At 67.1% G+C, this 55705-nt stretch carries 52 protein-coding genes and 1 pseudogene (1 of these 53 cut by a window edge); 28 read left to right on the forward strand and 25 right to left on the reverse strand.

What is annotated here, in order from left to right:
- Positions 1 to 79: 79 nt before the first annotated feature.
- The 7 genes from KGA65_RS18735 to KGA65_RS18760 are packed head-to-tail and all read right to left on the reverse strand — an operon-like array spanning position 80 to position 3782.
- On the reverse strand, positions 80 to 439 hold the full coding sequence (locus KGA65_RS18735; protein WP_225864651.1) for a hypothetical protein: 360 nt from the start codon (positions 437 to 439) through the stop codon (positions 80 to 82).
- Positions 439 to 561, reverse strand: coding sequence for a hypothetical protein (locus KGA65_RS20980; protein ID WP_255650637.1), 123 nt, complete (start codon positions 559 to 561; stop codon positions 439 to 441). Before KGA65_RS20980 ends, KGA65_RS18735 begins: the two co-directional genes overlap by 1 nt.
- A 59-nt stretch (positions 562 to 620) precedes the next feature.
- Complete coding sequence (locus tag KGA65_RS18740; protein WP_225864652.1) at positions 621 to 1031, reverse strand: hypothetical protein; 411 nt, start codon at positions 1029 to 1031, stop codon at positions 621 to 623.
- Positions 1032 to 1050: 19 nt separating this feature from the next.
- A complete protein-coding gene (locus tag KGA65_RS18745) occupies positions 1051 to 1530 on the reverse strand; it encodes a TIR domain-containing protein (protein ID WP_225864653.1) in 480 nt (159 codons plus the stop codon).
- On the reverse strand, positions 1505 to 2134 hold the full coding sequence (thcA, locus tag KGA65_RS18750) for a Thoeris type III anti-phage system protein ThcA (protein WP_225864654.1): 630 nt from the start codon (positions 2132 to 2134) through the stop codon (positions 1505 to 1507). The genes KGA65_RS18745 and thcA overlap by 26 nt, the downstream gene beginning before the upstream one ends.
- A 2-nt stretch (positions 2135 to 2136) precedes the next feature.
- Entirely contained in the window at positions 2137 to 3273 is a 1137-nt protein-coding gene (gene thcB4 / locus KGA65_RS18755; protein ID WP_225864655.1) for a Thoeris type III anti-phage system protein ThcB4, read from the reverse strand.
- Between the two features lie 8 nt (positions 3274 to 3281).
- A complete protein-coding gene (locus tag KGA65_RS18760) occupies positions 3282 to 3782 on the reverse strand; it encodes a toll/interleukin-1 receptor domain-containing protein (protein WP_225864656.1) in 501 nt (166 codons plus the stop codon).
- A 134-nt stretch (positions 3783 to 3916) separates the two neighbouring features.
- Between KGA65_RS18760 and KGA65_RS18765 the strand changes: the two genes are divergently transcribed.
- Positions 3917 to 4162, forward strand: coding sequence for a hypothetical protein (locus tag KGA65_RS18765; protein WP_225864657.1), 246 nt, complete (start codon positions 3917 to 3919; stop codon positions 4160 to 4162).
- A gap of 254 nt (positions 4163 to 4416) precedes the next feature.
- Here KGA65_RS18765 and KGA65_RS18770 read toward each other — a convergent pair whose 3' ends face one another.
- The 5 genes from KGA65_RS18770 to KGA65_RS21200 all read right to left on the reverse strand — a co-directional run bounded on the left by KGA65_RS18770 (position 4417) and on the right by KGA65_RS21200 (position 9065).
- Positions 4417 to 5706, reverse strand: coding sequence for a hypothetical protein (locus tag KGA65_RS18770; RefSeq protein WP_225864658.1), 1290 nt, complete (start codon positions 5704 to 5706; stop codon positions 4417 to 4419).
- Between the two features lie 11 nt (positions 5707 to 5717).
- Complete coding sequence (locus tag KGA65_RS18775; RefSeq protein WP_225864659.1) at positions 5718 to 5987, reverse strand: hypothetical protein; 270 nt, start codon at positions 5985 to 5987, stop codon at positions 5718 to 5720.
- Positions 5988 to 6352: 365 nt separating this feature from the next.
- Entirely contained in the window at positions 6353 to 7129 is a 777-nt protein-coding gene (gene istB, locus KGA65_RS18780) for an IS21-like element helper ATPase IstB (protein WP_225864999.1), read from the reverse strand.
- Positions 7130 to 7156: 27 nt separating this feature from the next.
- Positions 7157 to 8701 carry an IS21 family transposase gene (istA, locus tag KGA65_RS18785; protein ID WP_225864660.1) on the reverse strand — a complete coding sequence of 515 codons (1545 nt, stop codon included), beginning with the start codon at positions 8699 to 8701 and terminating at the stop codon, positions 7157 to 7159.
- A gap of 205 nt (positions 8702 to 8906) precedes the next feature.
- Positions 8907 to 9065: a transposase gene (locus KGA65_RS21200; RefSeq protein WP_225864661.1), complete on the reverse strand. Its 159-nt coding sequence runs from the start codon at positions 9063 to 9065 to the stop codon at positions 8907 to 8909.
- Between the two features lie 74 nt (positions 9066 to 9139).
- Between KGA65_RS21200 and KGA65_RS18795 the strand changes: the two are divergent.
- Positions 9140 to 9328: pseudogene (locus KGA65_RS18795) on the forward strand (DDE-type integrase/transposase/recombinase); the annotation flags it as partial.
- 64 nt (positions 9329 to 9392) lie between these two features.
- Here the strand turns inward: KGA65_RS18795 and KGA65_RS18800 are convergent.
- From KGA65_RS18800 to KGA65_RS18815, 4 genes are read right to left on the reverse strand one after another with little or no spacing between them, the layout of a single operon-like run.
- On the reverse strand, positions 9393 to 11249 hold the full coding sequence (locus tag KGA65_RS18800; protein WP_225864662.1) for a TniQ family protein: 1857 nt from the start codon (positions 11247 to 11249) through the stop codon (positions 9393 to 9395).
- Positions 11246 to 12256, reverse strand: a complete 1011-nt coding sequence (locus KGA65_RS18805) for a TniB family NTP-binding protein (protein ID WP_225864663.1) — start codon at positions 12254 to 12256, stop codon at positions 11246 to 11248. The genes KGA65_RS18800 and KGA65_RS18805 overlap by 4 nt, the downstream gene beginning before the upstream one ends.
- The gene (locus KGA65_RS18810; protein WP_225864664.1) at positions 12253 to 14364 is read right to left on the reverse strand and encodes a TnsB C-terminal domain-containing protein; all 2112 of its coding nucleotides are present in this window, start codon (positions 14362 to 14364) and stop codon (positions 12253 to 12255) included. Before KGA65_RS18810 ends, KGA65_RS18805 begins: the two co-directional genes overlap by 4 nt.
- A complete protein-coding gene (locus KGA65_RS18815) occupies positions 14312 to 15115 on the reverse strand; it encodes a hypothetical protein (protein ID WP_225864665.1) in 804 nt (267 codons plus the stop codon). Before KGA65_RS18815 ends, KGA65_RS18810 begins: the two co-directional genes overlap by 53 nt.
- Before the next feature lie 1068 nt (positions 15116 to 16183).
- Here KGA65_RS18815 and KGA65_RS18820 point away from each other — a divergent pair.
- The 5 genes from KGA65_RS18820 (at position 16184) to ahpF (ending at position 21667) form a co-directional block, all read left to right on the forward strand.
- The gene (locus KGA65_RS18820) at positions 16184 to 16762 is read left to right on the forward strand and encodes an Lcl domain-containing protein (RefSeq protein WP_225864666.1); all 579 of its coding nucleotides are present in this window, start codon (positions 16184 to 16186) and stop codon (positions 16760 to 16762) included.
- A 54-nt stretch (positions 16763 to 16816) separates the two neighbouring features.
- Entirely contained in the window at positions 16817 to 17488 is a 672-nt protein-coding gene (locus tag KGA65_RS18825; protein WP_225864667.1) for a fused DSP-PTPase phosphatase/NAD kinase-like protein, read from the forward strand.
- Between the two features lie 10 nt (positions 17489 to 17498).
- Positions 17499 to 19238, forward strand: a complete 1740-nt coding sequence (msbA, locus tag KGA65_RS18830; RefSeq protein WP_225864668.1) for a lipid A export permease/ATP-binding protein MsbA — start codon at positions 17499 to 17501, stop codon at positions 19236 to 19238.
- Between the two features lie 109 nt (positions 19239 to 19347).
- On the forward strand, positions 19348 to 19911 hold the full coding sequence (gene ahpC / locus KGA65_RS18835) for an alkyl hydroperoxide reductase subunit C (protein ID WP_225864669.1): 564 nt from the start codon (positions 19348 to 19350) through the stop codon (positions 19909 to 19911).
- 184 nt (positions 19912 to 20095) lie between these two features.
- Positions 20096 to 21667 carry an alkyl hydroperoxide reductase subunit F gene (gene ahpF / locus KGA65_RS18840; RefSeq protein ID WP_225864670.1) on the forward strand — a complete coding sequence of 524 codons (1572 nt, stop codon included), beginning with the start codon at positions 20096 to 20098 and terminating at the stop codon, positions 21665 to 21667.
- Between the two features lie 31 nt (positions 21668 to 21698).
- Here the strand turns inward: ahpF and KGA65_RS18845 are convergent, their stop codons facing one another.
- The 4 genes from KGA65_RS18845 to KGA65_RS18860 form a co-directional block, all read right to left on the reverse strand.
- Positions 21699 to 21902 carry a cysteine-rich CWC family protein gene (locus tag KGA65_RS18845; protein WP_225864671.1) on the reverse strand — a complete coding sequence of 68 codons (204 nt, stop codon included), beginning with the start codon at positions 21900 to 21902 and terminating at the stop codon, positions 21699 to 21701.
- A gap of 55 nt (positions 21903 to 21957) precedes the next feature.
- Positions 21958 to 23763, reverse strand: a complete 1806-nt coding sequence (locus tag KGA65_RS18850) for a methyl-accepting chemotaxis protein (protein WP_225864672.1) — start codon at positions 23761 to 23763, stop codon at positions 21958 to 21960.
- 125 nt (positions 23764 to 23888) lie between these two features.
- A complete protein-coding gene (cphA, locus tag KGA65_RS18855; RefSeq protein ID WP_225864673.1) occupies positions 23889 to 26459 on the reverse strand; it encodes a cyanophycin synthetase in 2571 nt (856 codons plus the stop codon).
- A 30-nt stretch (positions 26460 to 26489) separates the two neighbouring features.
- Entirely contained in the window at positions 26490 to 28688 is a 2199-nt protein-coding gene (locus KGA65_RS18860) for a cyanophycin synthetase (RefSeq protein WP_225864674.1), read from the reverse strand.
- 217 nt (positions 28689 to 28905) lie between these two features.
- Between KGA65_RS18860 and KGA65_RS18865 the strand changes: the two genes are divergently transcribed.
- From KGA65_RS18865 to KGA65_RS18880, 4 genes are all read left to right on the forward strand, one after another.
- Entirely contained in the window at positions 28906 to 31212 is a 2307-nt protein-coding gene (locus KGA65_RS18865) for a cyanophycin metabolism-associated ABC transporter (RefSeq protein ID WP_375142655.1), read from the forward strand.
- 17 nt (positions 31213 to 31229) lie between these two features.
- Complete coding sequence (locus tag KGA65_RS18870; protein ID WP_225864675.1) at positions 31230 to 31697, forward strand: cyanophycin metabolism-associated DUF1854 family protein; 468 nt, start codon at positions 31230 to 31232, stop codon at positions 31695 to 31697.
- A gap of 257 nt (positions 31698 to 31954) precedes the next feature.
- Positions 31955 to 33700 carry a methyl-accepting chemotaxis protein gene (locus KGA65_RS18875; protein ID WP_225864676.1) on the forward strand — a complete coding sequence of 582 codons (1746 nt, stop codon included), beginning with the start codon at positions 31955 to 31957 and terminating at the stop codon, positions 33698 to 33700.
- Positions 33701 to 33761: 61 nt separating this feature from the next.
- Complete coding sequence (locus KGA65_RS18880) at positions 33762 to 34664, forward strand: ion transporter (RefSeq protein ID WP_225864677.1); 903 nt, start codon at positions 33762 to 33764, stop codon at positions 34662 to 34664.
- Here the strand turns inward: KGA65_RS18880 and KGA65_RS18885 are convergent.
- Entirely contained in the window at positions 34582 to 35325 is a 744-nt protein-coding gene (locus KGA65_RS18885; RefSeq protein ID WP_225864678.1) for a ProQ/FINO family protein, read from the reverse strand. The two genes, KGA65_RS18880 and KGA65_RS18885, sit on opposite strands and share 83 nt — an antisense overlap.
- A gap of 79 nt (positions 35326 to 35404) precedes the next feature.
- The gene (locus KGA65_RS18890; RefSeq protein ID WP_225864679.1) at positions 35405 to 36220 is read right to left on the reverse strand and encodes a TOBE domain-containing protein; all 816 of its coding nucleotides are present in this window, start codon (positions 36218 to 36220) and stop codon (positions 35405 to 35407) included.
- Positions 36221 to 36356: 136 nt separating this feature from the next.
- On the opposite strand from KGA65_RS18890, the gene KGA65_RS18895 reads away from it, so the two are divergent.
- A complete protein-coding gene (locus KGA65_RS18895; protein ID WP_225864680.1) occupies positions 36357 to 36710 on the forward strand; it encodes a hypothetical protein in 354 nt (117 codons plus the stop codon).
- Positions 36711 to 36765: 55 nt separating this feature from the next.
- On the opposite strand, the gene KGA65_RS18900 is transcribed toward KGA65_RS18895, so the two are convergent.
- Positions 36766 to 37257 carry a hypothetical protein gene (locus KGA65_RS18900; RefSeq protein ID WP_225864681.1) on the reverse strand — a complete coding sequence of 164 codons (492 nt, stop codon included), beginning with the start codon at positions 37255 to 37257 and terminating at the stop codon, positions 36766 to 36768.
- A gap of 287 nt (positions 37258 to 37544) precedes the next feature.
- Between KGA65_RS18900 and KGA65_RS18905 the strand changes: the two genes are divergently transcribed.
- The 15 genes from KGA65_RS18905 to nifA all read left to right on the forward strand — a co-directional run bounded on the left by KGA65_RS18905 (position 37545) and on the right by nifA (position 51029).
- Positions 37545 to 38759 (forward strand): IscS subfamily cysteine desulfurase, encoded by a 1215-nt coding sequence (locus KGA65_RS18905; protein ID WP_225864682.1) that lies wholly within the window; start codon positions 37545 to 37547, stop codon positions 38757 to 38759.
- 32 nt (positions 38760 to 38791) lie between these two features.
- A complete protein-coding gene (gene iscU, locus KGA65_RS18910) occupies positions 38792 to 39217 on the forward strand; it encodes a Fe-S cluster assembly scaffold IscU (protein ID WP_225864683.1) in 426 nt (141 codons plus the stop codon).
- 56 nt (positions 39218 to 39273) lie between these two features.
- Positions 39274 to 39693, forward strand: coding sequence for an iron-sulfur cluster insertion protein ErpA (gene erpA / locus KGA65_RS18915; protein WP_225864684.1), 420 nt, complete (start codon positions 39274 to 39276; stop codon positions 39691 to 39693).
- An 11-nt stretch (positions 39694 to 39704) separates the two neighbouring features.
- Positions 39705 to 40028, forward strand: coding sequence for a HesB/IscA family protein (locus tag KGA65_RS18920; RefSeq protein ID WP_225864685.1), 324 nt, complete (start codon positions 39705 to 39707; stop codon positions 40026 to 40028).
- 117 nt (positions 40029 to 40145) lie between these two features.
- Entirely contained in the window at positions 40146 to 42101 is a 1956-nt protein-coding gene (gene hscA / locus KGA65_RS18925; RefSeq protein ID WP_225864686.1) for a Fe-S protein assembly chaperone HscA, read from the forward strand.
- Positions 42102 to 42131: 30 nt separating this feature from the next.
- A complete protein-coding gene (fdx, locus tag KGA65_RS18930) occupies positions 42132 to 42518 on the forward strand; it encodes an ISC system 2Fe-2S type ferredoxin (RefSeq protein WP_225864687.1) in 387 nt (128 codons plus the stop codon).
- 450 nt (positions 42519 to 42968) lie between these two features.
- Complete coding sequence (nifV, locus tag KGA65_RS18935) at positions 42969 to 44129, forward strand: homocitrate synthase (protein WP_225864688.1); 1161 nt, start codon at positions 42969 to 42971, stop codon at positions 44127 to 44129.
- A 16-nt stretch (positions 44130 to 44145) separates the two neighbouring features.
- Positions 44146 to 44523, forward strand: a complete 378-nt coding sequence (nifW, locus tag KGA65_RS18940; RefSeq protein ID WP_225864689.1) for a nitrogenase stabilizing/protective protein NifW — start codon at positions 44146 to 44148, stop codon at positions 44521 to 44523.
- 27 nt (positions 44524 to 44550) lie between these two features.
- On the forward strand, positions 44551 to 45399 hold the full coding sequence (locus tag KGA65_RS18945; RefSeq protein ID WP_225864690.1) for an electron transfer flavoprotein subunit beta/FixA family protein: 849 nt from the start codon (positions 44551 to 44553) through the stop codon (positions 45397 to 45399).
- Positions 45400 to 45424: 25 nt separating this feature from the next.
- On the forward strand, positions 45425 to 46522 hold the full coding sequence (locus tag KGA65_RS18950; protein WP_225864691.1) for an electron transfer flavoprotein subunit alpha/FixB family protein: 1098 nt from the start codon (positions 45425 to 45427) through the stop codon (positions 46520 to 46522).
- 24 nt (positions 46523 to 46546) lie between these two features.
- Complete coding sequence (locus tag KGA65_RS18955) at positions 46547 to 47860, forward strand: FAD-dependent oxidoreductase (protein WP_225864692.1); 1314 nt, start codon at positions 46547 to 46549, stop codon at positions 47858 to 47860.
- A 37-nt stretch (positions 47861 to 47897) separates the two neighbouring features.
- The gene (locus tag KGA65_RS18960; protein WP_022981353.1) at positions 47898 to 48197 is read left to right on the forward strand and encodes a ferredoxin family protein; all 300 of its coding nucleotides are present in this window, start codon (positions 47898 to 47900) and stop codon (positions 48195 to 48197) included.
- Position 48198: 1 nt separating this feature from the next.
- Positions 48199 to 48654, forward strand: a complete 456-nt coding sequence (locus tag KGA65_RS18965; RefSeq protein ID WP_225864693.1) for a ferritin-like domain-containing protein — start codon at positions 48199 to 48201, stop codon at positions 48652 to 48654.
- Positions 48655 to 48723: 69 nt separating this feature from the next.
- Positions 48724 to 49047 carry a (2Fe-2S) ferredoxin domain-containing protein gene (locus tag KGA65_RS18970; protein ID WP_225864694.1) on the forward strand — a complete coding sequence of 108 codons (324 nt, stop codon included), beginning with the start codon at positions 48724 to 48726 and terminating at the stop codon, positions 49045 to 49047.
- A gap of 215 nt (positions 49048 to 49262) precedes the next feature.
- Positions 49263 to 51029, forward strand: coding sequence for a nif-specific transcriptional activator NifA (nifA, locus tag KGA65_RS18975; RefSeq protein ID WP_225864695.1), 1767 nt, complete (start codon positions 49263 to 49265; stop codon positions 51027 to 51029).
- Here nifA and KGA65_RS18980 read toward each other — a convergent pair.
- Together KGA65_RS18980 and KGA65_RS18985 are read right to left on the reverse strand one after the other, a co-directional pair.
- Positions 50968 to 52167: a PepSY-associated TM helix domain-containing protein gene (locus KGA65_RS18980; RefSeq protein WP_225864696.1), complete on the reverse strand. Its 1200-nt coding sequence runs from the start codon at positions 52165 to 52167 to the stop codon at positions 50968 to 50970. The two genes, nifA and KGA65_RS18980, sit on opposite strands and share 62 nt — an antisense overlap.
- The gene (locus tag KGA65_RS18985) at positions 52167 to 54308 is read right to left on the reverse strand and encodes a TonB-dependent receptor (protein WP_225864697.1); all 2142 of its coding nucleotides are present in this window, start codon (positions 54306 to 54308) and stop codon (positions 52167 to 52169) included. The genes KGA65_RS18980 and KGA65_RS18985 overlap by 1 nt, the downstream gene beginning before the upstream one ends.
- Before the next feature lie 348 nt (positions 54309 to 54656).
- Here KGA65_RS18985 and nifB point away from each other — a divergent pair, with 348 nt between their 5' ends.
- Positions 54657 to 55705 carry the 5' portion of a nitrogenase cofactor biosynthesis protein NifB gene (gene nifB / locus KGA65_RS18990; protein ID WP_225864698.1) on the forward strand. It continues 532 nt past the right edge of the window, so the window shows 1049 of its 1581 coding nt (coding positions 1-1049); it begins with the start codon at positions 54657 to 54659; its stop codon lies beyond the right edge, outside the window.

Genomic DNA, 55705 nt, shown 5'->3' on the forward strand with positions numbered 1-55705 from the left:
GAACTGGCGCAGCCCCATTCAGGTCTTCGCAGAACTCATGCGCGGCTTGGCCCAAGCCCATCAGGCTACAGTCCACTGATCAAGCAACCCGGGTGGGGTGTTGCACTTCAGATTTGAGAACGCCCAGGGACTTCGATTGCCGCATCCGCTGACGGAGCAGAGCCGCTGTCTCTGCGTTGACCTTGGACCGATCAAGCTGTCGGTCGTGGCTCCAGTCCACGTAGACCGTGGCCCCCTGCTGCTCCAACAGTTGCTTCACACCGAGAACCAACTCAGCGTCAGCAATCGCGTGCGACAGAAAGATGTCAAACGCCTCCGAGTCGCGCGCACTGGCGCGCACGGATTCCAGAATTTGTCCCGCGGACCGCGCAGCGAACTGTCGCGTTGCGCCCTGGGCAGCCGCCCGTGCTTCCGCCTTTGTGAAATGACGCGTTGCCATCACATCCCCTGAAGTTCGTCGAGTGCCTGGATCACGGTGGGCTGCTGATTGGCCAGCGGCCGGCTGGCGTCATTCATCGCGTGATCGTAGTACTCAAAGATAAAGAAATCTTTGCGAACCATATTCCTTTCCTCAAGACTGGTTTTCGGTAAGTTCAGCGGGCCATCACGGTCCGCGTCGCTCAGTGCAAGAAGAACGACAGCAGAATCATCAGGAGGGCCAAAGTGACGTAGTACGGGAACAAGGTCCGGGAAAACAATGCCGAGATCCATTTATTTCTTGGGTCGGTCTTGTACGGCTCGGTGTTCATCGAGAAGTCGATTTCTTCCTCCTTGAGCTGCCGCACGTGCTCATACAACGAACGGAACCGCCTCTCCATCGAGAGGAAGTAGCCGTCCAAAAACCAGAAGATGAACAGCGGGAAGTAGGCCACGACGATGTAGGCCTGGTTTGTGTCCTTGGCCGCCAAGGCGAAGAGAGCAGCGATAAGCGTAATGCTCCAACCCTTGAGCAAGAACAGGTTTCCCGACATCCGGCTGATCGACGCCTGGATGAACTCAAGGTGCTTGTGCTTGTTGGAGATGTCGGACATGGCGCAGTGCTTGGCGGGTCTACCGGCGACGCGCGATGGCGTCATCGACCCATGCCGCCAGGTGGTCCTTGATGTGGTTGTAGGTGCCGTAGGCGGGCGGGTCATAGACCGGTGGCCGAACGATGTTGTTGCCGTCTCGGAAAGTGAACTGGTCGAACGGGTTGGTGCCCTTGGAACAGGTACCCTGACGGGGGCAGTTCAGGTTATGGATATGAATACCTAGCAGGCCGCGATTGTCCGTCCAGGCCTTGCGGATTTCATGCTGAATCCAGGGCCGCGCATGAGTCTCGGTGCCGATCAGCACGACCACACAGCGTTTGTATTTCATGTTGTCGTCGATCCAGTGCTCGACGGCCGCCGAGCCGCTGCGCTTGACCGTCTCCCAGTCGTTAGGGGACACGGGCTCGTCGCCGTCGATCATGCCCATCTGCCGGATCTGTTGCACCCGCATGACGTCGTTGTCGAAGTGAAAGCTATAGAACACCGGAACTCGTGCCATCGTCTCTTCCTTGGTCTGCGCGGGCTTCCCGCCTCTCGCTCGGCCGGATGCCAAGCCCACCGTACAAAAGCGCCACAAAATCCAGCGGCGCTAGGTCGTCTGGCGGTTCGTAGCTCAGGTCTGCGGCGAGCTGCACGGTCGCGCCACCGGTCTGGGCAATTGGGATGCAGGTGGCGTTAGGCCAGTACTGCGTGAACAGCTTGTGTTCGTCCAGGATGCCGTGCATGCCGCCGATGAACACCGCGGCCTCGAACTCGGTGGACGTGAACATGGCCTTGCGCATCTGCAGCAGGCTCGCTTCCTGATCGTCGCCGACGGCGTCGATCAGCCTGACGTTGGCGAAGTACTTGTTCTCTGCCGGCAGCACCTTCGTGAACAGCCTGGACTGGAATAGCTCGACGGCGATCGTGTACTCCACGCCCACCGCCTGGGCGGCCGACCACAGCAGCGGCGTGATGGCGGGGTGGCCGCCCCAGACAAGCCTTCTGCGGCCGAGCACTACCTGGGCGAGCGCATTGATGGCAGCCTGGATCTCCTGCGGCCGGCAGTCCAGGCTGTAGGGCTCGCGCGTCGGCACGCTCGCGGACAGGAAGATCGCACCCACGCCTACGTCTCGATCTCGGCCAACTGCCAGTCGACCTCCCGGCTTCGGAGCCACTTGACGGCGCCGACCCGGTTGGCGAGCCAGTCTAGATGGCGGCACCATTCCTTGCTGATGCCCAGGTGGTCATAGATCACGGCAGCCGCACGCGAGTCGCTCAGGTCGATGCAGTCGTGGACGTCGATCGAAGTGGGCACACCGACGACCGGGTAGGCGACGAGCGGTTTGCCGGAGGGCAACTTCAGGATGACTGAGCGCTTCGGGCCGACGCCCTCGACGCTGCCGCCCAGGTCCTTGATGGCAGTGCGCAGCGTGCCGACCATGTTCGAGTGCCGCAGCGCCACGCCGACGCCGCGCACGCGCTCCAGCTCCAGTGCAACCTCCGCGAGCATCTCGGGCTTCAGGCGCGTCCCGTTGAAGTCGGCATCGGCCAGCTTCTTGGAAGTGGCCAGGTGGGACTCGCGCTCGGGAGAGTGCCCGGGCCATACTAGCTGCAGCATGGAGATGTGCTTGGAGATGGCACGTCCCCACTCGACCGTCGTCCAACGGCTCTTGAAGTAGCCCGGCGTATCGAGCATGACCAGCACGTCGGAATCGCACAGCCGGTGCCAGAGGGCCGCCTGGAAGTCGGCGGCAACGGCGACCGAATGCGTGTCCAGGAAGACATCGAAGTGACGCGCCGACAGCGCCTCGAAGAGCTGCAGGGCGACGTCGGCGGATTCCTCGCGGCGGTAGCTGACGAACACGCGCCGCTGGGCCGGCAGCAAGCCCAGACACTGCAGCGCCGCCGTAACGACGCGGCGCAGGTGTGTGTCGGCCGCGTCGTGGAACATAGCATTGATGCTACGCAGCTCGGCAGGCAGCTCGGCACTGACGCGCGCGGCCGCGCTTACCATGGGCACCACCGGCACGCCGAGCTTGGTCAACCTGGCGGCCTCCGGGTACACGGCGCCCTCGGCACCGAAAAAGACGGCGACGGTGGCCGTGGTGTCGCTGAAGTCGTCCGTGATCCCGCGGTCGACCGTGTAGTCGCGGCCGCGCTGCAGCCCGAACAAGGCCAGGCACTCGTCGAAGGTGGCCACGAACGCCGCAGTCTGGTCCGTGCTCGGCGCCCCCAGCAACAGGCATTGGTATAGGGCCATGCTGCCTCCTAGAAGCGGATGTTGCGAACGGCCGTGCCCAGGCTTGAGCCCGCTTCGTGCAGGTACAGCTGGTTGAGCGAGTTGGAGTCCAGCCGGCGGTAAAGCTGCAAGTATTCGTTGCCGTAGGTGCCGCGGCCGTCAGCCGTCGGCACGATGGCGATCTGGTGCAGATTCTTCTTGCCATCGGCGTAGCCCAACTCCCAGGAACACCAGCGCGACGCCTTGGAATTCGCAGTAGCCAGAAACAGGAACCAATCACTGTCTACGATGCGTCGCTGGATGCGCTGGGCGGTCTCGCGGTCGGGCGTCTCCGGCATCGTGCTGTCCTTCCAGTCGATGTACAGGTCCACCCCTTGCTCGGCCAGCCAGACCTGCAGGCCCTCGGCGAGTTCCTTGTCGACATGGCTGTGGCAGAGAAACGCCATGCGCTGACGACCACTATAGACCTGCGATTTGCGCAGCGGCTGCCGCTGGGCGGCGCGCTGAAGTTCAGATTGAGCAAGTGCCATGTGATCTCTTGTCTTATCCCTGTGCAATCACGGTAACTAAATGTTTATAGCCCGTCAATTCGGGGCGCGCGGGAGGTTGGCCCCTGCGCCGCGATGGGCAGAATACCTTGAGCAAAACACGACAGGGAGCCGTCATGGGTGAGTGGGTTCTAATCCTCGCGCTGAACATCGCCAGCAGCACGCCAGGCGAAATCCGCGACGTCTCGCTCTCGACGATGGGCGGCTTCGGGTCCAAGGCCAGTTGCGAGGCTGCCGCCCAGACCCTGACCAGTCGCGCGGTCGCAGTCGTCGGCCAAGCGCGCATGCAGGGCGGCATCCAAGGCAACAGCGCCAAGTCGACACCGGTGTTGAACTTCGAGTGTGTATTTATCAAGAAGTGATGGGGCGAATGCCTCGCTCCCGTCAACGTGTAAGTTGGCTGCGGTCGCGTGAAGTCCGACGGACACACTGCCTTCTACCGGAGCACGCAAATGCGGCCGCTGGCAAGCGCCCGCTCTTGGCTGAAACTTGACTTCGTAGCAATTCGCCTAACCGGCAGTAATCGCTGCAGAGCGGAACGCGCTGCTGCCAGCACGAGCTTGATCGATCACAAGAGGTGTAAGCCATGACAAACCTGGACGAATCCGGCCCGGGATCAGAAGTCCGTGGCTATGTCCGTATTGCCCCCAACGACGCGGATCTGCAGGTCTTGCGCATTAAGCTGGGTCAGCGGCCATGCGACGTTGCCCTGCGCATTTTGCAACGCGATCTTCCGAGTCCCAATCACCGTCTTCGACGAGTGAACGAGCCAAGCGCGTAATGCGCGGGCCTCTTGCGGGGATCGAAGCGCGAGGCGTTCGAAAGTACCGGATTTTTCTTCGGTTTCTATCCGAATGGCTGCGCAACTCGCCGGCACTCCCGCGGTCGTTACGCACTTGACCAAGCCATACCGAACGGCGGCGAGTTCATCTTCCTTGACTAGCGGGAAGGACACCTTGCCGAGGGGATATGGTTGAAAACTCACCCGATCGTCGCTTTCCGTGACCGTCTCGAAGCCTTCCACCGCAACGCGATTGAGCGCGATGCCGTCGACTGTCGCGACGATCTCCTTGGCACGCTCCGCATAGCTGTCGAGGCAACGCTCGACACTTGCCTTTTCAGCGGTCAGGTCGGCCCCATCCTTGGACAGGGACAGCTTGTGGACATAAGACGGTGTGCGCGTGCTGGTTTCGACTTGCAACGACACCACAGCGCTGAAGCTGCCGAACAGACCGATGAGCGGTCCTCCCTCGAGCAGCAGATCTGCTGCGCTGCCTCCTTCTGTGAGATTTCCGCCCAGCGTGATCTTGCGCATGGAGTAGGCAACCGTCTCCTGAAGCCCGCTCTCGTATTCGGCGCCCGCAGTGATGGACTCGGACGAGGCCTTGCCCAGGCTGGTCTTACCGCTCTGCGTGTACGTCGCCGAACCCAAGTTGTATGAGTCGTACTTCGTGTCGAAACGATCCCACGAAACGATCTTGGCGCTGGGCTGTTGCGGTTTCGTATCCGCGATGCGAAGGTGCAGGTCGACGCGATCGATGCGGTCGGCCTGATGCACCTGCTGACCACTTAGGTTGAACACGATGCGCTTCTTGAGCACCAGCGGATGCGGTGCCCCACAATCCGGTCCATCAGGCCCATGGTCTTTGGCGACGAGCGCGAGGATGTCGTCGGGCTTCGCATCCTTAGCACTTGCAGCAAACGCCTGAATTAGCGCCGCCTGCCCACGATCGGAAAGCCCCCTGATGAACGCCGGGGCGTCGTCAGCTTGGGGCGTGATAGCGAACGCACTGATGGTCGGCGCCCTAAATTCGGGCGACTTGTCCAATACCTTATAGTGCAAGAGCTGCGACTGACATCCGGTCAGAAACAGTGCCAATGTGCCGATCGTAGTCGACTTGATCATGACGCTCCTCCTCAAATCCGGTAACAGGCGAGTTGGATACGAGTGACACCGGCGATGCTGGCCGTCCAGGGTCCGCACGCGACCGCGGCGCCGTTTGCTTGCAGCGGGAACCACTTATCGACGTAGTTGTAGAGGGTGGCGCACTTCGTACACACCTCATCCTGATCGCAGTCCTGTGCAAATCCGTAGCAGACCAACCCTCCGCCTGGCGCGGGGTGGGGAGTGGGGAACTCCATGATCGCGAACTTCGGAGTGGTCACCGCAATCGGTTGAGTCGTCATCGTCATCTCCTCCCTGTCGTGCAATAGCCTAACTGCGCGATCCTTTGGCGGGGGGAGCCCTCAGGGCCAGCCTTCCTAAATCTTGAGGGTGTTACCTTGGACGTGATAGGTGAGCTTACGGGTCATCGTGACCAGGCCCCGGCGCAGTTCGACGCGGATGTCTGCTGATGCTGGTGCGGTCCCGGGTGCCACCGCGAGCGGCAGTGCGATGAACTCACCTGCCTTGGCTGGCGCCGCCTTGCCCTCACGGGCCAACTGCCGCCACCGGTGTGTCACGGATCGCCGTAATGGAGCCAGGGATGTTCGGCGTAATGGAGCCAGTTTCTGGCTGCTGAACAGGGCTCCCGAGGGGTTGAGGAACGGGGTTATTTTGCCGCTTTGGCGGGGGTGGGTTTGACGCTGCCGGGGGCGGTTCTGGGCGCGCGGTACGACGCGCCATCCAAGACCATGCAATAAGCGTTGTGGCGCAGGCGATCCAAGGTGGCGCTGGCCAGCAGTCGGTTGTTGGGGAAGGCCTGATCCCACTCCGGGAAGTCCAGGTTGCTCGTGACGATGGTGGCGGCCTGCTCATAGCGCTCAGCGATGAGGTCGTGCAGGTCCTCGTCTGCGGGCGAGCGCAGCGGTTTGAGGCCGAAGTCATCGATGATCAACAGCGGCACGCGCGCCAGCGTGGCGAGCTTGCGTTCGTAGCCGCCTGTGGCGCGCGCGGCGTTGAGACTCTGGGTGAGCGAAGCGCAGGTGGTGAAGATGACATCGACGCCCTGGCGCACGGCGCAGTGCCCCAGGGCCTGAGCCAGGTGCGACTTGCCGGTGCCGCAGGGCCCGACGATGAGCACGGGCGCCTTCTCTTGCAGATACCGTCCGGTGGCCAGGTCGTGCACGAGGCTGCGATTGAGGTTGGGCAGGCGCTCGAAGTCGAACTGGTCCAGCGTCTTGGTGGTGCGGAACTGGGCTCGGCGCAGGCGGGAGCTGAACTTCTTTTGCTCACGCCGTGCCACCTCGTCGCTGATGAGCAGGGCCAGGAAGTCGGTGTAGGCCAGCTTGCCCTGGATGGCTTCGCGGTTGCGGGCATCCAGGGAGTCGAGGATGCCCGACAGGCGCAGTTGCTTGAGTTGGGGACCCAGTTCGGGTGCGGGGTTCATGGTCGTCATGGCGATCTCCTTGGGTGGTCAATGCAGCGCGCTGGGCTGCGGGTTTGGGGTTGGAGCGGGGAAGAGTTCGGCAGCAGGCCGCGTGAAGCGGTTGGCACCGGCATAGGCTGGCGGGGTGTGGCTGTCGGCTTGAGCAGCCTGCACATCAGCCTTCGTGCTCAAGATGGTCTTGACGGTGCGGTAGTGCGGTGAGTCGTGCGCCAGGGCACGTGCGCAGGCGGCCTCCAGCCGCTTGGCGCCATAGGGCTTGAGCAGGCCCAGAACGCCCTGGGCAGCCCGCAGCCGCTCCAGGACGTTGTCTGCCAGCAGCCGCTCAATGAGCGCGCGGCATTGGGGCCCGACTTGCACGGCCTGATTGACACACCACTGGCGGTCCTTGGCGAAGAAGGCCTGGGCTTCGGGCGGCAGGTGCGCCTTGCAGGTGATCCGCTGGCCGGGGCGTTGCCCTCGCGGGTGCGTAGCCACATGTCGGTAGTCCTCGTACAGGGCCACGGCCGCGTCGGTGGCCCGCAGCCACAGCGTCTTGCCCACCAGCGCGAACGGGGCCGAGTACAAGATGCGCTCGAGTTGCACGTGGCAATCCTTGTGCACGCTCACCCGGTGCCAGGTGCCCAGGTCTGGCGCGATGGCCGGCAGTGGCTTCAAGAGCGGCTGCTCCAGGGCGAATAGCGCCAGCGGTGGCTGGCGCGTGGTGCCGTGGATGCGCTGGCCCGCCGTCTCCATGACCCACGCCTTGGCCTGGGCATTGAGGTCGGCCAGGTCACGGAACTCGCGTAGCGGCAGGAAGTTGCCCTTGACGTACTTGACGCCGGCTTCGACGATGCCCTTCTTCTGCGGGTCATGCGGCGGGCACGGGTCGATCTTGAAGCCGTAGCCCTCGGCACACTCGGCGTAAGCACGCTGCACGACCGGGTCCTGGGCGCAAGCCTTCGTGATCGCGCACTTGGCGTTGTCGATGACGATGCGCTCGGGCACCCCGGCGAACCACTCGAAGGCTCGGCGGTGGCAGCCCAGCCAGGTGGCCACCGTCTGGTCCCAGACGAACTCCAGGTACTGGTGGCGGCTGTGCGCCAGGGTCATCACGAAGGCCCAGGTGCGTCGGGGCTTGCCGTCCGGGTGCAGCAAGATGGGGCCGGCACCGAAGTCCACCTGGGCAACTTCGCCCGGGGCAAAGTCCAGCCGGCAGGTGACCTCTGGGGGCAAGCTGGCGCGGATGCCGGCGACCATGCGGCGCACGGCCGAGTAGCTGCCCGTCCAGCCATGCTGGCGCTGCAGCGCCTGGTGGATGGCTGTGCCGGGCACGTTCTGCTCGACCCAACTGGCCACCTTCGCGCGATGCTCTTCCAGGCTGGAGACGGTGGTGCTGGCACGCTTGGGTGGCTGCAGGGCGGCCGCCACAGCCTCATCGTCAGGCAGCGGCGCCTTAGCATCCATCCAGCCATGCGCCTGGGCCAGCGCACGCCAGTGGCCCGCCTTGCGCCGACCCATGATCTTGGCCTCGGCGATATCCCGGTCGGAGTCACCCTGACGCATGCGCAGCAGGGCCTGTCGGTAGTGATGCATCTCGAATCTCCTGCGGGCCATCCCCTGTCTCCAGGCAAAAGCCCACAGGGTAGAGATGGCCCGAATCGATTCGGGAGGCTGTTCAGTCAGCGCAGACTGGCTCCATTACGCCGATCCGCCCCTGGCTCCAATACGGCGATCTCGCACTGGCGCCATAACGCCGATCATCGGCTGGCTCCAATATGCCGATCACGAAGTGGCTCCATTACGCCGGTCGGTGACACCGGTGCACGACGTTGGCATTGATGCCGTGCGCCATCGCCACCTTGGCTACCGACGCGCCGGGCTGGTCGCACGCAGCCACCACCAGGGCCTTCATCGCCGCGCTGTACCGCCGTCGGGTCTCCGCCTTCTCGCTTGTCATCGTGTCCACCTAAGTTACGTGGACACGATCCTTGCCGCCGCTTCGGGCCGCTTCAAGATGACTTTGCCGGACGCATACTGCGCGGCAAGGTCGTGCGCACGACCATCAGCGATGCCAAGGCGCCGTGCCCGCTGGACAGGGTCAATCGGCAGTTCCGCGCTGAGCGGCCCAACCAGTTGTGGGTCAGCGACTTCACGTACGTTTCAACCTGGCAGGGCTGGCTGTATGTGGCCTTCGTGATCGACGTGTTTGCCCGGCGCATCCAGCGTGATCACGCCACTACGTTGCCGCAGTCAAGGCCGCTCAAACGCGCGATGGTGCGGTTACCTAGGAGCACCCAACGGGGTTCTTCCTGATGCGCTTCCGCGGCACATAGCCCTTGCTGCGACGCAGCTGTTGGAGGTCGCCCCGCCTCTCCGGCACGGGGTCCTCGAGAGCCGGTAACGCCTTGCGAGAACTGCTCTTGGCGGCGCCACGGCGCGTCTCTCGCAATCGTTGGACAACCACAGGCATGTCTACCCGCCGGATGAAAACATGATTGGTCGGGCGCAACTCATCCCGATACAGCCGCACCGCCACTTCGGTGGCCGCGATCGAAACCCACCGGGGCCCTGAATGCGCTGCAACCGCGACCTCTGCAATGCCTACGTAATCCTCGTTAAAGTGTTCGATCGCGTCGGCGTGAACGCGATATCCGGCGACGCACTTGTAGCTTCGAAGGATGCCCATCCGGCAAGCCGCGACAACCTTGGCCGCACTAATCCCGCCCAGCAATGCGGCAGCTTCGGCACAGCTCAAGGTTCCGCCAAATGTCGACCGCCGCAAGAACTGGCGATGCTCTTCAGCCTGTGTCGCGTCCACAACCAAGTCTAAAAGCGAGGGGCCGTGCCGCTCAAAGCAGGAGATCGTGCCGTCGACGATAGCTGCTGCCAAGATGCCCTTAGCATCACCTCGCAGCTTGCGCAGAAACAGCTTGCGGACGGGGACCATTTCCCGGTCAAGTGAGTCGCACAGGGGAATGCATGCCACTTTCTCCTCGAAGGCGGCCAGGTCAACAGTGCTGAACGCCGAGCTGAGAGCCGCTCGATGCTGATTTGAGAAGTGCCCCGTTCTTCTCAAATACTTCAGAACGCTAACCGGAATGCCGAGTCGTGCTGCAGCCACCCTGCTGGGAACGGATGCGGCGCGGAGCGATGTTGCGCTCCGGCGCCTCGACGTACGGGCTCGCGCTTCTGGCTTCGCGCGCTGGGCGATGATCAGCGCTTCCCTCGCCTTAAGGTGATCTCCCGGGGTGTACTGCGCGAGAACGGACAGCATCGCTGCGACGTCGTTCGGGTCTGTAACCCTCTGATTAATGAGAGCTCGGTATGACGCCGGGGCCAACCGCTTGAGCAGAAGCCCTCCGGTGACACCTTCAAGGCGCTCGCCATTGGAGAGAATGTCAAGCGCACGATAAAGGTTCTTTGGCCAGTCTCTGAGCATGCGCGCGGCGCGCTGGCAAATGCTTAGCTCGGCGTCCGGAAAGACTCTGGCATGCAAGGACGCGAGGCCACTGCAGAGGCCTGTCATGCGGTTCAGGGTCATTGCGGGCATGCCATTCAGAGGCAGGACGCCAACGGGCTCTTGACCACGCACGAGGCCAACCAAGCTCTGGTTGAGCTCAGCATGATCCTGCGACACCTCGTCGTCCTCGTTGTGCGCAAAGTCGGCCCCGCAGATGCACTTCAGTAAGGAAGGCCGCATCAGGCGAAGCTCGCGGAGGCATGTCGAACAATGGGTCAATAGGTAGCGCTTGTGAACCGGACATGCGTCGATGATCTTCAAATCCATCCACGCGGGCATGTAGCCGAGTTCGAGAATACAAGTGACGCAGACGCGGCCCATGCCGACTTGCAGGTCGGTTGCAGCTAGGTCCCTCGCCGCTTGAAGCGAGACTGTTCCGTCTTGCTCCGACATGTAGGGCCGCACAGTCTCGCCGTTAGCACCAAGCACTGCTCTAAGCTTGTCGCATTGAAGCTTCACGCCGTAGTATTCCAGTTTCTTCATCCCGGCAAGCAAGAACATCGTTGCAGGTCGGGAATAGCCATTGCTGGCAGAAAGCCTCAAGAAATATCCCCAAGTGCTCTCATCAGGTAGCTGTGGGGGCGTACGCGCCAGCAGATTATTTGCAGGCTCTTCGATCATTTCGAAAACACCTGCGCTGCGGTGGTTGGGGCTTTGGAGCCGAAGCTCTTCTCACGTACCTCGCCGACGTGGCACCCTACCGTCGTAGCCGCGCCGATAGCTGCCTCATTCGGGTTGGCGTTCCATCGTTCGTCGAAAGGTGTCACTTCGCCCTTCGATGCACTACGTCTGTCCATCACCCAGATCGCCTGTTTGTAGGCCCTATCGAAGTCCTGTAAGCGGATCTTCGCCCTGTCATCATCTATTGCATTCCAGACAATCTGACGTAACGTATTGGTGAGGTAACCGATGAGGCCGCCAGTCGCACAGTAGAAGCGAAAGCCCATTTCTTCGCTGCAGAGAGACGGGAAATCGAAGTGCTCGCGAAGCACGTCATCGAATCCCGCAAGGATTCCAAGCCACTCTGCCTGTTGCTCTTCGTTTGACCAGAAGAAGCGGGGCATAACAACAGGTGCTCCAAATCGCCCAGCAAGCTGTTCATTTTGATCAATGACGCTCTGCAGCGACTGAAGACCGCTGGCAACAAGCGCCACATGGCCCTCGGAAACAATGTTCTTCAACCAGTCGGCAACATGGTGTTGAACCTTGTTCGAAGTCTTATCGTAAAAGTGGTGAAACTCATCCAGAATGAGTGTCACCACGCCACACTGTTCCAAGAGTTTGATAAGCCGCGCCGTCTTCTGAGGCTCGGTTCCCTTCTCCCAGTCCGTAACTCGTAGCTTCCTTAGAAAGTTTTCTGCGAGAGATTTCACGGTGGGCTTGGACGGGACCGTGATCGCGAGAACAGGCGATAAGATCCCTTCTTGTGTGCGCTGCACAGGGTGGCGCCGGAGAATTCCCTCGATACAACGGCTCTTGCCAGTGCGCGACTCCCCGATGAGTGCCAAGCAAGCTGGCTCACGTCCTCCATATTTGACGTAATCAATTTTCTGCTCTGCTCGCCGCCCCGCCTCTTCGAAGGCACTATGCGAGATCAAAACGCACTCAACTAGGTTTCTCGGGATCATTGCATATCCTTCTCGGGCGCTTCGCGGTCGCCATCAACTGCAGGATTTCGATCTTCGATGCGCACCTCGAAGCGGTGAATTGGTCGAGTTTTAGCGCGAGGCTCTGGCGCCGGCGAAGGTGCTGGAGTGGGCGACGCTTTACCGGTCACCAGTGGCGCCAGCTGATCGCCCAGGCTTGGGGGCTGAGCCTCAGGCTGATGCTGAGGCAGATCGTTCGCTTCGTCGCCTTGTTTTCCTCCTTTCCAACGGGCCATCCGTTCTCGGGAGACACCCTTCGCCTTTCCAACCTTGAGATCCGCACGAACGAGCTTGCTAATGGCATGAAACGCGTCGAGGTACGCATCCGGATCGTCACCACTGCCATGCTCCCTGGCGTAGCGTCGGCAGATTTTGTGTTGCCATTCTGTCAACCCTTCTGCGTAGTCAGGACGCAGGCACGGCACGCGAATGGGCGTCTTGCGCTCGGGATGCAGCACAATGACACTGCCATAGTTCGACCTATTGAAGCGAATTTCGACTTCGATGCGGTCCCCGTATATTCGACGCAGTTCACCCATCTCCGGAGAGTTGTAGAGCAGGTTTGAGTATTCGATACCCTTGTGCGACAAGATGCGTTTGTCCGAGCCCGCCACGATTGCTTCGAAGCGAAGAGGGTCGGCGATCATCGGAATGTTGGTCGTCTTAGCGGAGTCCTTCCACATCTTCGCAGGCGAGCATCCGAGCGCGCGGTGCGGTTTCTGGTGGTAGACGTCGACGATCCACTTGTTAACGATTAACTCCAACTGAGATAACGTCACGATTGCGTGCTGAGTTGGGTCGTAGTCTTCCTTGTCGACGATTCCTTCGAACGTCTTGCCTGGCGCGAATGCAGATATTCCGCGGTTCAGCGTTCCCTGGACACGTTCAACCTTGCCTTTGAACCAAGGCGTCTTGCGAGGGGCAAAGACGGCTTCAATGTCGCACTCGAAGTAGATGCGCTCGAGTTCCTCTGATCGGAACTCAGCGCCGCCGTCAACCGTAATGCCACTGAATATCCCATACCCATCCCAGTCGTTGACGATTTCCGGGAAGCGCTCCCGCAGTCCCTGCTTGGGCATGAAGGCATGGCGAAGACACTGCGCGACCGTTGCACGACTGGGTGGCTCGAAGCTGATGGCAATGCCAAGGATGTAACGCGAGTAAACGTCAATCAGTACGGTTAGCCAAGGTCGACCTAACGGGACTCCGGTATCGTCGTCAATTGCAAACAGGTCAAGACGGGTGTGGTCCATCTCACCGTGTTCGAGGATGGCCTCCGCTATACGAACCTTGGTGGAATTGCGAAACTTCTTGAGTGCCGCGTCGCGCCCATGACGGGCTCGGTAGACGTCGAATACTGGCAGAAGCCCAATGAGGCGCTTCAAAAGGCGGTCGGTCGGCTTCCTCAGCGCCTCGCGCGGGCTCCGGGTCTTGTTCACCGCCCGGACACGTGCTTGGCAGATCCTCGTGACGTCAGCGATGGACGGGCGTTCGAGCGTGAGGTATTCGGATTCAATGGTGTCTTCGCAAATCCACAGCACCTCCTTCTCGAACCGAGGCGTGCGATTTCCACGAGCGCTTACACTCGCGATGAGTGACAGAGGATTACCCTCTGAGCGTTCAAACGCGCGCACCCACCTATAGACGCTTGTCCATCCGGGCGGACGGTCATGCCGAGGATCGAGCGCCTCCCAGATCTCTTGTATCCTCGGTTGGAGAACCGCCTGGGTTATTGGGAATCCCGCCACCCCACGCACAAACTTCAGTCGGTATTTCGCATCTGGATCGGAGCCTGCATCGACAGGGCGCTCCGGGAGAGGGGCTGGCCGTATTCTCCCGTCACGCAAGGAGACGATGGGTCCTGCCCTGAAAACGAAGTGTCCTGTCGCATACAGATTGACGATTTCATCCGTGTTCAGCTCAAGAGCTCTGTCGGTCTTCTCGTTGCGGAGAACCCAGATGCCGTCTTCGCACTGACGCTCAACGACGTGCTCCTCCTTTCGAATCAGGACTTTTACACCCGCCCTCAGGAATGCCTTACTCATCAGCGCATCCTGCGTCGCCGCATTGCCGCGCAAGCCGTTCTTCATCGCAGATAGAGACCGCTTGCTCGCTTCTAGATGCGATTCGTCGCAGCGTCACATCACGCTGAGACCACAACAAGTTGAAGTCGATCGAAAGCGTTCCCTCGAGGATGAGCCGACACGCACGTCCGGTGGTCAGCACGCCTGCCAGTCCTCCCACGACATCTGCCCATTGCACCGAGTCGCGGTCTTGCAGGTATTGGCGGAGCTGCTCCCGTTCCACAAGGTCGATGTCCGTTCGCCCGAATCGGAGCACAAACTCAACATTTCGAAGTCGTGGCTGTCGTGCCGCGTCTTCCGAGAGAACGATGTCGTAGTCGTAGCCAAATCGCGGCAGCTCTCTACGCATGAGCTCAGTACGGGCGGAGACCTCAGGGTCGCGAGACTCGACCTCAGTCTTCACTTCAACAAGCCGCTTGTTCGCAAGCCGCACGACCAGAAGGTCAGGAAAGTGGCGATGGATCTCCCCACCCAGCCGATAGACAACGACGCAAGCCTGTTCCGCGAGCGAAAACACGCTAGCGTCTGCATCAAAAATCTTGATGACGTTGCGCTCGCCTTCTGACTCCCAATGAATCATTCGGCGCATGCGAAAGCTGGGGTAAGCTCCGGAAGCCTTGGTCTTGGAACGCGTCTTAATCTCGCGAGCGCGAGTACCTTCAGGCGCAAACTGGACGCTCAATACTGCATCGGGACCATGCACGGGGTGACCGTAGCGCATTGACCTGACCGAGGTCTTTTTGGGACCTGCGCTCATGTCTGCACTGCATAGTACTGCCGCGGGGAGCAACGTCGCTGATTGAGCGCCGTGTGCTCGATGCACTCTACTTGGATGTGCGACCAATATCGCCGCGAAATATCGCAGCTGCTCGAGATAAATTTACGCACAAACGCTCCTCGACAAAGTCGATATTCGGAGTGCGTCGGGTAAGCATTCGATCGCGTATTTACGGAGAAGGCCGCGGGAATCCGTAGCTGCCCTTATTCGTACGCCAGCACTTCAAGCTAATTCACCATAGCCTATCGGCCGCTTACGGCAGGTTGCTACCCTTTCCGGCGTACTTTTGAAGTATAGTCCGTTGATCGAAAAGATATCAATAGTCGTCGCCATCCGGTATTTCCCTTGCATGTTCACTCCGCCGCCGCGCTCGTTGGCCACAGCGGCTTGATCGGCACGACGCCGCGGTGCACTCGAGCTCTATACCTCGGCCGTCGTCGCGGGCCTGCGCGGTCGGTGCGGCATCCACCGGCACGAATTCCCGTCGTACGACCGCCGGCTCCGAGCAGCGCGCCCGCTAGCGCTAGCCGTGCACGATGTTTGCATTGATGGCGTGCGCCTGGGTGCCTTGGCCACCGACACGCTAGGCGCCTCGCACTCATCCAGGGTCTGGGCCTTCAACTCACTGCTATAGCGCCTGCGCTTGAGTGCCGCGATGCCTGTCGCAGGACAGCCGCAGCGCGTCGAAACAACCATCTGATAACCGATCGCTGGCCACGGCTGGTTCAAGCTGTCTCGGATGGCTTCGCCAGAAAGCGCGATCCTTGGCTGGAAGGGGGCTTTCAATGCGCGTGGCACCCGATGAGTTCGGGCCATCGAACTATGCGCGGGCCTGAGACGAATCCATCTTCTGGGCTCGGCAAAAGGGGGGGCGGCGAGGCACGCCTAGCCTGACGAATTGTGACGCGTGAGGCCGCGCGTATACTTTCAGCTTATGCCGCAGTGTGCAGCGACACTTGCACGTTATGCCGGGCGAAGCTTTCGCAATATGGCCACCGTTCTGGAGGTCTGCCGGGCTAAGAGCTTTCACGTTTTGGTGCGACGCACATGAGCGGCCTCGCCGGCGCTCTGGCGGCGGGGCTGCTGATGGGCGCCGCCTCGGTGGGCGCAGCGCCCGCTTCGGCGCCGCCCGGGCCCAGCCTGGTGGTGTCGGCCGATGGCCGGACCCTCCAGGACACGGTCCGGCCGCTGGTCTGGTCACGCTGCCCACTGGGCATGCGCCCGCACCCGGCGCGCTGCGCCGGGGACGCCACGCTGCTGAACTTCGCGCAAGCCCAGGCCCAGGCGCGACAGCTGGCGGCGGCCGGGGCGCCGGCCTGGCGCCTGCCCACGGTGACCGAGCTGCGCCGGCTCACCAACCAGCTGCGCGGCTCCCGCGAGGGGCGTGAGCTGCTGGCCAGCCTGGCGCTGCCGACCGACCGGCCCTGCTGGTCCGGCTCACGGGTGATCCACACCGGCGCGGTGAACCCCTATGCCTACGACAGCGTCGAGCTGGGTGTCACCGGGCGCCACCGCGAGGGGTTGTTGGCCGGGCAGGTCTGGACCGTGAATTTGCTGACCTCCGAGGCCCAGGAGCGCAGCCGGGAGGCCACCCTGCCGGTGCTGCTGGTGGCACCGGCCCGCTAAAATCAGCCCTTTGCCGTCCGCGGGAGCGCACGGCGCGTCTGCTCCCCCCCTCTCATGCGCCACAACCTCAAGACCCGCCTGGGCCGGCTGATCGCCCGCCTCGACATGTACCTGGTGGACCACGGGGCGTTTCGGGCGCTCTACAACAACCTGCACCACTTGGGCGGCGGCATGTACCGCCTGAGCCAGCCCAGCCCGGCCCAGCTGCGCCGCTACCGGCGCACGCTGGGGGTACGCACGGTGATCAACCTGCGCGGCGTGAATCCGCAGCAGGGCGCCTATGCCCTGGAGGAAGACGCCTGCCGCCGTCTGGGGCTGACCCTGGTGAACCACTCGCTGGGATCCCGCCGCATGCCTTCCAAGGAGGAAGTGCTGGCGCTGCGCGACGCCTTCGAGACGATCGCGTACCCGGCCATGCTGCACTGCAAGTCGGGCGCTGACCGGGCGGGGTTGGCGGCGGCGCTGTACCGTCACTTCCACCTGGGCGAGCCGATCGAGCAGCTGACCGAACTGAACTGGCGCTACGGCCATTTCAAGTTCGGCAACACCGGGCGGCTCGACTATTTCTTCGACGCCTACCTGAAGGCCAACCGGGCCGCGCCGATCGCCTTCCTGGACTGGGTGCAGAACGTCTACGACCCGCAGGCCCTGCAGGCCGAGTACGACCACCAGAAGCATTCCCGCCTGGGGGCCTGGTTCGTCGACAAGGTGCTGCGCCGCGAATGAGGGGGCTGCGATGAACGATTCCGTCCAGGTCTACCGCCGTCTGCTGGGTTATGCCCGGCCCTACTGGCGCATCGCGGTGGTGGCGCTGCTGGCCATGGGGGCCGCGGCCGGCCTGGAGCCGCTGGTGCCCACCTTGCTGGAGGGCCTGGTGGACAAGGGCCTGATCGCGAAGGACCCGCAGGCCGGCTGGCGCCTGCCGCTGCTGCTGGCGCTGACCTTCGCCGCCAAGGGGCTGGTGGACTACATCGCCAACGTGGCCAGCCAGGCGGTGGCCCAGCATGCGATGTCGGACCTGCGCCAGCAGGTGTTCGCGCATCAGACCGGCCTGCCGCTGGCCGAGCACCAGGCCCGTTCGCACGGGCGCATGTTGAGCAGCGTGCTCAACGACATTCCGCTGCTCAGCCAGGCCCTGTCCTCGGCCTGGATCATCGTCATCCGCGACACGCTGATCATCATCGGCCTGACCATCAAGCTGTTCCTGCTGGCCTGGCACCTGACCCTGCTGATCCTGCTGGTGGCGCCGGTGGTGGCCCTGATGATCCGCGTGGCCAGCCGCAAGCTGCGCGTCTCCAACGAGACCATGCGCACCTTGGCGGGCCAACTGGCCGGCCAACTGGAGGCGGGGCTGAACGGCATCAAGGAGCTGAAGATCTTCGGCGCCCGCGACTACGAGGCCAGCCGCTTCAACCACCTCAGCGAGGACTTGCGCCGGGCCACGATGCGGGCGGTGCGGGTGCAGTCGGCCAACGTGCCGCTGGTGCAGGTGCTGGCGGCCCTGGCGGTCTCGGGCGTGATCTTCGTCGTGATGACCTTGTCGGCGCGCAATCTGCTCACCCCCGGTGAGTTCTTCGGCTTCGTCACCGCGATGTCGCTGCTGTTCGAGCCGATCCGCCGCCTGACCAACGTCAACGGCACCATCCAGAGCGGCCTGGCCTCCGCGCGTGGCCTGTTCGACCTGCTGGACCAGCCGCTGGAGCCCGAAGGCCAGGGCACGCCGCTGCCGGCCGGCACGCCGCTGCAGCCCATCGTGTTCGACCATGTCACCTTCTCCTACCCGGGGCAGGAGTCGCCGGCCCTGCGCGACTTCAGCCTGACGCTGCCGCCGGGGCAGACGGTGGCCCTGGTGGGCGCCTCCGGCAGTGGCAAGACCACGGTGGCCCAGCTGCTGGCGCGCTTCTACACGCCGCAACAGGGCGCCATCTGCTACGGTACGCACGACATCGCCGGTCTGGAATTGCGCAGCTGGCGCGAACAACTGGCCTGGGTGGGCCAGCAGGTGGTGCTGTTCGATGACAGCGTGGCCGCCAACATGGCCTATGGCCGGCCGGACCTGCCGCGCGAGAAAATCCAGGCCGCAGCCCAGGCCGCCCATGCCTGGGAGTTCATCGAGCGCCTGCCGCAACAGCTGGACGCGCCCTGCGGCCACAACGGCGTGAACCTCAGCGGTGGCCAGCGGCAGCGCATCGCGATCGCCCGGGCCTTTCTGAAGGACGCGCCGGTGCTGATCCTGGACGAGGCCACCTCGGCACTGGACAACGAGAGCGAGCGCCAGGTGCAGGAGGCGCTGGGCGCCTTGGCCCGGCACCGCACCACGCTGGTCATTGCCCACCGGCTGTCCACCATCGAGACGGCCGACTGGATCGTCGTGATGGACCAGGGCCAGGTGGCGGAGCAGGGCCGGCATGCCGAGCTGCTGGCGCAGGGTGGGCTGTACACCCGCTTGCACCAATCCCAGTCCCAGGGGCGATAGGATGAACCAATCAGTCGGATTCGATCAATCAATCCATGACATGATCATCGCGGCCTAACATTCATCCCGTACCGTTTTTCACCTCACCAACCACACAGAGGAGTGACGCATGTCCCTGATCAACACCGAAATCAAGCCGTTCAAGACCCAGGCCTACCAAGATGGCAAGTTCCTGGAAGTGACCGATGCCACGCTGAAGGGCCACTGGAGCGTGGTGGTGTTCTACCCCGCCGACTTCACCTTCGTCTGCCCGACCGAGCTGGAAGACCTGGCTGAGCACTACGCCGAATTCAAGAAGCTGGGCGTGGAGATCTACTCCGTGTCGACCGACACCCACTTCGCCCACAAGGCCTGGGCTGACACCTCGGAAGCCATCAAGAAGGTCAAGTACGTGATGGTCGGTGACCCGACCGGCGCCATCACCCGCAACTTCGACGTGATGATCGAAGAGGAAGGCCTGGCCCTGCGCGGCACCTTCCTGATCAACCCGGAAGGCCAGATCAAGCTGTGCGAAATCCATGACAACGGCATCGGCCGTGACGCCAGCGAGCTGCTGCGCAAGGTCAAGGCCGCCCAGTACGTGGCCACGCACCCGGGCGAAGTCTGCCCGGCCAAGTGGACCGAAGGCGCCGCCACGCTGAAGCCCTCGCTGGACCTGGTCGGCAAGATCTAAACCGGTTTTCCATGACCCAAGCCAAGGCGGGCACCCAGTCCGCCTTTAGCCTCCCCCCGCGGAGCGGCGCTCCCGCCTCTCCCGGGGTGCTCAGGCCCCGTTGAAATCGTCCCGGTGTGTGCCGCGGGTGGTTTCAACGGGGTCGGGATGACCTCGCCTGAACACACCGCAGAAAGGACACGCCATGTTGGACGCCTCCACCCAAGCCCAGCTCCAGGCTTATTTCGAGCGCATCAGCCAGCCCATCGCGCTGGTGGCCAGCCTCGACGACCGCCCGGCCTCGGCCGAGATGCGCGAGTTGCTGACCGAGATCGCCGCCCTTGCGCCGGCCAAGATCAGCGCCCGCTTCGACGGCCAGGACGCCCGCCGGCCCAGCTTCCAGATCACCCGCGCCGGTGCCGACATGGGCGTGCGCTTTGCCGCCATCCCGATGGGCCACGAGTTCACCTCGCTGGTGCTGGCCCTGCTGTGGGCCGGCGGTCACCCGCCCAAGGTCGAGGCCGACGTGATCGCGCAGATCCAGGCCCTCGAAGGCGATTTCGTCTTCGAGACCTACATGTCGCTGACCTGCCACAACTGCCCGGAGGTGGTGCAGGCGCTCAACCTGATGGCGGTGCTCAACCCGCGCATCCGCCATGTGGCGATCGACGGCGGTCTGTTCCAGAACGAGATCGACGAACGCCAGATCATGGGCGTGCCGGCCGTGTTCCTGAACGGCCAGCCCTTTGCCCAAGGCCGCATGGAGCTGCCCGAGATCCTGGCCAAGATCGACACCGGCGCCGCCGCCCGCGATGCCGCCAAGCTCTCCACCAAGGCACCGTTCGATGTGCTGGTGGTGGGCGCGGGCCCAGCCGGCGCGGCCGCGGCCATCTACGCGGCCCGCAAGGGCATCCGAACCGGCATCGTGGCCGAGCGCTTCGGCGGCCAGACGCTGGACACCCTGGGCATCGAGAACTTCATCTCCGTGCCCGAGACCGAGGGCCCGAAGTTCGCCGCCGCGCTGGAAGCCCATGTGCGTGTCTATGACGTGGACATCATGGCCAACCAGAAGGTCGACCAGCTGGTGCCGGCCGCCCAGCCGGGGGGCTATGCCACGGTCAAGCTGGGCAATGGCGCCGAGCTCAAGAGCCGCACCGTGATCGTGGCCACCGGTGCGCGCTGGCGCAATGTCAACGTGCCGGGCGAGCAGGAATACAAGACCAAGGGCGTGGCCTACTGCCCGCACTGCGACGGCCCGCTGTTCAAGGGCAAGCGCGTGGCGGTGATCGGCGGCGGCAACTCCGGCGTCGAGGCGGCCATCGACCTGGCCGGCGTGGTGGCCCATGTCACGCTGGTGGAGTTCGCCGACCAGCTCAAGGCCGACGCGGTGCTGGTGAACAAGCTCAAGAGCCTGCCCAATGTCGAGATCCACACCAACGCGCAGACCACCGAGATCACCGGCGACGGCCACAAGGTCAACGGCCTGAAGTACAAGGACCGCGTCTCCGGCGAGGAGCACACGGTGGCGCTCGAGGGCGTGTTCGTGCAGATCGGCCTGGTGCCCAACAGCGAGTTCCTCAAGGGCACGCTGGAGCTGTCCAAGTTCGGCGAGATCGTGGTGGATGCCAAGTGCCACACCAGCGTGCCGGGCGTGTACGGCGCGGGCGATGTGACGACCGTGCCCTACAAGCAGATCATCATCGCCACCGGCGAAGGGGCCAAGGCGGCGCTGTCGGCCTTCGACCACCTGATCCGCACCCCGGCGCCCCAGGCCTGATGACGGCCTGAGTCTCCGGATCCCGGTCCCTTCAGGCGGCGGGTGGCTCCAGCGGGGCCCCCGCCGCCAGTGCTTTCAGGCAGGCCAGGCACAGGCAGCTGGGGTAGCGCTCGCGCAGGGCCGTCAGCAGCGCGGGGCTGAGCGTCAGCGAACCGCAGGCGCAGGGTTCGCTGTCCTGGCGGCCGCAATGGAAAGCGCCGCCACACCGCGGGCAGCGGTCGGTGGCGGCGGACACGGTGTCACACAGAGGGGCCATGGACCCAGTGTGGCACAGCGGATGGGAGCGAGGCTCAGTGGCCGATGCGGAAGGTGCCCACCGCCTCGGCCAGGCGGGCGGCCTGCGCCTTCAGGCTGTCGGCCGCCGCAGCGCCCTGTTCCACCAGGGCCGCGTTCTGCTGCGTGACCTGGTCCAGCTGGCTGACGGCCTGATTCACCTGGCCAATGCCATCACGCTGCTCGGCCGAGGCCGAGGCGATCTCGCCGATCAGATCGGAGACGCGGCGCACGCTGCCGACGATCTCCTCCATCACCGCGCCGGTGCGGCCCACCTGCTCGGCGCCGTCGGTGACCTGGCGGGTCGAGGTCTCGATCAGGCCCTTGATCTCCTTGGCGGCTTCGGCACTGCGCTGGGCCAGCTGGCGCACCTCGCCGGCCACCACCGCGAAGCCGCGGCCCTGCTCGCCGGCCCGGGCCGCCTCGACGGCCGCGTTCAGCGCCAGGATGTTGGTCTGGAAGGCAATGCCGTCGATCACGCCGATGATCTCGGCCATGCGGCGCGAGCTGCCGGAGATCTCGTTCATGCTGGCCACCACCTGGGTCACCACCTCGCCGCCCCGTTGGGCCGCCTCGGCAGCCGAGATGGCGAGCTGGTTGGCCTGGGTCGCGGTGTCGGCGGAATGGCCGACCTGCGAGGTCATTTCCTCCATCGAGCTGGCGGTCTGCTGCAGGCTGGAGGCCATGCTCTCGGTGCGCGAGGACAGGTCCTGGTTGCCGGTGGCGATCTCGTGGCTGGCCACCCGCACCGATTCGCTGGCGCCGCGGATGTCGCGCAGCGTGTGCTGCAGCTTGTCGACGAAGCGGTTGAAGCTGCCGGCGATGTCGGCCAGCTCGTCGTGGCCATCGGCCGGGATGCGCCGGGTCAGGTCGCCTTCGCCGGAGGCCACGTCGCGCATCGCGTCGCGCAGCTGGGTCAGCCGGCGCAGCCGGGCCGCGACCAGGCCGCCGACGACGCCCACGGCCAGAGCCGCCAGGGCCAGGCTGCCGAGCAGGGACTGCCAGGCCATCGCGGTCACGCCGGCCAGGGCCTCGTCGCGGTCCAGGGCCACCACCAGGGTCCAGTCCGTACCGTCGATGGGCTGGGCGCCCAGCAGCATGTCGCGCTGGCCGATGCGCACTTCGCTCAAGCGGTCCGGCGAGGCCAGCGTGGCGGCATCCCCCAGGGCCGGGGCCAACTGGGCGGCCGGCTGCAGCACCTTGCTCACGTCCTCGTGGACCATGACCTTGCCGTCCTTGGCCACGATGAAGCCGAAGCTGTGCGGCGTGGGGCGGATGGCGGCCACGTTGCGCGAGACGCCGTCCATGAACACGTCGCCGGCGGCCACGGCCTGCACCGCACCGCCGTCACGCAGGGCCTGGGCAAAGGTGATCACCAGCTTCTTGGTGCTGGCGTCCACATAGGGCGCGGTGATGACCACGCCCTGACCGGCGGCGGCGCTGGTGTACCAGGGGCGGCTGGTCGGGTCATAGCCGGCGGGCAGCTCCTGCGGCTTGGAGAAGACGATGCGCTTGTCCGCAAAGCCGAAGTAGGTGGTGTCGAAGCCACCGGCCTGGTCGGCCTGGCGCAGACGTGGCACCGGATCGGCTTCGCTCACCGCGGGGGCGATGGACGCGACCACGGCGCGCCGCTGGGCCATCCATTCGGCGATCGCGCTGGCGTGGGCACGACCCAGCGCCAGGGTCTGGCCGGTCAGGCTCTGCAGGGCCGCGCGGTGTGCGGTCCACTGGTTGAGGCCAGCCAGCAACAACAGGCTGACCAGCACGAGCGCGCCACAGGCGGCGATCAACCGCAGGCGCAGGGAGTGAAATCGGGACGGCATGGGGCCTCGCCTCTCAGGGATAACCCTGAGCAGTATTCCGCGAGAGCCCGACGGGCGAAGGTCTGAAAAAGCACCCGATCCACCTCCATCTGAGGTGGATCAAGGCGCTGTGGGTTGATTTCGGCTCAGTGCAGCGGCGGTTCGCTCACCCGTTTCTGCAGATGGGCCAGGGCTTCCTCGACCTGGTCCACCAGCACCAGGCACAGGTCGCCCGGTTGCAGCCGGCCCAGGGCGGCGTCGATCGCGACGAACTCCCCGTGGATCTCCTCCACATGCGTGGTGCGCGGGGCACCTTTCAAGCCCTGCTGGAGCAGGGCCAGCACCTCGCCGTCGGCGCGGCCGCGCTGGCAGGCGTCCTGGTAGAGGATCACATCGTCGAAGGCCTTGCCCAGGATCTGGGTCTGCTCGCGGATGTCCTCGTCGCGCCGGTCACCGGCACCGGAGATCACCACCGAGCGGCGGTTGCCTGGCATGGCCTCCACCGCCTGCACCAGGGCGCGCATCGCGTCCGGGTTGTGGCCGTAGTCGGCGATGATGGTGGCGCCGTGGTAGTCCATCACGTTGAAGCGGCCCGGGGCGTTGTCGGCGTCGTTGACGAAGCTGGCCAGGCCGGCCCGGATGGCGTCCCAGCTCAGGCCCGCGCCCCAGGCTGCACCGATGGCGGCCATGGCGTTCTCGACCTGGAAGCTGATCGCGCCGCCACGGGTCAGCGGAATGTCCTTCAGCGGCACGGTCTCGCGCCAATTGCCCTCGGCGGCGACGATGCAGCCATCGTCGACGAACACGCTGCGCTGGCCCTGGGCCCGGTGGGTGGCCAGCACCGGGTGGTGCCGGTTGGCCGCGAAGTAGATGACACCGCCCGGGCAGGTCGGCGCCATCACCACGCAGTGCGGGTCGGTGGCGTTCAGCACTGCGTAGCCCTGCGGGGCCACGTTCTGCACGATGACCCGCTTGAGCACCGTCAGGTCCTCGACCGTGGTGATGTAGTTCAGGCCCAGGTGGTCGCCTGCGCCGATGTTGGTCACCACCGCCACCTGGCATCGGTCGAAGCCCAGCCCTTCGCGCAGGATGCCACCGCGGGCGGTTTCCAGCACGGCAGCCTCGACGTCCGGGTGCATCAGCACGTTGCGGGCGCTCTTCGGGCCGGAGCAATCGCCCGAGTCGGTCTGGCGGCCGTCCACATGCACGCCGTCGGTGTTGGTCATGCCCACCTTCAGGCCGCTGGCAGCGAACAGGTGGGCGATCAGGCGGGCGGTGGTGGTCTTGCCGTTGGTGCCGGTCACGGCCACCACCGGCACGCGGCCGTCCTCGCCGGCCGGGAACAGGTGGTCCACGATGGCCTCGCCCACCAGCCGGCCCTTGCCGAAGGAGGGCGAGAGGTGCATGCGCAGGCCGGGGGCCGCATTGACCTCGACGATGCCGCCGCGCTGTTCTTCCAGGGGCCGGCCCACGCTTTCGCAGACCACGTCCACACCACAGATGTCCAGGCCGATCATCTGGGCGGCGGCCACTGCGCGGGCGGCCACGTCGGGGTGGACCTCGTCGGTCACATCGGTGGCGGTGCCGCCGGTCGACAGGTTGGCGTTGTTGCGCAGCACGACGCGGCGGCCCTTCTCGGGCACCGATTCGGGGGTCAGACCTTGCAGCTCGAGCCGGGCCACCGCGATCTCGTCGAAGCGGATCTTGGTCAGCGAGGTGGCGTGGCCGGTGCCGCGGCGCGGGTCGGCGTTGACCTGGTCGACCAGCTGGCGCACCGTCTGCACGCCATCGCCGATCACATGGGGCGGATCCCGCCGGGCGGCGGCCACCAGCTTGTTGCCCACCACCAGCAGGCGGAAGTCGCTGCCGGGCAGGAACTTCTCGACCATCACATGGCCGATCTCGTCGGCGGCCTTGTAGGCGATCTCCAGGTGCTCGCGCGAGGCCACGTTGACCGTCACACCTTTGCCCTGGTTGCCGTCCTGGGGCTTGAGCACCACCGGCAGGCCGATCTCCTGGGCCACTTCCCAGGCCTCATCGACGCTGTCCACCGGCCGACCGGTGGGCACCGGCACGCCAGCGGCGCTCAGCAAGGTCTTGCACAGATCCTTGTCCTGGGCGATGGACTCGCTCACCGCACTGGTGGAGTCGACCTCGGCCGCCCAGATGCGGTGGGCCTTGGCGCCCCAGCCCAGCTGCACCAGCGAGCCGCTGGTCAGGCGCCGGAACGGAATGCCCCGGGCTACCGCGGCGTGCACGATGCAGCCGGTGGAGGGGCCCAGGCGCAGGTCTTCGTCGAGCTCGCGCAGGGCGTCGATGGTGCCGGCCACGTCGAAGCTGCCGCCCGCCAGCGCGGCCTGGATCAGGGCCTCGGCGGCGGCCAGGGCCTTGCGGCCGACCGCTTCTTCGCTGTACTGCACGACCACCTGGAAGGTGCCGTGCTCCACCGTTTCGGTGGTGCGCGAGAAGGTCACCGGGCAGCCGGCCTGGGTCTGCAGGGCCAGCGTGGCCAGCTCCAGCACATGGGCCAGCGAGGCCTGGTCGGGCTGGCGGCGCAAGGGGCCGAGGCCGGGGAAAAGGGCGCGCAGGCGGTCTTCGAAGCCGGGCAGCGTGGTCAGGGCATGTTCGGCCTCGCTGCAGGTGACGATGGCTTCGATGGCGGTGTGGCGGCTCCAGAGGTTGGGACCGCGCAGGGCTCGGATGCGGGAGATGTCCATTGTTCGGTGCGTCGTCGGATGGCGAGGGACTCAGGCGAGCGGCAGTTCGAAGGTCTCGATGCCGGCGGCGATCAGCTCGGGCGAGATGCCGAAGGCCCAGGCGGTGGCGACCACGGCCAGCAGGGACTGCAGGCGTGCTTCGCCGGCCATTTGGCCGCGGCGGCGCAGGATCTGGCCCAGATCGACCGCCCCCTGTTCGGCATGGCCGCTGCGCAGGCTCACGCGCTGGCCGTCCATCACGGCGGCGCGGCCGCCCTGGGCCAGGTGGTCGGCCACAGGGCCGGGCAGGCCATCGGCCCCGGCGGTGGCGTAGAACAGCACCTCGCCATCGCACAGACCGGCCATTTCGGCGATGCGGGCGTCGTTGCCGTTGAGCACGCCCACGCCATCGGCCAGCACCACGTCGATCTGGGTGCGCAGCACCCGGTAGAGCTGGTCGGGCTCGGTGATGTCGTGGCGGGCCAGCGCCTCGGCGCCGCCGAAGTCGGTCACCAGGCCGACGTGGCAGCGGTCATAGGGCAGGCCGTGGTCCAGGATCAGCGAGGCCGGGTTTTCGAACACGGCGGCCTGGGCTTCACGGTTCATCAGCAGGCGGTGGCAGGCATCCCAATATTGCTTGCCGGCCTTTTCGGTGCGGCGGTGGCCCAGGAACAGGCCATCGGCGCAGGCCAGGGCGGTGGGGCGGCCGCCCAGGTGCACCAGCCGCGCCACCAGGCGGGCGATGAAGGTGCTGTCCTCGGTGCCGGCCACGCCGACGATGGGAATGCGGCCCGGGTGCGGCTCGTCCTCGTCGGTCGGGAACAGGTGCTCGACGATCTGCTGGCCCACCGGGCGGGGCGTGCCCTCGGCCGGCTTCAGGTGCATCAGCAGGCCCGGGCCGGCGTTGACTTCGACGATGGCGCCGCCCTGTTCGGCCAGCGGCTTGCCGATGTCTTCGCAGACCAGGTCGATGCCGGCGATGTCCAGGCCGACGGCGCGGGCGGCCAGGCTGACCACATGGGCCACCTCGGGGTGAACGTCGTCGGTGCAGTCGATCGCCACGTTGCCGTTGCGCTGCACCAGCACCCGCTTGCCGGCCGGCGGCACGTCGTTCGGGGCGAAGCCCTGGCGCTGCAGATCCAGGCGGATCACCTCGTCTTCCGCCACGTTCAGGCGGTTGAGCGGGTGGCCCTCGGTGGTGCCGCGGCGGGGGTCGGAGTTGATCTGGTTGTCGATCAGCTGCACGACCGTGCTCTTGCCGTCGCCGGTGATCCAGGCGCTCTCGCCGCGGGCGGCGGCGACCATCTCACCGCCGACCACCAGCACCCGGTGCTCATCGCCCGGGATGCAGCTCTCGACGATCACCTCGCTGCCGTGGGTCTCGGCCAGCGTGTAGGCGGCCTCGATGTCGGCCTGCTGGCGCAGGTCCAGGGCCACGCCGCGGCCGTGGTTGCCGTCGCTGGGCTTGACGACCACCGGCAGTCCGAGGTCTTGGGCGGCTTCCCAGGCCTCCTCGGCGCTGTGGACGATCTGGCCCTCGGGCACCGGCACGCCGCAGGCCTTCAGCAGCAGCTTGGTCAGGTCCTTGTCGCAGGCGATGTTCTCGGCGATCGCGCTGGTCAGGTCGGTCTCGGCGGTCCAGATGCGGCGCTGGCGGGCGCCGTAGCCCAGCTGCACCAGGTTGCCGTCGTTCAGGCGGATGTGCGGGATGCCGCGTTCGGTGGCGGCCGAGACGATGCAGGCGGTGGACGGGCCCAGGTAGCAGTCGTCGATCGCGTCGCGCACCGCGTGCACGGCCGCGGCCACGTCAAAGGGCTCGTCGTTGATCGCGGCCGTCAGCAGGGCATGGCCCTGGGCCAGCGCGGTGCGGCCGACCTGTTCGTCACGGGCCCGGAACACCATGCGGTAGACACCGCGCTGGGAGACCGAGCGCGTCTGGCCGAAGCCGGTGGGCATGCCCGCCAGGTTCAGCAGCTCGATCACGCAGTGCTCCAGGATGTGGCCGGCCCAGGTGCCTTCGCGCAGGCGCTCGATGAAGCCGCCGCGCTCGCCGACACCACAGTGGTGCTCCTCCAGCGCGGGCAGCAGCTTGAGCAGCCGGTCGGTGAAGCCGGGCAGCTTGTTGGAGGGATAGTCCTCCAGTTCACCGAGGTCCAGCCAGACCTCCATGGCCGGACGGTAGGTCCAGATGTTCGGGCCACGCAAATAGGTGATGCGCAGCAGCTCAATGGCCTTTTTCTTGTCGCTCATGGGCGGGAGGGCGGGGTGGAGGGGAAAAACAGGCGGTATCTGACCGCAGCATGACACATTGTGCGCCGGGTGGGGCCGCTCGAAGCGGTGCGGCGAGGACAGGACGCCACAAGGGCTTGGGTGGCGTGGTGGAATCGCCGAAAATCGCTGTGCGCCTACCGGAACGGCGCAGGACCCGCCGGGTCGCTGCCGGCTCCGGGCGGTGCCTCCACCCACCATGCATCACTCCCATCCAGAACATCGCGCCGGGGAATCGACCTCGGCCCTGCCCATGCTGGGTGCTGGTGAAAACGTGCTGGCCAGCCTGACGGTTGACCTCACGGACGACCAGCACTTCGGCCAGGGCGAACTGCGGCTGACCGAGCGCCGCCTGCTGGCCCGGGCCCACGGCCAGACCGAGTGGGTGGCCTACCCGCTGCAGGCCGACTGGCTGCTGCGCCACCACGACCATGCCGGCGTGGGCACGCTGGAGTTGCTGTCCACCACCCAGCGGGTGGCCCAGTGGCATTTCACGCTGGCGGTGAACGTGCAGGCGATCCGCTTCGCCCGCCGCTTTGCCCAGGTGATCGAGGCCCTGGCCACGGGCCGGATGGCCGAGGGCGAGGACCCGACCCGCTGCCCGTCCTGCCACGCGCCGCTGCCGCCTGACAGCGACGAGTGCCCGATCTGCACCCGCGAGCTGAACACGCCGCCCTCGACCTGGGTGCTGCTGCGGCTGTGGCGCTTCGCCAAGCCCTACCAGGGGCGGCTGCTGGCCGGCTTCCTGCTGATGCTGGCCTCCACCGCGGCCACACTGGTGCCGCCCTACCTGACCATCCCGCTGATGGACGAAGTGCTGATCCCGTTCCAGAACGGCCAGCAGATCGACCCGCACTATGTGCTGCTGCTGCTGTCGGGCCTGCTGGGCGCGGCCTTGCTGGCCTGGAGCCTGGGCTGGGCCCGCACCTACCTGCTGGCGCTGGTGTCCGAGCGCATCGCCGCCGACCTGCGCACCACCGCCTTCGAGCACCTGCTGGGCCTGTCGCTGGACTACTTCGGCGCCAAGCGCACCGGCGACCTGATGGCCCGCATCGGCTCGGAGACCGACCGCATCTCGGTCTTCCTGTCGCTGCATGCGCTGGACTTCATCACCGACGTGCTGATGATCGGCATGACCTCGGTGATCCTGTTCTCGATCAACCCCTGGCTGGCCCTGGTCACCCTGGTGCCGCTGCCCTTCATCGCCTGGATGATCCACACCGTGCGCGACCGGCTGCGCACCGGTTTCGAGAAGATCGACCGGGTCTGGGGGGAGGTCACCAATGTGCTGGCCGACACCATCCCCGGTATCCGGGTGGTCAAGGCCTTTGCGCAGGAGAAGCGCGAGGCCACCCGCTTCAAGGAGGCCAACCAGGCCAACCTGGTCGTCAACGACAAGCTCAACAAGACCTGGAGCCTGTTCACGCCCACCGTCTCGCTGCTGACCGACATCGGCCTGCTGGTGGTCTGGGCCTTCGGCATCTGGCAGGTCAGCCAGGGCCAGATCACCGTCGGTGTGCTGTCGGCCTTCCTGGCCTACATCGGGCGCTTCTACAGCCGGCTGGACTCGATGAGCCGCATCGTCAGCGTGACCCAGAAGGCCGCGGCCGGCGCCAAGCGCATCTTCGACATCCTGGACCATGTCTCCAACGTGCCCGAACCGGCCCAGCCGGTCTCGGCCGAGGGCCTGCAGGGCGGGGTGACGATGGACGCGATCGGCTTCCGCTATGGCACGCGCTCGGTGCTGCGCGGGCTGGACCTGGCCATCCGGCCGGGCGAGATGATCGGCTTGGTGGGCCACAGCGGCTCGGGCAAGAGCACGCTGGTCAACCTGATCTGCCGCTTCTACGACGTGACCGAGGGCGCGATCAAGGTCGACGGCACCGACATCCGGCGCTTTGCCGTGTCCGACTACCGGCGCCACATCGGCCTGGTGCTGCAGGAGCCCTTCCTGTTCTTCGGCACCGTGGCCGAGAACATCGCCTACGGCAAGCCCGGCGCGACGCGCGAGGAGATCGTCGCCGCCGCGCGCGCTGCGCATGCGCACGACTTCATCCTGCGCCTGCCACAGGGCTACGACTCGGTGGTGGGGGAGCGCGGCCAGGGCCTGTCGGGCGGTGAGCGCCAGCGCATCTCGATCGCCCGCGCGCTGCTGATCGACCCCAAGATCCTGATCCTGGACGAGGCCACCTCGGCGGTGGACACCGAGACCGAGAAGGAAATCCAGAAGGCGCTGGACAACCTGGTGCAGGGCCGCACGACGATCGCCATTGCGCACCGCCTGTCCACGCTGCGCAAGGCCGACCGGCTGGTGGTGATGGACCGTGGCGAGATCGTCGAGGTCGGGCCGCACGACGAGCTGATGGCCCGGCAGGGACATTACTGGCGCCTGTACGAGGCCCAGGCCCGCAAGGCCGAGGCCGACGAGGACGAATCCGACTACGACGCGGCGCTGCTGGCCAGCCACCTGCCGCAGCCTCCGGCCCACGACGCGGCCACGGCCTGAAGAAGGAGCAGCGTCCGATGATCGACTTTCAACTGCATCGCAATCCCCTGGGCCAGCTGGTGTTCACCGGGGCCGATGGCGTGGCCCGCGCGGGCATCACCCCGGTGCGGGCCTTTCCGCTGTCTGCGCCGGACGAGGGCGTCTCGCTGGTCAGCACCGAGGGCCAGGAGCTGGCCTGGCTGCCCCGGCTGTCCGAGGTGCCACAGCCGCAGCGCGGCCTGCTGGAGGAAGAACTGGCCGGCCGTGACTTCATGCCGGTGATCCAGCGCCTGCGCAGCGTCTCCACCTTCTCCACCCCCAGCACCTGGGAGGTCGACACCGACCGCGGGCCGGCCACGCTGGTGCTCAAGGTCGAGGAGGACATCCGCCGCCTGCCGCAGCGCGGCCGGTTGCTGATCACCAGCGGCCACGGCATCGTCTTCCTGGTGCCGGATCTGACGGTGCTGGATCGCGCTTCCAAGCGTCTGTTGGAGCGCTTCCTTTAACGTCACGGTGTTTTCACCGTCGGGTTGACCTGAACCCGGGGGCAGGACCGCCTGCTTTTCTTGACCTGGGATCAGCGGATTGAAAAGTGCAGGGTTTCCCAACCTTTCTTTTCGACTTGTCCTGCCGATCTCCCACAACACACTGCCAGCACGTTCCCAGCGGCGGGAACCGGAAGTAGATGGGTTGTGCACCGGGCGTGCCCACGTCTCTCCGTCGCCGCTGTATTTCATTCAGACGGGCAGACAAGGAAGCACGCATGTTCGGATCCCTGACCTTCAAACGCAAGATCTTCGCGCTCGGTGGCGCCGCCATGGCCGCCCTCGTGGTGATGGCCGTTCTGGCCCTGGTGATGGTGGCGCGCTACATCGAAAGCGGTCGCCGGGCCCAACTGGTCGAGGTGGTCCGTTCCGCCTACACCATTGTCGAGGGCTACCACAGCAAGGCGGCGGCCGGGCAGATGAGCGAGGCCGATGCCCAGAAGGCGGCCGCCGACGCCTTGCGTTCGCTGCGCTATGGCGACTCGGGCAAGGACTATGTCTACATCTGGACGATGGATGGCCGCACGGTCATGCACCCGTTCAAGCCGGAATGGACCGGCCAGTCGATGATGGGCAAGATCCCTGACGGCATGGGGGGCGACCTGATCCAGCGGATGACCCAGGCGGTGGGCGCCAGCAAGGATGGCACCGCGTTCGTGGATGCGAAGTTCCCCCGCCCGGGCCAGACGGAGGCCGTGGACAAGCTGCAGTACATGCAGAAGGTCGAGGGCTGGAACTGGTTCGTGGGCTCCGGCCTGTACATGGATGACGTGGCCGCGATGGTCCGTGCCGCGGCGCTGCAGACCGGTCTACTGGTCCTGGTGCTGCTGGCGGTGCTGAGCGCGGTGGCCTACGGCGTCGGGCGCAGCGTGCTGCGGCAGATCGGCGGTGACCCGGCCGAGGCGCAGCGTGCGATGGACGAGGTGGCCCGTGGCAACCTGGCCGTCTCCCTGCCGCCGGCCGAGACGGGCAGCCTGATGGGCGCTCTGCACCAGATGGTCGGCTCGCTGCGCGAGACGGTGACCCAGGTGCTGCAGTCGGTGGAGAGCATCTCGGTGGCGGCGCGCGAGATCGCCACCGGCAATGCCGACCTGAGCGCCCGCACCGAGCAGACGGCGTCCAACCTGCAGGAAACGGCCAGCTCCATGGAGCAACTGACCAGCACCGTGCGCCAGAGCGCCGATGCCGCCCGCACCGCCAACCAGCTGGCCTCGTCGGCCGCGGGCGTGGCCGAAGAAGGGGGCCGGGTGGTGTCGAATGTGGTGCACACGATGAACGACATCAACCAGGCCAGCCAGAAGATCGCCGACATCATCGGCGTGATCGACGGTATTGCCTTCCAGACCAACATCCTGGCGCTGAACGCGGCCGTCGAGGCGGCCCGGGCCGGTGAGCAAGGCCGCGGCTTCGCGGTGGTGGCCGGTGAGGTGCGCTCGCTGGCCCAGCGCAGCGCCGAGGCGGCCAAGGAGATCAAGACCCTGATTGGCGCCAGCGTTGAACAGGTCGAGACCGGCGCGCGCCTGGTCAGCCAGGCGGGCGACACCATGTCGCAGATCGTCTCCTCGGTGGGACGGGTGACCGACGTGGTGGGCGAGATCACCGCCGCGGCGGCAGAACAGAGCCAGGGCATCGGCGAGGTCAACCAGGCCGTCACCAACCTCGACCAGATGACGCAGCAGAACGCCGCACTGGTGGAGGAATCGGCGGCCGCGGCGGAAAGCCTGCGCGAGCAGGCGCACCGCCTGTCCGAGGTGGTCAGCCGCTTCCGCCTGGGGCATGAAGTGGCCACCCGTGCGACGCCGATGGCGGCGCCGGCACCCCGTGCGGCGAGCGTGTCGCGCCCGGCGCTGAAGCCGGTGTCGTCGGCCCGCCCGGCGGCCAGGCCGGTGACCGTGACCAAGCCGGCGGCCGCGCCAGCGACGGCCGTGGCGGCCGAGGGCGGCGACGACTGGACCACGTTCTGAGCCCACGGGCCCCACACGGGGCTGGGATATGCTGGCTGCGGCATCGTGCCGATCTGCAGCCATGACCTCTACCGCCCCGGCCCCCGCTTCCCCCACGCCGTCCCGCACCGATGAACTGTTGACCCCGCTGGGGCGTCCTCAGGCGGGCTGGCGGCTGCGGCTCTACACCATCATCTTCGAGGCCGACACCCGGGCGGGGCGCCTGTTCGATCTGGGGCTGATCGGGCTGATCCTGCTGAGCATCGGCGTCGTGATGGCCGACAGCATGGCCAGCCTGCGATCCGAGCATGGGGTCCTGCTGTCGGTGCTGGAATGGACGCTGACGGGGCTGTTCAGCGCCGAGTACCTGGCCCGCCTGCTGTGCGTGCGCCATCCCTGGCGCTACGCGCGCAGCTTCTATGGCGTGATCGATCTGCTGGCTGTGCTGCCCACCTATCTGGCGGTGCTGGTGCCCGGCCTGCACGCGCTGATCGACGTGCGCGTGCTGCGCCTGCTGCGCATCTTCCGGATCCTGAAGCTCGGCGCCTACGTGGCCGAGTACGGCGCGCTGGGCACGGCGCTGTGGGCCACCCGGCGCAAGATCCTGATCTTCCTGACCTTCGTGCTGATGATGGTGGTGGTGCTGGGCACGCTGATGTATGTGGTCGAGGGGCCGGCCAACGGCTTCACCAGCATCCCGGTGTCGGTCTACTGGGCCATCACCACCGTGACCACGGTGGGCTTCGGCGACATCACGCCCAAGACCGACCTGGGCCGGCTGATCTCATCGGCCATGATGCTGCTGGGCTGGGGCACGCTGGCGGTGCCCACGGGCATCGTCAGCGCCGAGTTCGCTGCGCGCCGCGGCCAGGAGCCGACCACGCGCCACTGCCCCGAATGCCTCAGCGAGGGCCACCTGCCTTCGGCCCGTTACTGCCGCGATTGCGGGGCCCGCCTGCCCCCCTGGCAGCGCGATCCGGCCTGAACGGCCGCTCGAGCCGGCCTTCCCGCGGGCCGCGGGGGTCGTGGCGCGGGTCGCGCGGTGGGGCTTCGGCCGCTTCCTGCCGGGCCTGGGCCAGCGTGGTCTGCAGCGCCTCGGCCGACAGGCCCTTCAGCGCGCAGAAGTTCGCCTCGGTCAGCGTGGTCTTCTCGAAATCGCGCAGCAGGTGCGCGCGCTCGCGGCGGGCCTGGTCTTCCTCGGCCCGGCGGGCCTGGGTGATGGCGCGGCGGCGGGCCAGTTCCTCGACAGCGGCCTGGCGGTGCTCGTCGCTGACCGGATCGGTGGGCTGGCCGTCCAGGTCCAGACGGTGGCTGGCCTTGCTCAACGCCACCAGATAGCTGGTCGCCCCGGTGTGCCGGCGCAGGAAGGCCGACAGCGCGGCCTTGGGGAAGACGCCGGGCGCCCGGGCCTGGATGTCGGCCTGCACGCGCAGCTTGATGGGCTTGGGCGCGCCGCCGAACAGGGCCGGGAAGCGTTGCTTGAGCTGTTCGGCGCATTCGGCCGCGCTCATCGCCGGGGCCGCGCCTTGCGGGCTGCTGGGCGGTGCGCTCTCCGGCGCGCTCTGCGGAGCGCTCTGGGGGGCCGCGGTGTCGACCGCGGACGGGGTCGACGGATCTGCCGCGGGCGGCGTGGGCATCGAGGTCATGGACATCCGGAAAAACTGACGGAAGCGAGATTGTGCCCATCCCGCGCGGGGCGGTCGACCTCCGCGGGGTTCGGCCAGGTCAACGGAAGGTGACGAGCACCGCGCTGTCGGTGGCAAAGCTGGCCCAGACCGGATCGCCGGGGGCCAGGGCGGTGGCCTCCTCGTTGGGCACCGTGGCCTCGAGCCGCAGGCCGCCGGTCAGCGCGACCGTGCAGCCGGTGTGGGTGCGGCGCGGCTGCAGGGACACCAGCTGGCCGGACAGCCGGTTGCGGCTGGCCTGGCGGCGCGGCGCCCGCAGGCTGACCTGCACCCAGGGGGCCTTGATCAGCGCGTACAACTCGTCGCCGGGGCGCAACTCCATCGCCTGGGCCGAGGTGGGGGTGATGGTGGCGACGATCGCATCGCCCTGGCCCAGGTCCAGGCGCACGTCCACCAGCCCGCCGCGGTCGGTCAGGTCCAGCACATGGCAGGCCAGCTGGTTGCGCGCACTGGTGCGCATGCTCATGCGGCGGATCAGGGTGCGCAGTGCTGGTGCATCGCCTTCGGTCGGCACGCCGGGCAGGCGGTTGAGGATGTCCTGCTGCGAGCTCTCCATCGCCCGGTAGAGGGCCACCAGCTGACGCGCGTAGTCGGTCAGGCGGGTGCCGCCGCCGCCCGCCCCACCGGTGGCGCGCACCACCAGCGGCTCCGGGGCGTGCTGGTTCATCGTGTCCAGCGCATCCCAGGCGGCCTTGTAGGACAGCGGCACCTCGCGCGCCGCGCGGTTGAGCGATCCCACCCGGTCGATCGCTTCCAGCAGGCGGATGCGGCTGTCGCTGAGCACCGCGCCCAGCGGCGTCTGCAACGAGATGCTTCCCTTGAGGGCGGGACGCGCGGCGCGACGGGAACTGGCCATGGCAATCGGGATCCGTGTGAGGAGGGGTCAGGGTTGGCCCGGCTGGTGCCGAGCAAGGGGCAGGCGCAGTCTAGCGGGCTGCACAGGCTGGCACTAAACATGCTGAGGTTGGGATGCAAATGCAAGGAGGCACGCCATGATCACCGCCGCGATGTTGGGGTCCATCGAGGAAGCCGGCTCGGCCGTGCTGACGCTGACCGAGGGGCTGGAAGAGGGCGAGCTGCTGGGCTCGCGCCTGACCCGCGGCGAGGTCACGCGGCAGCTGGGCGTGCTGGCGGCGATGCTGCGCGATCTGCCGGGCACCACCATCCAGGCCATGCCCGAGATCGACTGGGCGGGCTGGCGTGGCATGAGCATCGCGTTGCGTGAGGAAGGCCCGGCGCGGGACGACGCGCTCTGGTTCGGCGTGCGCTCGCTGGTGCCCGCCACCCTGAGCTGGCTGCGTGTGTACCGCCAGTCGCAGCCCGAGCTGTTCCGCTTCGCGGCCTGAGCCGCGCGGCGGCGGCCGCCCGACCGAGGGCCCATGTCACCGGCCTCGGACGCTGTCAGCGCCCCGGCGCCTGTGCGGCCGCCAGCAGGCTGGCAATCACCTCGCCGCCCACGCTGGCCTGCGGGTCGAGCCACCGGATCTGATCCAGCAGGGCCTGTGCCTCCTCGGGCCGGCCACTGCGCACCGAGATGAAGGCCAGGGCCTTCAAGGTGAAGAGCCAGAAACGTTGCGGCCCGGTGCCGCCGAAATCCGACATGCCCGGTTGGACCAGGCGCCAGTTCTCGGGCAGGCCGGCCTGGCGGGCGGCTTCGGCCAAGCCCGTCCGGGCCGCCTTCTCGGCCAGCGCGAACTCCCGCAGCCCGGCGTGGCATTTGTAGAGCAGGTAATAGACCGCCAGCGCCTGCGGGGCGCAGGCCTGCGCGGTCCACAGCAGGCTGGACACCTGATCGCGCGGCAGCGCCTGGGCCTGGTCCAGCAGCGTCCGGATGTGGGGAGGGGGCTCGCCGCCGAACAACTCGTGGGCGGCCTCGCCGGTGAACAGGTTCATCGTCATCTCCTGGTGGGCTGCGCTGCTGGCAAGCAGATTGGGTGCCATCGCGCGCCCACGAGGGCAGCCGCCATCGCCGGCATGGCTGACGCGCGTCGAAATGCCGACAAACGCCACAGGCCCGGCCGACGACGCGACGAGGTGGGGGGCGGGCATGGCCATGATGACCATGTGGTCTTGTCGGAAATCCGTATCAGATCAAGGACTTGCAAGATTTTCTCGGACGGGCCTGGGGCTGGCACGGTGGTTGCGATTTGGGGCATGAACAGCCCTCGGGAGTCGCTACGATGGAAACCGTCAAGCCGATCTATCTGGACTACGCTGCCACCACGCCGGTGGACCCGCGGGTGGTCCAGGCCATGGTCCCTTACCTGTACGAGCAGTTCGGCAATCCCGCCTCGCGCAGCCATGCCTACGGCTGGGCCGCCGAAGAAGCGGTGGAGATTGCCCGCGAGCATGTGGCCGCGCTGATCGGTGCCGACCCGCGCGAGATCGTCTGGACCAGTGGGGCCACCGAGTCCGACAACCTCGCCATCAAGGGCGTGGCCCAGTTCCACCAGAGCAAGGGCAAGCACCTGATCACGGTGCAGACCGAGCACAAGGCTGTGCTGGACACCATGCGCGAGCTGGAGCGCGCGGGCTTCGAGGTCACCTATCTGCCGGTGCAGGCCAACGGCCTGATCGACCTGGCGGTGCTGGAAACGGCGATGCGTCCTGACACGATCCTGGTGTCGGTGATGGCCGTCAACAACGAGATCGGCGTGGTGCAGGACATCGACGCCATCGGCCGGCTCTGCCGCCGCAAGGGCGTGCTGTTCCATGTGGACGCGGCCCAGGCCACCGGCAAGATCCCGCTGGACATGCACAGCCAGTGCATCGACCTGATGAGCCTGTCGGCCCACAAGAGCTACGGGCCCAAGGGCATCGGCGCGCTGTACGTGCGGCGCAAGCCCCGCGTGCGCATCGAGGCCCAGATGCACGGCGGCGGCCATGAGCGCGGCATGCGCTCGGGCACGCTGCCCACGCACCAGATCGTCGGCATGGGCGAAGCCTACCGCCTGGCCAAGGAGCACATGGCCACCGAGAACGTGCGCATCCGGGCGCTGCGCGACCGGCTGCTGACCAGGCTCGCCGACATCCCCGAGGTCATCGTGAATGGCGACCTGACCCGGCGCATCCCGCACAACCTGAACATGAGCTTCACCTTCGTCGAAGGCGAGTCGCTGCTGATGGGCATCAAGGGGGTGGCGGTGTCCTCGGGCTCGGCCTGCACCTCGGCCAGCCTGGAGCCCAGCTACGTGCTGCGCGCCCTGGGCCTGTCCGACGAGGTGGCGCACAGCTCGATCCGCTTCTCGATGGGGCGCTTCACCACCGAACAGGACATCGACCGCGCCGCCGCCCAGGTGCGCGAGACCGTGGAACGCCTGCGCGGCCTGAGCCCCCTGTGGGACATGCACCAGGCCGGCATCGACCTCAACTCGGTCCAGTGGGCCGAGCACTGACCCGACCCCACAACCCCTTTCAGGAGCACCCCATGGCATACAGCGACAAGGTCATCGACCACTACGAGAACCCGCGCAATGTGGGCGGCTTCGAAACCGCCGATGAAGGCGTCGGCACCGGCATGGTGGGCGCGCCGGCCTGCGGCGACGTGATGAAGCTGCAGATCAAGGTCAACCCGGCCACCGGCGTGATCGAGGATGCCCGCTTCAAGACCTACGGTTGCGGCTCGGCCATCGCGTCCAGCTCGCTGGTGACCGAATGGGTCAAGGGCAAGACGCTGGACCAGGCGCTGGAGATCAAGAACACCCAGATCGCCGAAGAGCTGGCGCTGCCGCCGGTGAAGATCCACTGCTCCATCCTGGCCGAGGACGCCATCAAGGCCGCGGTCAACGACTACCGCACGAAGACGGGGGCCAGCACGCTGGAACAACCCGCCTGTGCGCCGGCCAACGCCTGAAGGCGGCGGTCCCCAACGCGCTCCCCCCGAACCCCTCACCCGACACGGAGATTCCCATGGCCTGTCAGTCCCAACCCAATGGCGCCGCCAGCAGCTGCAGCTCCACCCCGGCCACGCCGCCGGTGATGCCCGTCTTCGCCGAGGGCCAACCGCCCATCAGCATCAGCGACGCCGTCGTCACCAAGGTGGGCGAACTGCTGGCCGAGGAGAACGACCCCAACCTGCGCCTGCGCATCTTCGTCACCGGCGGTGGCTGCTCGGGCTTCCAGTACGGCTTCTCGTTTGACGACACCGCCAAGGAAGACGACCTGGAAGTCGAGCGCGGCGCCATCAAGGTGCTGGTCGACGCGATGAGCCTGCAGTACCTGGCCGGCGCCGAGATTGACTACGAAGACAGCCTGGAAGGCTCGCGCTTCGTGATCCGCAACCCCAACGCCACCAGCACCTGCGGCTGCGGCAGCTCGTTCTCGGTCTGAAGGAGACGGCCATGACGCTCAGCGTGACGCCCAAGGCGGCCAAGCAGATCCAGAAGGCGCTGACGCAGCGTGGCGGCGGCGTCGGCCTGCGCGTGGCCGTGAAGACCAGCGGCTGCTCCGGCTATGCCTATGCGCTGGAGTTCGCCGATGTGGCCAACCCCGAGGACCAGGTCTTCGAGACCGAAGGCGTGAAGGTGCTGGTCGACGCCCAGAGCCTGCCGCTGGTGGACGGCACCGAGCTGGACTGGGTGCGCGAAGGCCTCAATGAGGGCTTCAAGTTCCACAACCCCAACGCCACCGCCAACTGCGGCTGCGGCGAGTCCTTCGCGGTCTGACGGACCACCCCGTACCGCCTTCGGCGGCCCCCTCAAGGGGGCGCCACCAGCGGCCCGGCCAAGCCGGTTCCGCGGTGGCCGCTGGACGGAGGCGCGAACCACCAGGAGTGCTTGACCATGGCTCTGTTGCAAATCGCTGAACCCGGTCGCGCCGCGGCGCCGCACCAGCACCGGCTGGCGGTGGGCATCGACCTGGGCACCACCAACTCGCTGGTGGCCACCGTGCGCAGCGCCGTGCCGGTGGTGCTGGCCGACGAGGCGGGGCGCTGCCTGCTGCCCTCCGTCGTGCATTACGCGGCCGATGGCACGGTGACGGTGGGCGATGCCGCCCGCGCGCTGGCCGCGCAGGACCCGTTCAACACCATCGCCTCGGCCAAGCGGCTGATCGGCCGCGCGTTGGATGACATCCCCGCCGGGGTGGTGCCCTACGCGCTGGAAGCCCTGGGCGAGAGCGCCGTGGGCGTGCGCACCGTGGCGGGCGTGAAGAGCCCGGTGGCGGTCGGCACCGAGGTGCTGCGGGCGCTGAAGGAGCGCGCCGAGGCGGCCTTGGGCGGCCCGCTGGTGGGCGCGGTCATCACCGTGCCGGCCTATTTCGACGACGCGCAGCGCCAGGCCACCAAGGACGCCGCCCAGGCCGCGGGCCTCACTGTGCTGCGCCTGCTCAACGAGCCCACCGCGGCGGCGGTGGCCTATGGCCTGGACACCGCCAACGAGGGCGTCTACGTGGTCTATGACCTGGGCGGCGGCACCTTCGACGTCAGCGTGCTGCGCCTGTCGCGCGGCGTGTTCGAGGTGCTGGCCACCAACGGCGATGCCCAGCTGGGCGGCGACGATTTCGACCAGGCCCTGGTGGACTGGTTCCTGGCCCAATGCCCGACCGCCCCCTGGGGCCCGGTGGATGCCGGCGCGCTGCGCGCCGCGGCCCGCCAGGCCAAGGAGGCGTTTTCCGACCAGGCGGTGGCCACGATGACCGCCACCTGTGCCGCGCGCGGCCAGGCCTATGCCGCCGCTCTGGATCGGGCCACGTTCGATGCGCTGACCCGCCCGCTGGTGGAGCGCACGCTGAGCCCGGTCAAGCGCGCCCTGCGCGACGCCGGGCTGAAGGCGCACGAGGTCGATGGCGTGGTGATGGTCGGCGGTTCGACCCGGCTGCTGCAGGTGCGCCGCGCGGTGGCCACGCTGTTCGGCCGCGAGCCCTACACCGGCATCGACCCCGATCAGGCGGTGGCCCTGGGCGCGGCCATCCAGGCCGACCAGCTGGCCGGCAACAAGGCGGTGGGCGACAACGGCCTGCTGCTGCTGGATGTCTGCCCGCTGTCGCTGGGGCTGGAAACGATGGGCGGGCTGGTCGAGAAGGTCATCCCGCGCAACTCCACCGTGCCCACCGCGCGGGCGCAGGACTTCACCACCTTCAAGGACGGCCAGACCGCGATGGCCCTGCATGTGGTGCAGGGCGAGCGCGAGCTGGTCAGCGAGTGCCGCTCGCTGGCGCGCTTCACGCTGCGCGGCATCCCGCCGATGGTGGCGGGGGCGGCGCGCATCCGCGTGACCTTCCAGATCGACGCCGACGGGCTGCTGAGCGTGACCGCGCAGGAGCAGACCTCGGGCGTGCAGGCCCATGTCGAGGTCAAGCCCAGCTATGGCCTGGCCAACGACGAGGTGGCCGGCATGCTGCAGTCGGCCATCCAGAGCGCCGAGGCCGACGCCGCCGCCCGCATGCTGCGCGAGGCCGAGGTCGAGGCCCGGCGTCTGCTGGATGCGGTGGAGGCCGCGCTGCGGGCGGACGGCCATCTGCTGCTGGCGCGCGAACAGTTCGTGATCCTGCGTGCCATGCAGGACGTGGCCGACGGCCTGGAGGAATGTGCCGAGGACGAGGGGCCGTCGCTGCATGAGCACCGCACGATGCGCGAGCGCCTGCGCCAGGCCACCGAGGGCCTGAACCAGGCCACCACGCCGTTTGCAGCCCGGCGCATGGACGCCCGGGTGCGCGAGGCGCTGTCGGGGCAGTCGCTCGACACCCTGGCCGGTGCGCTGGGAGCCCCGGCTCCGACCGCGCATGGTCTGGCCGCCTGAGCCTTCATTCATCTTGTTCCGGAGCCGACCATGACCGCCACCTCTGACGCCCCGGCCGCTGAATCCACCAAGCCGGCCAAGCCGCCCACCTCGGTGACGGTGCTGCCGCATCCGGAGCTCTGCCCGGTCGGGGTGTCCTTCGAGGCGCGCACCGGGCAGAAGCTGGTGGACGCGCTGCTGGCGAACGGCGTGGCGATCGAACACGCCTGCGAGAAGGTCTGTGCCTGCGCGACCTGCCATGTGCACATCCGCGAGGGCCTGGCCGGCCTGCCGGCGGCCGACGAGGACGAGGAAGACCAACTGGACGACGCCTGGGGCCTGGACGCCCAGTCGCGGCTGTCCTGCTGCGTCAAGCTCAACGGCACACGGCTGGTGGTGGAACTGCCGAAGTACTCGAAGAACCACGCGCGGGAGTGATGTTTCCCTCGTGGCGGGCGCTTGCCCCGGCGGCGGGCGGCTGCCCGTGTCCGGGGGCGATCGGGTGGTCCTCGCCTTCGCTCGGACGTTCCTCGGGCTGGACGCGGCGGGCCGGCACCGTGGAACTCGCTGCGCGCGCCAGGCGCGCTCCGCTCAGACACCCACGGTGAGTCAGACGGGAAGGGCGCGCTGACGCGCCCCCCGGCCCGCCACCCCCATCCCTCGGCACCCTCCACGCCCCCGGACACGGGCAGCCGCCCACCGCTGCCCACCGTCGTCGCCAGGCTCCCTGCCTGAGCCAGCCGCCAGCTGTCGGCAACGCGACAAAACCCACAGCCGCTTCGGGCATGGCGGATCGGCAGAAAAACCCAATGAAATCAATCGATTGGGTGCTGTGAGAGGGGTGGCACACCGCTTGCGTTGAGAGGTCCATCCAACGAGGACGCCGACATGGACACCTTCGACCGGACCTGGCCTTTCACGATCAACGACACCACGCTGCGCGACGGTGAGCAGACCGCTGGCGTGGCCTTCACCGATGAGGAGAAGCTGGCCATCGCCCAGGCGCTGGACACCGCCGGCGTGCCGGAGATGGAGATCGGTATCCCCGCGATGGGTGCGCACGAGGTCGAGCTGATCCAGGCCATCGTGGGCCTGCGGCTGAAGGCCCGCACCATGGTCTGGGCCCGCATGTGCGAGGCCGACCTGCAAGGCGCGCTGCGCTGCGGCGCCGACCTGGTCCACCTGTCGATCCCGGTCTCGGATCTGCAGATCGAGCGCAAGCTGGGCCGGGACCGCGCCTGGGTGCTGTCCAGCGTGATCCGCCATGTGCACCGGGCCACCGATGCCGGCGCGCTGGTCAGCGTCGGTTTCGAGGATGCGTCGCGGGCCGATGACGGCTTCCTGGCCAAGGTGGCGGCCGCGGCCCAGCATGCCGGCGCGGTGCGGGTGCGCTACGCCGACACCCTGGGCATCCTCGACCCCTTCGAGACGGCCCACCGCATCGGCGCGCTGCGCCGCGAGGTGGACATCGCCATCGAGATGCACGCCCACAACGACCTGGGCCTGGCCACCGCCAACACGCTGGCGGCCTGGCGGGCGGGGGCCACGCACGTCAGCACCACGGTCAACGGCCTGGGTGAGCGGGCCGGCAATGCGGCGCTGGAAGAGGTGGTGATGGCCATGCGCCATCTCTACGGGGTGGAGAGCGGGGTGAACGGCCTGGCACTGGCGGGCATCTCCGATCTGGTGGCCCGCGCCTCGGGCCGGCCGGTGGCCCAGAACAAGAGCATCGTCGGCGAGGCGGTCTTCACCCACGAGTCGGGCATCCATGTGGACGGCTTGCTCAAGGACCCGCGCAACTACCAGGGCTTCGACCCGGCCGAGCTGGGGCGCCACCACACCCTGGTGCTGGGCAAGCACAGCGGCTCGCACGCGGTCATCGCGGCCTACGGCCAACTGGGCCTGACGCTGGGTGGCGACGAGGTGCCGGTGCTGCTGGAGCGCATCCGTGCCCACGTGCTGGCCACCAAGCACCCGCCCGACAACGCCGATCTGCTGCGCTTCCATGCGGATGTCCGCACCACCTTGTCCCCCCGTCTGGCCGCCTGACGGTCTGGAGCCTCGTATGAACGACTTCATCACCCAGCTCAAGGCGCTCTCCAGCGCCAACGAGTTCCTCGACTTCTTCGGCATCGCGTACGACGAGCACGTCGTCAACGTGAACCGCCTGCACATCCTCAAGCGCTTCTACCAGTACCTGCACAAGGCCGAGGGCCTGGGCGGGCTGGACGAGCTGGCGATGTTCCAGCGCTACCGCGAGCTGCTGGTGCACGCCTACCAGGACTTCGTGCAGTCCGACGCCGCCACCGAGAAGGTCTTCAAGGTCTTCCAGGACGCCGGTGGCCAGCAGCATGTGTCGCTGTCCAAGCTGCGCGACAGCCTGGCCGAACGCCGCGAAGGCGCGCCCGCCGCCACCCCTCCCGCCAACCTGCGCGCTGCCTGAGCCGCACCACCTCCACCGGAGACTTCCATGCACATCGTCGTCTGCATCAAGCAGGTGCCGGATTCGGCGCAGATCCGCGTCCACCCGGTGACCAACACCATCATGCGCCAGGGCGTTCCGGCCATCGTGAACCCCTATGACCTGTTCGCGCTGGAAGAGGCCCTGCGCCTGAAGGACCAGTTCGGCGGGCGCGTCACGATGCTGTGCATGGGCCCGCCGCAGGCCGAGGAGGCGCTGCGCAAGTGCATCAGCTTCGGCGCCACCGACGCCATCCTGGTGACCGACCGCGCCTTCGCCGGCGCCGACACCCTGGCCACTTCCTACGCGCTGACCTCGGCGATCAAGAAGATCCACGAAGAGCAGGCGGTGGACCTGGTCTTCACCGGCAAGCAGACCATCGACGGCGACACCGCCCAGGTGGGCCCCGGCATCGCCAAGCGCCTGGGCTGGAACCTGCTGACCTACGTCAGCCGCATCGTGAAGGTGGATCTGGAGAACCGTCGCATCCAGGTGGAGCGCCGCGCCGAGGGCGGTGTGCAACTGCTCGACACCACGCTGCCCAGCCTGATCACCATGCTCGAAGGCACCAACGAGATGCGCTTCGCGACCATGGACGACATGCTGCGCGCGGCGCGCTTCCAGGTGCGCAAGTGGAACAAGGACGATGCCGGCATCGAGGACGTCACCAAGATCGGCCTGAAGGGCTCGCCCACCGTGGTGAGCAAGGTCTTCGGCCCCACGCCGCGCAGCGAGAAGGCCGACATGCTGAGCGTGGCCGACACCAGCCTGAACGACGTCACGCTCAACCTGCTCGACAAGATCTTCACCCAGCACCCGATGCTGGAGCAGGAGATCGTGGACCACCTTTCTGCTTGACGCGCCGCCCCAAGGAGCACCTGCCATGAGCAATGCAAACGCCCCCCTGAAGCCGGCCGGCCGCGGCCGCAATCTGGAACTGCCCGAACACCTCAAGAGCTACAAGGGCGTCTGGGTCTTCATCGAACACGACCGAGGCCAGGTTCACTCCGTGAGCTGGGAGCTGATGGGCGAGGCCCGCAAGCTGGCCGACAAGCTGGGCGTGTCGGTGGCCGGTGTGGTCATGGGCGGCCCCGACGAGAAGCTCGACGAGTTCGCCAAGGAGGCCTACACCTACGGCGCCGACAGCTGCTACGTGATGCGCGATCCGGTGCTCAAGGGCTACCGCAACGAGCCTTTCACCAAGGGCATGACCGACCTGGTCAACCAGTACCAGCCCGAGATCCTGCTGCTGGGCGCCACCACCATGGGCCGCGACCTGGCTGGCTCGGTGGCCACCACGCTGGGCACCGGCCTGACGGCCGACTGCACCGAGCTGAACATCGACGGCACCACCCGCGCCCTGGCCGCCACGCGGCCGACCTTCGGCGGCAGCCTGCTGTGCACCATCATGACCCTGGCCTACCGGCCGCAGATGGCCACGATGCGCCCGCGCACCGCGCCGATGCCGCGCCGCGACGACAGCCGCAGCGGCAGCATCACCGAGGCCACGCTGGGCATGGTGGAGACCGACATCGTCACCAAGCTGCTGGACTTCATTCCCGACGCCAACCGCAACACGGTCAACCTGGCCTATGCCGACGTGATCGTCTCGGGTGGCAAGGGCCTGAAGAACCCGGACAACTTCAAGCTGGTGTGGGACCTGGCCCGCGTGCTGGGCGCCGAGGTGGGCGCCACCCGCCCGGTGGTGCAGGCCGGCTGGGTGGAGGCCGAGCGCCAGGTCGGCCAGACCGGCAAGACGGTGCGGCCCAAGCTCTACATCGCCGCCGGCATCTCCGGCGCCATCCAGCACCGGGTGGGCATGGAGAGCTCGGACGTGATTGTGGCCATCAACACCGATGCCAACGCGCCCATCTTCGACTTCGCCCATTTCGGCATCGTCGGCAATGCCCTGCAGGTGCTGCCGGCTCTCACCAAGGCCTTCGAGGCCCGCCTCGCCAAGCAGATCCGCAAGGTGGCTTGACCCTTACCCCTCAGGAGAACAACGATGTCCGCTACCAAAGAGAAGTTTGACGCCATCGTCGTCGGCGCCGGGGCCTCGGGCAATGCCGCCGCCTACACCATGGCCAAGGCCGGCCTGAAGGTGCTGCAGATCGAGCGCGGCGAGTACCCGGGCTCGAAGAACGTGCAGGGCGCCATCCTCTACAGCGATGCGCTGGAGAAGATCATCCCCGACTTCCGCGAGGACGCGCCGCTGGAGCGCCACATCATCGAGCAGCGCATCTGGGTGATGGATGACGACAGCTTCATCGGCACCCACTACCGCAGCGACGACTACAACAAGCCGCCCTACAACCGCTACACCATCATCCGCGCCCAGTTCGACAAGTGGTTCTCGAGCAAGGTGCGCGAGGCCGGCGCCCTGCTGGTCTGCGAAACCACGGTGGACGAGCTGCTGCTGGACAAGGACCGCGTGATCGGCGTGCGCTGCGACCGCCTGGGCGGCGAGGTCTATGCCGACGTGGTGGTGCTGGCCGATGGCGTCAACAGCACGCTGGCGCGCAAGGCCGGCTTCCACCCCGAACTGCAGGCCAAGAACGTGGCCCTGGCGGTCAAGGAAATCCTCTTCCTGCCCGAGGAAGTCATCCAGCAGCGCTTCAACATCAAGGACGAAGAGGGCGTGGTGATCGAGCTGATGGGCAAGGTCACCGAGGGCATGGTCGGCACCGGCTTCCTCTACACCAACAAGGACTCGCTGACCATCGGCATCGGCTGCCTGCTGTCGGACTTCAAGGCCAACCCGAACCGCACCAGCCCCTACGCCCTGCTGGAGAAGCTCAAGGCCCACCCCAGCATCGCCCCGTTGATCGAAGGCGGCGAGATGAAGGAGTACGCGGCCCACCTGATCCCCGAGGGCGGCTACAACGCCGTGCCCAAGATCTACGGCAACGGCTGGATCATCGTCGGCGACTCGGGCGGCTTCGTCAACGCGGTGCACCGCGAGGGCTCCAACCTGGCCATGACCAGCGGCCGCCTGGCGGGCGAGACCATCGTCGCGCTCAAGCAGGGCAACAAGGCGCCCACCGAGGCCAACCTCAAGCTCTACAAGACCAAGATGGACGAGTCCTTCGTGATGAAGGACCTGAAGAAGTACAAGGCGATGCCGGAGGTGTTGCACACCACGCCGCAGTTCTTCACCACCTACCCCGAGCTGATCAACCGCGCGGCCAAGACGATGTTCACCGTCGATGGCGTGGACAAGAAGACCAAGGAGCGCGAGATCCTCGGCAGCTTCAAGGGCGCCCGCCGCCTCACCGGCCTGGTGAGCGATGCCTTCAAGTTCTGGCGCGCCTTCCGCTGAGGCCGCCACCCTTTCCTCACACTGACCGGAGAGCGCCATGAGCACCGCTGCTGTCAACGTCGAGAACAAGCTGTTCCAGAACCGCTACAAGGTCGACCACGGTCGGCCGCACATCCAGATCAAGGCCCCGGAGGTCTGCGCCAACGACTGCCAGTCCCAGGCCTGCACCTACGTCTGTCCGGCCTCCTGCTACAAGACCGAGGGCAACCGCACGGTGACGCTGATCACCGACGGCTGCCTGGAATGCGGCAGCTGCCGGGTCATCTGCACCGAGCACAGCAATGTCGCGTGGGAGTACCCGCGCGGTGGTCACGGCATTCTTTTCAAGTTTGGCTGACATGCACGACGTCGACGTATTCCTCGCGCACGCGATTTCCCTGGAGCGCGAGGCGGCCCGCCGCTACGAAGAGCTGGCGGCGGCCATGGGCACCGAAGGCAATGCGGAGCTGCGCCGTTTCTTCACCGAGATGGCCGGCTATTCGCGCAAGCACCTGGCCGAGGCCGTGGCCCGCGGCGGCTTCCGCGAGCTGCCCGAGCTGACCCCCAGCGAGTTCCAGTGGCCCGACGGCGTCTCCCCCGAGGTGGCCGACTGGGTCGGCGTCGATGCGTCACTGGACGCGCGCGGCGCGCTGCAGCTGGCGCTGGACAGCGAGCGCCGCTGCCATGCCTGGTACGCCGCCATCGCGGCCACCACGCCCGATGCCGAGCTCAAGGCCCTGGCCCGCGAGTTCGCGGCCGAAGAGGCCGAGCACATGGCGGCCCTGGAGAAGCGCCTGAACGCCTTGCCGGCCTGACCCCATCTCCCCACGCGGCTGGCAGGCCCCTGGCCGCTTGGCCGCCCGACTGGAAAGGAACTCTCCACCATGACCCGTCCCACACGCCATGTCTTCGTGTGCAGCCAGCAACGTCCGCCAGGTCACCCGCGCGGCAGTTGCGCCGCCAAGGGGGCATCGCCTTTGCTGCAGGCCTTCTGGGGGGAGCTGCAGAAGCGCCAGGCCTACGAGCAGGTGGCGATCACCTATTCCGGCTGCCTGGGCCCCTGCGATGGCGGGCCCAATGTGCTGGTGTATCCCGAAGGGGTGCTCTACCAGGGGGTGACGCCGGCCGACGTGGTCGAGATCTTCGACAGCCACCTCGAAAAGGGTGAGCCGGTGCAGCGCCTGCTGGCCCCCGCCGCCACCTGGTGAGCGAGCCCCTGCGTGCTCACGTTTGACCTGTATCAACCCCATGCGAAGGAGTCCTCTTCGGAGGCGGTGACGGGGCGCGAGACGGCAGGAATCTTGCAGTTATTCGTCCAGGCCCGGCCCGCCATGCGCCCCATGCGCTGTGACGAGGCATGGACTTGGTGCCAAGGCGGTGACATGCACCGCAACGGCTCCCCAAGGACTGCTGGAGGTGCACCGTGATCAGCCGCATCGCACAGGAACGCTCCCATCTGGAGCTCAGCACCATTTACGAGGTGTGTCGCATCCTCGGGGATTCGCTGGACATCCAGCGCACCTTCCGGGCGGCCCTCAACACCTTGGCGGCCCAGCTGGGGCTGTTGCGGGCCATGATCGTCCTGTCCGATCCGGACGAAGGCGAGCTGTTCGTGCACAGCGCCGTCGGGCTGAGCCGGGACCAGATCGCCCGGGGCCACTGGGACCAGGGCGAAGGGGTCATCGGCCGCGTCTATGAATCCGGCCTGCCGGTGGTGGTGACCAATGTGCAGGACAGTGCCGAGTTCATCGACCGCACCGGCGCCTTCGGCCCGCAGGAGGGCAAGCGGCTGGCCTTCATCGTGATGCCGCTGCGCACCGACCAGACCACGCTGGGCGTGCTGGCGGCGCAGCGCGAGGTGGAGGGCATGGCCCGGCTGTCGGACGACCAGCGTCTGTTGACCATGGTGGCCACGCTGCTGGCGCAGTCGCTGGCGCTGCACCGCTCGGTCAGCGCCGAGCATGCCCGCCTGCAGCTGGAGACCACCCGCTTGCAGAAGGCCCTGAGCCAGGAGGCGCCGCGCCGGCGCTACTCACTGGACAACGTGGTGGGCCACAGCAAGACCATGCAGCGGGTGTTTGCCGAGGTGCACCAGGCGGCGCCCTCGCGCTCCACCGTGCTGCTGCGCGGCGAATCCGGCACCGGCAAGGAAGAAATCGCCCGCGCGATCCACTACCTCAGCCCGCGCAAGGACGCGCCCTTCATCAAGGTCAACTGCGCGGCCCTGACCGAGTCGCTGCTGGAGTCCGAGCTGTTCGGCCACGAGAAGGGCGCCTTCACCGGCGCGGTGGGTGAGCGCAAGGGCCGCTTCGAGCTCGCCCACGGCGGCACGCTGTTCCTCGACGAGGTGGGCGACATCTCGCCGGGCTTCCAGGCCAAGCTGCTGCGCGTGCTGCAGGAGCGCGAGTTCGAGCGCGTGGGCGGCAGCCGCCCGGTCAAGGTGGACGTGCGCCTGATCTGCGCCACCAACCGCGACCTGGAGCGCATGGTGCAGCGCGGCGAGTACCGCGCCGACCTGTACTACCGCATCAACGTGGTCAGCATCTTCCTGCCGCCGCTGCGCGAGCGGCGCGACGACATCCCGCCGCTGGTGGCCCACTTCCTGGACCGCTACAACAAGGAGAACCACCGCCACCTCAAGGTCACGCCCGAGGCCATGCAGGTGCTGGCCAACTGCTACTGGCCGGGCAATGTGCGTGAGCTGCAGAACTGCATCGAGCGCACCGCCACCATGGTGCACGGCGAGGCCATCCGCGATCTGGCCTTCCCCTGCAAGAGCAACCGCTGCCTGACGCAGACGCTGCACCACATGGACAAGGAGGATGCCGTGGCACCGGCCTCCACCATCACGGTCAACAAGGTGGGCCGCCCGGACGGCAGCAGTGTTCCGGTCGACAACCGCCGGGCCGTGACCCCGGCCGGGCATGGCGGCGGCTATTTCGACGATGACGAAGAGGACGGTGATGACACCGTGGTGCGCATCGGCCCCACCGAGCGCCTGACCGATGCCAGCGTGCTGCCGCCGCGCCAGTTCGGCAGCGAGCCGCCGCAGGGCGAGCGCGAGCGCCTGATCTGGGCCATGGAGCAGTGCGGCTGGGTGCAGGCCAAGGCGGCCCGGCTGCTCAAGGTCACCCCGCGTCAGCTGGGCTACGCGCTGCAGAAGCACCGCATCGAGGTGCGCAAGCTCTGAGCTGGGCGCGGCGCATGCGCGTGCGCCGCCACCACAGCCAGGCCGCGCTGCCCAGCAGCACCGCGGGCAGCAGGCCGAACACCGTCCAGAGCAGGCGAGCCAGCCCGCCCAGGGCCTCGGCCGAGTGCAGCGGGAACACCCAGTCCAGCACCCGGTTGCCCGGGGCGCTGTGCAGCGGGTCCTGGACCGACAGCACACGGCCATCGGCGCTCAGCCGGATCCGGGTGTTGCCCGTGTCGGCCCGGGGCTCGCCGGTCTGCAGCAGGCGCAGTTCCCACGGCGCGCCCGGACGGGCGGGCAGGCTCAGGCGGGACCAGCGCGCCCCGGGAAAGACCGCCTCGCCACGGGCCACCAGGGCATCGGGGGGCAGGGCCGGTCCGGTCGGTGGGGTGTCGGCCCGGGCGGCGTGCGCTGCGGGCTGCAGCGGCCAGACGGCCCCCACCAGGGCCCGGCTGCTGTCCTTGAAGACCATCATCGCGCCGGTGCCCGCCAGCAGCAGGGCCACCGGCAGTCCCCACAGGCCCAGGGCGCGGTGGGCGTCGAACCACAGGCGCACCCGCGAGGCGTCGGTGCGGATGCTCAGCGTCCGGCGCCAGGCGGCCCGGCTGCCCGGCCGGGGCCAGGCCAGCCAGGCTCCGCTCAGGCTCAGGCCCAGCAGCAGCAGGCCGCCGGTGCCCACCACCTTGTGCCCGGCATCGCCGGCCAGCAGATGGCTGTGCAGTTCATAGAGCGCGGGCACCAGGTGGGCGCGGTCGGCCCGGGGTGCGCCCCGGTCGCGCCAGCCCAGCGCGCGGCCGCAGACGGGGTCGATGAAATGCTCGCGCCGCCAGCCGGTGCGCGGGTCGCGGGCTTCCCAGACGCGCCAGGCGGCGCCGGGCTGCTCGGGCGCCAGCACCACGGCGGGCCGGGCTGGCGGGGCACTGCGCCGCAGCACCGCCAGCGTGGCGGCAACGGGCTGCGCCGGCGCCGGGCCCGGGCACAGGGCCTGCGGGCCCAGCCAGGCCGGGTTGAGGGCCCGGTCCAGCTCGGCCTGCCAGACCATCAGCGCGCCGCTCAGGCCCAGCAGGACCATCAGCAGGCCGGCCACCAGGCCGGCCCAGCGGTGCAGCCACACCCACCCGGGACGGGTCGACCGCATCAGAACCGACGCTTCCAGGCCAGGGTCACGGTGCGGCCACGGCCGGCGTAGTAGTCGTCGTTGGTGCCGGAGTAGTTGGCCTGGCCGTAGTAGGTGAAGTACTGGCGGTTCAGCAGGTTCTCCACGCCCAGGCTCCAGTTGCCCTGCGCGGTGTGCCAGGTGCCGGCCAGGTCCACCACGGTGTAGCCGCTGAAGTGCTCGGCCAGCGAGGTGGTGCCGGAGAGCTTGCCCTCGTTGGCGTCGCGCGGACGGAAGTGCGACAGCGTGAGCTGGCTGTCCAGCGCGTCGTTCAGGCGCCACTGGCCGCTCAGCACCAGCTTGTCCGGACCCTGCGAGCGGGCACCCAGGTCCAGGCTCAGCGGCGCGCCGGCCGACGCGGCGGTGCGGCCCCGGGTCAGGGCGTACAGGGCGTTGAGGGTCAGCCCGGGCGCGGCCCGCCATTGGCCGGTGAACTCGAAGCCCTTGACCTCGATGGGCACGCGCTGCACCGAGCCGATGCCGTTGCTGACCGTGATCTGGCTGCCCAGCGAGGAGCGCGAGTCATAGACCGAGGCGGTGAAGCTGCCGGCGCTGCCCCGCCAGGCCACCCCCAGCTCGCGGTTGTAGGTGAGGATGGGCTGCAGATCGACCAGGCTGTCCACCGACTGGCCCGCGGTCTTCACCGCGCGCAGGATCAGGCCCACGTCCGGCATGCCGAAGCCTTCGCTGTAGGACGCGAAGCTGGACCAGCCGCTGTCACCCCAGCGCCAGACGGCGCCCAGGTTCTTCACGAACTGGTCGGACCGGCGCGTGCCGCCCGCCACCTGCCGGCTGCCGTAGAAGGCCAGGGTGGTGTAGCTGTCCACGTCCAGCTGGCTGTCCTCGTGGCGCAGGCCGCCGCGCAGCGTCAGGTCGCCCCAGCTGTACTCCAGCTGGGCAAAGGGGGCCAGGCTGCGGTACTTCAGGGGCGGCACCCAGGTGCGGCCGGTCATCGTCAGGGTCTGCGAGGAGGTGTCGTGCAGCAGGTCCACGCCGGTGGTCAGTTCCAGCCCGCGCCAGCCCAGATCGGGCCGCACCCAGGTGCTGCGCAGGCCCCATTTGTCGGCATTGATCTGGCTCTGGTCTACCAGCGTGCCCACCGGGGCGATGCTGGCGTCCTGGAAGGTGGTGATGACGCCGCCGGTGTAGCGGGCGCGGAAGTCCTGCTTGAACAACTGCACCGAGGCCATGCCGCCGGCCAGGTCATCGTCGTCCCAGCCCAGGCTGGCCGAGCGGACCCGGCTGCGGGGCGGCGCCCAGGCCAGGCTGCCCTGGGCCGAGGTGGTGGGCAGGCCGGTGCTGCGGTCGCCCGGCACGTCCACCCAGTCGCTGAAGCCGTCGGCATGGAACTGGTTGACCATCAGCTGGAACTGCTGCGAGCCCACCCGCTGGCCCAGCTTCAGGAAGCCGTCGTTGGCCGTGTGCAGGGATTCCGTGGCCAGCGTGCGCCCCTGCGCGTCGGTGCCGATGTCCTGTTCGCGACGGCCCACATACAGCAGCGCCGACCACGGGTCCTCGCCCTCGCTCAGGTGCTCCAGCATGTAGCCGGCCTTCCAGCCCTGGGTGTGGCTGCGGCCCTGGCTGCTGCCCTTGAGCTCCAGGGTCTGGTGGGTGCCGGTCTCGGTGGGCGTGCGGGTGATGGTGTTGATGATGCCGCCGGTGGCGCCCATGCCCTGCACCGCCGAGGCGCCGCTGACCACTTCGATGCGGTCGATGATCAGGGCGTCGGCGAAATAGCCCTCGCGGCCGCCGTAGCGCAGGGGATTGGTCTGGGGAATGCCGTCGAGCAGCAGCAGGGCGTTGCGGCCCCGCAGCCCCTCGCCGAAGCTGCTGAGCTTCTGACGCGACGGCGCGTAGCCCGGCACCTGGGTGGCCAGCAGGGCGCTGGGGTCCTCGCTGACCAAGGTCTGGGTGTCGATGTCCTGCCGGCTGATCACCGCCACCGCGCCCGGGATCTTGTCCAGGGCCTTGCCGCTGCGGGTGGCCGTGACGATGACCTGCTGGGTCGACGGGGGCGCCGGATCGGCTGCAGCGCCGTCGGCGCCCGGCAGCGCCTGGGCGTGGGCCGCGGAACCCAGGGCGGCCGTGGCCAGGGCCCAGGACAGGGGGGAGGGGCGCCGCATCCGGCGGCTTCGGGCAAGGGGGCGGTGAGTCTTCATGGGGCAGGGGTGATGACCCGGCCGCAGGGGCCTGCAGCCGGGCCGGCATGAACAGCAAGTGCACGAATGTAAATGAAAATGATTTGCAATCAAATAAATGACTGCCACAGACAAAGGGCACCTGTTGACGCGCGTCAACGCCGCAGGCGTGCGGCGGTGGAACGGAAGGAAACAGGCCGCTTGTCGCTTTTGTGATGACCTGCACAGCGGTGGACAACGGAACAATCAACGCAAGCCATTGATTCACATGGAAAAACTGACTGGCACGGCTCTCGCAATGGACTTGGCACCTGCCACCACACGAGGTGCCCCATGTCCGCCAACACCACGTTCGTATCGATCGGCGATCTGAAGAAGGGTCGTCAAGCCGTCAGCGAAGTCGTCGAGACCGGAGGGGGCTGTGGCTCCACCGGCGGGGACGGCAAGGCCAGCTGCGGCACGTCCGCCGGCCCGGACGACATGCCCGCTGAAATCTGGGACAAGGTCAAGAACCATCCCTGCTATTCGGAAGAGGCCCACCACCACTACGCCCGCATGCACGTGGCCGTGGCCCCGGCCTGCAACATCCAGTGCAACTACTGCAATCGCAAGTACGACTGCAGCAACGAATCGCGCCCCGGCGTGGTGAGCCAGAAACTGACGCCCGATCAGGCCGTCAAGAAGGTGCTGGCCGTGGCCAGCGAGATCCCGCAGATGACGGTGCTGGGCATCGCCGGCCCCGGCGACTCCCTGGCCAACCCGAAGAAGACCTTCGACACCATGCGCATGCTCCACGAGCAGGCGCCCGACATCAAGCTGTGCCTGTCCACCAACGGCCTGGCCCTGCCGGATCTGGTCGACGAGATCTGCAAGTACAACATCGACCACGTCACGATCACCATCAACATGGTCGATCCGGAAGTGGGCGCCAAGATCTACCCCTGGATCTTCTGGGACCACAAGCGCGTCACCGGCGTCGAGGCCGCGCGCATCCTGCACGAGCGCCAGATGCTCGGCCTGGAGATGCTGACCGCCCGCGGCGTGCTCACCAAGATCAACTCGGTGCTGATCCCCGGCATCAACGACGAGCACCTGATCGAGGTGAACCGCGAGGTCAAGAAGCGCGGCGCCTTCCTGCACAACATCATGCCGCTGATCTCGGAAGCCGAGCACGGCACGGTGTTCGGCCTGACCGGTCAGCGCGGCCCGACCGCCCAGGAGCTCAAGGCCGTGCAGGACGCCTGCATGGGCGGCGCCAACCTGATGCGCCACTGCCGCCAGTGCCGTGCCGATGCGGTCGGCCTGCTGGGCGAGGACCGCTCCGAGGAGTTCACCCTCGACAAGATCGAGGAGATGGAAGTCGTCTACGACCTGGACAAGCG

It is taken from the genome of Ideonella benzenivorans (assembly GCF_020387415.1).
In the GTDB taxonomy this organism is placed as follows: Bacteria; Pseudomonadota; Gammaproteobacteria; order Burkholderiales; family Burkholderiaceae_C; genus Ideonella; species Ideonella benzenivorans.

Bases quoted from the DNA above. Each gene is read 5' to 3' on its own strand.
- KGA65_RS18735 (WP_225864651.1), bottom strand. From the start codon at position 439: ATGGCAACGCGTCATTTCACAAAGGCGGAAGCACGGGCGGCTGCCCAG.
- KGA65_RS20980 (WP_255650637.1), bottom strand. From the start codon at position 561: ATGGTTCGCAAAGATTTCTTTATCTTTGAGTACTACGATCACGCGATG.
- KGA65_RS18740 (WP_225864652.1), bottom strand. From the start codon at position 1,031: ATGTCCGACATCTCCAACAAGCACAAGCACCTTGAGTTCATCCAGGCG.
- KGA65_RS18745 (WP_225864653.1), bottom strand. From the start codon at position 1,530: ATGGCACGAGTTCCGGTGTTCTATAGCTTTCACTTCGACAACGACGTC.
- thcB4 (WP_225864655.1), bottom strand. From the start codon at position 3,273: ATGGCCCTATACCAATGCCTGTTGCTGGGGGCGCCGAGCACGGACCAG.
- KGA65_RS18760 (WP_225864656.1), bottom strand. From the start codon at position 3,782: ATGGCACTTGCTCAATCTGAACTTCAGCGCGCCGCCCAGCGGCAGCCG.
- KGA65_RS18765 (WP_225864657.1), top strand. From the start codon at position 3,917: ATGGGTGAGTGGGTTCTAATCCTCGCGCTGAACATCGCCAGCAGCACG.
- KGA65_RS18770 (WP_225864658.1), bottom strand. From the start codon at position 5,706: ATGATCAAGTCGACTACGATCGGCACATTGGCACTGTTTCTGACCGGA.
- KGA65_RS18775 (WP_225864659.1), bottom strand. From the start codon at position 5,987: ATGACGACTCAACCGATTGCGGTGACCACTCCGAAGTTCGCGATCATG.
- istB (WP_225864999.1), bottom strand. From the start codon at position 7,129: ATGAACCCCGCACCCGAACTGGGTCCCCAACTCAAGCAACTGCGCCTG.
- istA (WP_225864660.1), bottom strand. From the start codon at position 8,701: ATGCATCACTACCGACAGGCCCTGCTGCGCATGCGTCAGGGTGACTCC.
- KGA65_RS21200 (WP_225864661.1), bottom strand. From the start codon at position 9,065: ATGACAAGCGAGAAGGCGGAGACCCGACGGCGGTACAGCGCGGCGATG.
- KGA65_RS18800 (WP_225864662.1), bottom strand. From the start codon at position 11,249: ATGATCGAAGAGCCTGCAAATAATCTGCTGGCGCGTACGCCCCCACAG.
- KGA65_RS18805 (WP_225864663.1), bottom strand. From the start codon at position 12,256: ATGATCCCGAGAAACCTAGTTGAGTGCGTTTTGATCTCGCATAGTGCC.
- KGA65_RS18810 (WP_225864664.1), bottom strand. From the start codon at position 14,364: ATGAAGAACGGCTTGCGCGGCAATGCGGCGACGCAGGATGCGCTGATG.
- KGA65_RS18815 (WP_225864665.1), bottom strand. From the start codon at position 15,115: ATGAGCGCAGGTCCCAAAAAGACCTCGGTCAGGTCAATGCGCTACGGT.
- KGA65_RS18820 (WP_225864666.1), top strand. From the start codon at position 16,184: ATGAGCGGCCTCGCCGGCGCTCTGGCGGCGGGGCTGCTGATGGGCGCC.
- KGA65_RS18825 (WP_225864667.1), top strand. From the start codon at position 16,817: ATGCGCCACAACCTCAAGACCCGCCTGGGCCGGCTGATCGCCCGCCTC.
- msbA (WP_225864668.1), top strand. From the start codon at position 17,499: ATGAACGATTCCGTCCAGGTCTACCGCCGTCTGCTGGGTTATGCCCGG.
- ahpC (WP_225864669.1), top strand. From the start codon at position 19,348: ATGTCCCTGATCAACACCGAAATCAAGCCGTTCAAGACCCAGGCCTAC.
- ahpF (WP_225864670.1), top strand. From the start codon at position 20,096: ATGTTGGACGCCTCCACCCAAGCCCAGCTCCAGGCTTATTTCGAGCGC.
- KGA65_RS18850 (WP_225864672.1), bottom strand. From the start codon at position 23,763: ATGCCGTCCCGATTTCACTCCCTGCGCCTGCGGTTGATCGCCGCCTGT.
- cphA (WP_225864673.1), bottom strand. From the start codon at position 26,459: ATGGACATCTCCCGCATCCGAGCCCTGCGCGGTCCCAACCTCTGGAGC.
- KGA65_RS18860 (WP_225864674.1), bottom strand. From the start codon at position 28,688: ATGAGCGACAAGAAAAAGGCCATTGAGCTGCTGCGCATCACCTATTTG.
- KGA65_RS18865 (WP_375142655.1), top strand. From the start codon at position 28,906: ATGCATCACTCCCATCCAGAACATCGCGCCGGGGAATCGACCTCGGCC.
- KGA65_RS18870 (WP_225864675.1), top strand. From the start codon at position 31,230: ATGATCGACTTTCAACTGCATCGCAATCCCCTGGGCCAGCTGGTGTTC.
- KGA65_RS18875 (WP_225864676.1), top strand. From the start codon at position 31,955: ATGTTCGGATCCCTGACCTTCAAACGCAAGATCTTCGCGCTCGGTGGC.
- KGA65_RS18880 (WP_225864677.1), top strand. From the start codon at position 33,762: ATGACCTCTACCGCCCCGGCCCCCGCTTCCCCCACGCCGTCCCGCACC.
- KGA65_RS18885 (WP_225864678.1), bottom strand. From the start codon at position 35,325: ATGACCTCGATGCCCACGCCGCCCGCGGCAGATCCGTCGACCCCGTCC.
- KGA65_RS18890 (WP_225864679.1), bottom strand. From the start codon at position 36,220: ATGGCCAGTTCCCGTCGCGCCGCGCGTCCCGCCCTCAAGGGAAGCATC.
- KGA65_RS18895 (WP_225864680.1), top strand. From the start codon at position 36,357: ATGATCACCGCCGCGATGTTGGGGTCCATCGAGGAAGCCGGCTCGGCC.
- KGA65_RS18900 (WP_225864681.1), bottom strand. From the start codon at position 37,257: ATGAACCTGTTCACCGGCGAGGCCGCCCACGAGTTGTTCGGCGGCGAG.
- KGA65_RS18905 (WP_225864682.1), top strand. From the start codon at position 37,545: ATGGAAACCGTCAAGCCGATCTATCTGGACTACGCTGCCACCACGCCG.
- iscU (WP_225864683.1), top strand. From the start codon at position 38,792: ATGGCATACAGCGACAAGGTCATCGACCACTACGAGAACCCGCGCAAT.
- erpA (WP_225864684.1), top strand. From the start codon at position 39,274: ATGGCCTGTCAGTCCCAACCCAATGGCGCCGCCAGCAGCTGCAGCTCC.
- KGA65_RS18920 (WP_225864685.1), top strand. From the start codon at position 39,705: ATGACGCTCAGCGTGACGCCCAAGGCGGCCAAGCAGATCCAGAAGGCG.
- hscA (WP_225864686.1), top strand. From the start codon at position 40,146: ATGGCTCTGTTGCAAATCGCTGAACCCGGTCGCGCCGCGGCGCCGCAC.
- fdx (WP_225864687.1), top strand. From the start codon at position 42,132: ATGACCGCCACCTCTGACGCCCCGGCCGCTGAATCCACCAAGCCGGCC.
- nifV (WP_225864688.1), top strand. From the start codon at position 42,969: ATGGACACCTTCGACCGGACCTGGCCTTTCACGATCAACGACACCACG.
- nifW (WP_225864689.1), top strand. From the start codon at position 44,146: ATGAACGACTTCATCACCCAGCTCAAGGCGCTCTCCAGCGCCAACGAG.
- KGA65_RS18945 (WP_225864690.1), top strand. From the start codon at position 44,551: ATGCACATCGTCGTCTGCATCAAGCAGGTGCCGGATTCGGCGCAGATC.
- KGA65_RS18950 (WP_225864691.1), top strand. From the start codon at position 45,425: ATGAGCAATGCAAACGCCCCCCTGAAGCCGGCCGGCCGCGGCCGCAAT.
- KGA65_RS18955 (WP_225864692.1), top strand. From the start codon at position 46,547: ATGTCCGCTACCAAAGAGAAGTTTGACGCCATCGTCGTCGGCGCCGGG.
- KGA65_RS18960 (WP_022981353.1), top strand. From the start codon at position 47,898: ATGAGCACCGCTGCTGTCAACGTCGAGAACAAGCTGTTCCAGAACCGC.
- KGA65_RS18965 (WP_225864693.1), top strand. From the start codon at position 48,199: ATGCACGACGTCGACGTATTCCTCGCGCACGCGATTTCCCTGGAGCGC.
- KGA65_RS18970 (WP_225864694.1), top strand. From the start codon at position 48,724: ATGACCCGTCCCACACGCCATGTCTTCGTGTGCAGCCAGCAACGTCCG.
- KGA65_RS18980 (WP_225864696.1), bottom strand. From the start codon at position 52,167: ATGCGGTCGACCCGTCCCGGGTGGGTGTGGCTGCACCGCTGGGCCGGC.
- KGA65_RS18985 (WP_225864697.1), bottom strand. From the start codon at position 54,308: ATGCGGCGCCCCTCCCCCCTGTCCTGGGCCCTGGCCACGGCCGCCCTG.